Source organism: Paenibacillus taichungensis (assembly GCF_003287275.1).
Taxonomy (GTDB): Bacteria; Bacillota; Bacilli; order Paenibacillales; family Paenibacillaceae; genus Paenibacillus; species Paenibacillus taichungensis_A.
Map to the genome: position 1 here is coordinate 403,701 of NZ_QEVW01000006.1, position 57,671 is coordinate 461,371.

General features: G+C 47.1%; 52 protein-coding genes and 1 pseudogene (2 of these 53 cut by a window edge). 18 read left to right on the forward strand and 35 right to left on the reverse strand.

The window, feature by feature from the left end:
* The 10 genes from DC345_RS10990 to DC345_RS11035 all read right to left on the reverse strand — a co-directional run.
* A protein-coding gene (locus DC345_RS10990) for an RICIN domain-containing protein (protein ID WP_113053119.1) crosses the window boundary here: on the reverse strand, positions 1 to 669 show its 5' portion. 834 nt of this gene lie to the left of the window's left edge; the window shows 669 of its 1,503 coding nt (coding positions 1-669); its start codon is at positions 667 to 669; its stop codon lies off the left edge, out of view.
* A 288-nt stretch (positions 670 to 957) separates the two neighbouring features.
* Positions 958 to 1,584: a PepSY domain-containing protein gene (locus DC345_RS10995; protein ID WP_180287185.1), complete on the reverse strand. Its 627-nt coding sequence runs from the start codon at positions 1,582 to 1,584 to the stop codon at positions 958 to 960.
* Positions 1,585 to 1,722: 138 nt separating this feature from the next.
* Positions 1,723 to 2,523 carry a PepSY domain-containing protein gene (locus DC345_RS32130; protein ID WP_258530616.1) on the reverse strand — a complete coding sequence of 267 codons (801 nt, stop codon included), beginning with the start codon at positions 2,521 to 2,523 and terminating at the stop codon, positions 1,723 to 1,725.
* Between the two features lie 78 nt (positions 2,524 to 2,601).
* The gene (locus DC345_RS11005; RefSeq protein WP_113053120.1) at positions 2,602 to 3,978 is read right to left on the reverse strand and encodes a sensor histidine kinase; all 1,377 of its coding nucleotides are present in this window, start codon (positions 3,976 to 3,978) and stop codon (positions 2,602 to 2,604) included.
* Positions 3,975 to 4,724 (reverse strand): response regulator transcription factor, encoded by a 750-nt coding sequence (locus DC345_RS11010; protein ID WP_113053121.1) that lies wholly within the window; start codon positions 4,722 to 4,724, stop codon positions 3,975 to 3,977. The genes DC345_RS11005 and DC345_RS11010 overlap by 4 nt, the downstream gene beginning before the upstream one ends.
* Positions 4,725 to 4,778: 54 nt before the next feature.
* Positions 4,779 to 5,423, reverse strand: coding sequence for an SDR family oxidoreductase (locus tag DC345_RS11015; protein ID WP_113053122.1), 645 nt, complete (start codon positions 5,421 to 5,423; stop codon positions 4,779 to 4,781).
* A 337-nt stretch (positions 5,424 to 5,760) separates the two neighbouring features.
* Positions 5,761 to 6,942 carry an NAD(P)/FAD-dependent oxidoreductase gene (locus DC345_RS11020; RefSeq protein WP_076287362.1) on the reverse strand — a complete coding sequence of 394 codons (1,182 nt, stop codon included), beginning with the start codon at positions 6,940 to 6,942 and terminating at the stop codon, positions 5,761 to 5,763.
* Between the two features lie 23 nt (positions 6,943 to 6,965).
* A complete protein-coding gene (locus DC345_RS11025; protein WP_113053123.1) occupies positions 6,966 to 7,412 on the reverse strand; it encodes a DUF1641 domain-containing protein in 447 nt (148 codons plus the stop codon).
* Between the two features lie 685 nt (positions 7,413 to 8,097).
* Positions 8,098 to 9,897, reverse strand: coding sequence for an RNA polymerase sigma factor (locus tag DC345_RS11030; protein WP_113053124.1), 1,800 nt, complete (start codon positions 9,895 to 9,897; stop codon positions 8,098 to 8,100).
* A 37-nt stretch (positions 9,898 to 9,934) separates the two neighbouring features.
* Positions 9,935 to 10,864, reverse strand: coding sequence for a hypothetical protein (locus DC345_RS11035; RefSeq protein ID WP_113053125.1), 930 nt, complete (start codon positions 10,862 to 10,864; stop codon positions 9,935 to 9,937).
* A gap of 190 nt (positions 10,865 to 11,054) precedes the next feature.
* Here DC345_RS11035 and DC345_RS11040 point away from each other — a divergent pair, with 190 nt between their 5' ends.
* Entirely contained in the window at positions 11,055 to 11,228 is a 174-nt protein-coding gene (locus DC345_RS11040; protein WP_064506464.1) for a CsbD family protein, read from the forward strand.
* Positions 11,229 to 11,388: 160 nt separating this feature from the next.
* Here the strand turns inward: DC345_RS11040 and DC345_RS11045 are convergent, their stop codons facing one another.
* Positions 11,389 to 12,396: an NAD-dependent epimerase/dehydratase family protein gene (locus DC345_RS11045; protein ID WP_113053126.1), complete on the reverse strand. Its 1,008-nt coding sequence runs from the start codon at positions 12,394 to 12,396 to the stop codon at positions 11,389 to 11,391.
* A gap of 149 nt (positions 12,397 to 12,545) precedes the next feature.
* Between DC345_RS11045 and DC345_RS11050 the strand changes: the two genes are divergently transcribed.
* Positions 12,546 to 13,061: a cupin domain-containing protein gene (locus DC345_RS11050; RefSeq protein WP_258530617.1), complete on the forward strand. Its 516-nt coding sequence runs from the start codon at positions 12,546 to 12,548 to the stop codon at positions 13,059 to 13,061.
* A gap of 223 nt (positions 13,062 to 13,284) precedes the next feature.
* On the opposite strand, the gene DC345_RS11055 is transcribed toward DC345_RS11050, so the two are convergent.
* The 8 genes and pseudogenes from DC345_RS11055 to DC345_RS11090 all read right to left on the reverse strand — a co-directional run bounded on the left by DC345_RS11055 (position 13,285) and on the right by DC345_RS11090 (position 25,192).
* Positions 13,285 to 14,358, reverse strand: coding sequence for a DUF1835 domain-containing protein (locus tag DC345_RS11055; protein ID WP_113053127.1), 1,074 nt, complete (start codon positions 14,356 to 14,358; stop codon positions 13,285 to 13,287).
* Between the two features lie 89 nt (positions 14,359 to 14,447).
* Positions 14,448 to 15,107, reverse strand: a complete 660-nt coding sequence (locus DC345_RS11060; protein WP_113053128.1) for a TVP38/TMEM64 family protein — start codon at positions 15,105 to 15,107, stop codon at positions 14,448 to 14,450.
* Positions 15,108 to 15,382: 275 nt separating this feature from the next.
* Positions 15,383 to 15,820 (reverse strand): annotated as a pseudogene (locus DC345_RS32515) (HNH endonuclease); the annotation flags it as partial.
* A gap of 1,577 nt (positions 15,821 to 17,397) precedes the next feature.
* Positions 17,398 to 18,573 (reverse strand): acyltransferase, encoded by a 1,176-nt coding sequence (locus DC345_RS11070; protein ID WP_064641670.1) that lies wholly within the window; start codon positions 18,571 to 18,573, stop codon positions 17,398 to 17,400.
* Between the two features lie 251 nt (positions 18,574 to 18,824).
* Entirely contained in the window at positions 18,825 to 20,171 is a 1,347-nt protein-coding gene (locus tag DC345_RS11075; RefSeq protein WP_113053129.1) for a cryptochrome/photolyase family protein, read from the reverse strand.
* Between the two features lie 26 nt (positions 20,172 to 20,197).
* A complete protein-coding gene (locus DC345_RS11080) occupies positions 20,198 to 21,358 on the reverse strand; it encodes a response regulator (protein WP_113053130.1) in 1,161 nt (386 codons plus the stop codon).
* Positions 21,359 to 21,457: 99 nt separating this feature from the next.
* On the reverse strand, positions 21,458 to 24,556 hold the full coding sequence (locus DC345_RS11085) for an ATP-binding protein (RefSeq protein ID WP_113053131.1): 3,099 nt from the start codon (positions 24,554 to 24,556) through the stop codon (positions 21,458 to 21,460).
* Between the two features lie 213 nt (positions 24,557 to 24,769).
* Positions 24,770 to 25,192 carry an SRPBCC family protein gene (locus tag DC345_RS11090; protein WP_113053132.1) on the reverse strand — a complete coding sequence of 141 codons (423 nt, stop codon included), beginning with the start codon at positions 25,190 to 25,192 and terminating at the stop codon, positions 24,770 to 24,772.
* Positions 25,193 to 25,460: 268 nt separating this feature from the next.
* On the opposite strand from DC345_RS11090, the gene DC345_RS11095 reads away from it, so the two are divergent.
* Positions 25,461 to 26,282, forward strand: a complete 822-nt coding sequence (locus DC345_RS11095; RefSeq protein WP_113053133.1) for a class I SAM-dependent methyltransferase — start codon at positions 25,461 to 25,463, stop codon at positions 26,280 to 26,282.
* Between the two features lie 113 nt (positions 26,283 to 26,395).
* Here DC345_RS11095 and DC345_RS11100 read toward each other — a convergent pair whose 3' ends face one another.
* A complete protein-coding gene (locus DC345_RS11100) occupies positions 26,396 to 27,430 on the reverse strand; it encodes an NADH:flavin oxidoreductase/NADH oxidase (protein ID WP_113053134.1) in 1,035 nt (344 codons plus the stop codon).
* A gap of 315 nt (positions 27,431 to 27,745) precedes the next feature.
* Here DC345_RS11100 and pepT point away from each other — a divergent pair, with 315 nt between their 5' ends.
* The gene (gene pepT / locus DC345_RS11105) at positions 27,746 to 28,984 is read left to right on the forward strand and encodes a peptidase T (RefSeq protein ID WP_113053135.1); all 1,239 of its coding nucleotides are present in this window, start codon (positions 27,746 to 27,748) and stop codon (positions 28,982 to 28,984) included.
* A 143-nt stretch (positions 28,985 to 29,127) separates the two neighbouring features.
* Here pepT and DC345_RS11110 read toward each other — a convergent pair whose 3' ends face one another.
* Entirely contained in the window at positions 29,128 to 29,820 is a 693-nt protein-coding gene (locus tag DC345_RS11110; protein ID WP_113053136.1) for a Crp/Fnr family transcriptional regulator, read from the reverse strand.
* A gap of 666 nt (positions 29,821 to 30,486) precedes the next feature.
* Here DC345_RS11110 and DC345_RS32420 point away from each other — a divergent pair.
* Positions 30,487 to 30,945: a methyl-accepting chemotaxis protein gene (locus DC345_RS32420; protein WP_371121638.1), complete on the forward strand. Its 459-nt coding sequence runs from the start codon at positions 30,487 to 30,489 to the stop codon at positions 30,943 to 30,945.
* 137 nt (positions 30,946 to 31,082) lie between these two features.
* On the opposite strand, the gene DC345_RS11120 is transcribed toward DC345_RS32420, so the two are convergent.
* Positions 31,083 to 32,513, reverse strand: coding sequence for an alanine/glycine:cation symporter family protein (locus DC345_RS11120; RefSeq protein WP_113053138.1), 1,431 nt, complete (start codon positions 32,511 to 32,513; stop codon positions 31,083 to 31,085).
* Positions 32,514 to 32,961: 448 nt separating this feature from the next.
* Here DC345_RS11120 and DC345_RS11125 point away from each other — a divergent pair, with 448 nt between their 5' ends.
* Complete coding sequence (locus DC345_RS11125) at positions 32,962 to 33,891, forward strand: response regulator (protein ID WP_113053139.1); 930 nt, start codon at positions 32,962 to 32,964, stop codon at positions 33,889 to 33,891.
* 123 nt (positions 33,892 to 34,014) lie between these two features.
* Here DC345_RS11125 and DC345_RS11130 read toward each other — a convergent pair whose 3' ends face one another.
* A complete protein-coding gene (locus DC345_RS11130; protein ID WP_024629767.1) occupies positions 34,015 to 34,191 on the reverse strand; it encodes an aspartyl-phosphate phosphatase Spo0E family protein in 177 nt (58 codons plus the stop codon).
* Positions 34,192 to 34,764: 573 nt separating this feature from the next.
* Between DC345_RS11130 and DC345_RS11135 the strand changes: the two genes are divergently transcribed.
* The 4 genes from DC345_RS11135 to DC345_RS11150 all read left to right on the forward strand — a co-directional run bounded on the left by DC345_RS11135 (position 34,765) and on the right by DC345_RS11150 (position 36,998).
* Entirely contained in the window at positions 34,765 to 35,388 is a 624-nt protein-coding gene (locus tag DC345_RS11135; RefSeq protein WP_063567767.1) for an acetate uptake transporter, read from the forward strand.
* 236 nt (positions 35,389 to 35,624) lie between these two features.
* Positions 35,625 to 36,041: a hypothetical protein gene (locus tag DC345_RS11140; RefSeq protein ID WP_181586558.1), complete on the forward strand. Its 417-nt coding sequence runs from the start codon at positions 35,625 to 35,627 to the stop codon at positions 36,039 to 36,041.
* Positions 36,042 to 36,137: 96 nt separating this feature from the next.
* The gene (locus tag DC345_RS11145) at positions 36,138 to 36,386 is read left to right on the forward strand and encodes a helix-turn-helix domain-containing protein (protein WP_258530618.1); all 249 of its coding nucleotides are present in this window, start codon (positions 36,138 to 36,140) and stop codon (positions 36,384 to 36,386) included.
* Positions 36,387 to 36,485: 99 nt separating this feature from the next.
* On the forward strand, positions 36,486 to 36,998 hold the full coding sequence (locus DC345_RS11150; RefSeq protein WP_024629762.1) for an acyl-CoA thioesterase: 513 nt from the start codon (positions 36,486 to 36,488) through the stop codon (positions 36,996 to 36,998).
* 18 nt (positions 36,999 to 37,016) lie between these two features.
* Here the strand turns inward: DC345_RS11150 and DC345_RS11155 are convergent, their stop codons facing one another.
* Entirely contained in the window at positions 37,017 to 37,652 is a 636-nt protein-coding gene (locus tag DC345_RS11155; RefSeq protein WP_181586559.1) for a TetR/AcrR family transcriptional regulator, read from the reverse strand.
* Between the two features lie 198 nt (positions 37,653 to 37,850).
* Here DC345_RS11155 and DC345_RS11160 point away from each other — a divergent pair, with 198 nt between their 5' ends.
* Entirely contained in the window at positions 37,851 to 38,618 is a 768-nt protein-coding gene (locus DC345_RS11160; RefSeq protein WP_113053143.1) for an SDR family NAD(P)-dependent oxidoreductase, read from the forward strand.
* 126 nt (positions 38,619 to 38,744) lie between these two features.
* Here DC345_RS11160 and DC345_RS11165 read toward each other — a convergent pair whose 3' ends face one another.
* The 3 genes from DC345_RS11165 to DC345_RS11175 form a co-directional block, all read right to left on the reverse strand.
* On the reverse strand, positions 38,745 to 38,996 hold the full coding sequence (locus DC345_RS11165; RefSeq protein WP_029880845.1) for a hypothetical protein: 252 nt from the start codon (positions 38,994 to 38,996) through the stop codon (positions 38,745 to 38,747).
* 116 nt (positions 38,997 to 39,112) lie between these two features.
* Complete coding sequence (locus DC345_RS11170) at positions 39,113 to 40,414, reverse strand: sensor histidine kinase (RefSeq protein ID WP_113053144.1); 1,302 nt, start codon at positions 40,412 to 40,414, stop codon at positions 39,113 to 39,115.
* Positions 40,414 to 41,091: a response regulator transcription factor gene (locus tag DC345_RS11175; protein ID WP_113053145.1), complete on the reverse strand. Its 678-nt coding sequence runs from the start codon at positions 41,089 to 41,091 to the stop codon at positions 40,414 to 40,416. Before DC345_RS11175 ends, DC345_RS11170 begins: the two co-directional genes overlap by 1 nt.
* A gap of 251 nt (positions 41,092 to 41,342) precedes the next feature.
* On the opposite strand from DC345_RS11175, the gene DC345_RS11180 reads away from it, so the two are divergent.
* From DC345_RS11180 to DC345_RS11190, 3 genes are read left to right on the forward strand one after another with little or no spacing between them, the layout of a single operon-like run.
* Positions 41,343 to 42,161 carry a polyphosphate polymerase domain-containing protein gene (locus DC345_RS11180; RefSeq protein ID WP_113053146.1) on the forward strand — a complete coding sequence of 273 codons (819 nt, stop codon included), beginning with the start codon at positions 41,343 to 41,345 and terminating at the stop codon, positions 42,159 to 42,161.
* Entirely contained in the window at positions 42,154 to 42,837 is a 684-nt protein-coding gene (locus DC345_RS11185; protein ID WP_113053147.1) for a DUF4956 domain-containing protein, read from the forward strand. The genes DC345_RS11180 and DC345_RS11185 overlap by 8 nt, the downstream gene beginning before the upstream one ends.
* Positions 42,838 to 42,859: 22 nt before the next feature.
* Positions 42,860 to 45,178, forward strand: coding sequence for a carbohydrate-binding domain-containing protein (locus DC345_RS11190; RefSeq protein WP_113053148.1), 2,319 nt, complete (start codon positions 42,860 to 42,862; stop codon positions 45,176 to 45,178).
* Positions 45,179 to 45,440: 262 nt separating this feature from the next.
* On the opposite strand, the gene DC345_RS11195 is transcribed toward DC345_RS11190, so the two are convergent.
* Both DC345_RS11195 and DC345_RS11200 read right to left on the reverse strand, forming a co-directional pair.
* On the reverse strand, positions 45,441 to 46,019 hold the full coding sequence (locus tag DC345_RS11195) for a class I SAM-dependent methyltransferase (RefSeq protein WP_113053149.1): 579 nt from the start codon (positions 46,017 to 46,019) through the stop codon (positions 45,441 to 45,443).
* 155 nt (positions 46,020 to 46,174) lie between these two features.
* The gene (locus DC345_RS11200) at positions 46,175 to 46,846 is read right to left on the reverse strand and encodes an FHA domain-containing protein (protein WP_113053150.1); all 672 of its coding nucleotides are present in this window, start codon (positions 46,844 to 46,846) and stop codon (positions 46,175 to 46,177) included.
* 221 nt (positions 46,847 to 47,067) lie between these two features.
* Here DC345_RS11200 and DC345_RS31710 point away from each other — a divergent pair, with 221 nt between their 5' ends.
* Positions 47,068 to 47,223: a hypothetical protein gene (locus DC345_RS31710; protein WP_181586560.1), complete on the forward strand. Its 156-nt coding sequence runs from the start codon at positions 47,068 to 47,070 to the stop codon at positions 47,221 to 47,223.
* Between the two features lie 384 nt (positions 47,224 to 47,607).
* Here the strand turns inward: DC345_RS31710 and DC345_RS11205 are convergent, their stop codons facing one another.
* A complete protein-coding gene (locus DC345_RS11205; RefSeq protein WP_113053151.1) occupies positions 47,608 to 50,205 on the reverse strand; it encodes a DUF2339 domain-containing protein in 2,598 nt (865 codons plus the stop codon).
* A gap of 250 nt (positions 50,206 to 50,455) precedes the next feature.
* The gene (locus tag DC345_RS11210; RefSeq protein WP_309304326.1) at positions 50,456 to 51,490 is read right to left on the reverse strand and encodes an LCP family protein; all 1,035 of its coding nucleotides are present in this window, start codon (positions 51,488 to 51,490) and stop codon (positions 50,456 to 50,458) included.
* Positions 51,491 to 51,600: 110 nt separating this feature from the next.
* Between DC345_RS11210 and DC345_RS11215 the strand changes: the two genes are divergently transcribed.
* Positions 51,601 to 52,575 (forward strand): aldo/keto reductase, encoded by a 975-nt coding sequence (locus DC345_RS11215; protein WP_113053153.1) that lies wholly within the window; start codon positions 51,601 to 51,603, stop codon positions 52,573 to 52,575.
* Between the two features lie 95 nt (positions 52,576 to 52,670).
* Here the strand turns inward: DC345_RS11215 and DC345_RS11220 are convergent, their stop codons facing one another.
* From DC345_RS11220 to DC345_RS11230, 3 genes are all read right to left on the reverse strand, one after another.
* The gene (locus tag DC345_RS11220) at positions 52,671 to 53,132 is read right to left on the reverse strand and encodes a MarR family winged helix-turn-helix transcriptional regulator (protein ID WP_113053154.1); all 462 of its coding nucleotides are present in this window, start codon (positions 53,130 to 53,132) and stop codon (positions 52,671 to 52,673) included.
* 99 nt (positions 53,133 to 53,231) lie between these two features.
* Positions 53,232 to 53,909, reverse strand: a complete 678-nt coding sequence (locus tag DC345_RS11225; protein WP_113053155.1) for a TIGR00266 family protein — start codon at positions 53,907 to 53,909, stop codon at positions 53,232 to 53,234.
* A complete protein-coding gene (locus tag DC345_RS11230; RefSeq protein ID WP_053782581.1) occupies positions 53,906 to 54,301 on the reverse strand; it encodes a winged helix-turn-helix transcriptional regulator in 396 nt (131 codons plus the stop codon). Before DC345_RS11230 ends, DC345_RS11225 begins: the two co-directional genes overlap by 4 nt.
* A gap of 163 nt (positions 54,302 to 54,464) precedes the next feature.
* Here DC345_RS11230 and DC345_RS11235 point away from each other — a divergent pair, with 163 nt between their 5' ends.
* Both DC345_RS11235 and DC345_RS11240 read left to right on the forward strand, forming a co-directional pair.
* Positions 54,465 to 55,664 carry an MFS transporter gene (locus DC345_RS11235; protein WP_113053156.1) on the forward strand — a complete coding sequence of 400 codons (1,200 nt, stop codon included), beginning with the start codon at positions 54,465 to 54,467 and terminating at the stop codon, positions 55,662 to 55,664.
* A 200-nt stretch (positions 55,665 to 55,864) separates the two neighbouring features.
* A complete protein-coding gene (locus DC345_RS11240) occupies positions 55,865 to 56,710 on the forward strand; it encodes an aldo/keto reductase (RefSeq protein WP_113053157.1) in 846 nt (281 codons plus the stop codon).
* Between the two features lie 251 nt (positions 56,711 to 56,961).
* Here DC345_RS11240 and DC345_RS11250 read toward each other — a convergent pair whose 3' ends face one another.
* On the reverse strand, positions 56,962 to 57,671 hold the final stretch of the coding sequence (locus DC345_RS11250) for a glycosyl hydrolase family 18 protein (protein WP_113053159.1). It continues 1,390 nt past the right edge of the window; the window shows 710 of its 2,100 coding nt (coding positions 1,391-2,100); its start codon lies beyond the right edge, outside the window; its stop codon occupies positions 56,962 to 56,964.

Genomic DNA, 57,671 nt, shown 5'->3' on the forward strand with positions numbered 1-57,671 from the left:
CAGCGTCGTTACCAGCGATTCCACACCCAGAAAGTCTGGAGTCAGCTTGTAGATATTCAGGTCGGCATTCACTTTGGTCGCCGAGATGAGATAAGCCGTTCCGTTGTCGTTGTAAACCGTCATGTCTCTCGAATCATAGCCAAGCGGCCGATAGCTGCCCACATACGAATAATTGCCATCCACTGTACTTGAGGTCGCTACCGCAACTCTGGCTTCACCGTAGTCGACCCCGTTTTCCTTATGCATCCAAAGAACATACTTGCCTGTTGCACTGTTATAGATCACTTTCGGGCGTTCGATATTGGAAATGTTCAACTCGGCAGCCGAGTTGCTGGTGAGCACATCATTGCGATACTCCCAGTTTTTCAGATCTGCTGAACGATATACGGAAACCGCCTTAAACGTTCCATTGGGATTGCGATTCTCCCCAAACCAGTAATAATACCCGTTAGCCTTGATCATCCCGCCCCCATGGGCATGAATGACATTGCCATTCGTATCCTTGAACTGTACCCCGTTGGTCACACTGAGGGGAGCAGCGGAGGCCTGTTGTCCTGGAGCAACCAGCATGCCTAGCGATTGTAGCGCCAAGATTAGAGCAAGCAGATAACATAGACGACGAGTGAAACGATGAGAATTTGTTTTCTTTTTCAACCAACCCTCATTCATAAAACACTACACCTCCGTAATTTATTTATAAAGCGCTTACATAAAATCGATACGTCTCTTCTTCCTCCGATCGATGATGCATTTCATAGATTACCCGTTTCTCAGACTGGCTCGGCACTCACCTCCTGATTACGATTGTATCCGCCATGACTCTGCTCGAATAGTGAACAATGCGGCGGAACATGTACGATTACACACTGAACTTATGGAACGGACAGCAAAAAGACGCTTCATCCGAAGCGTCCTCTGTTATACACAAGCCAAATCCCTATAAATAAACGTTTATTTCTAATCTTCGTCGTCAAAATCCTGGTCAAACGAAAGTACTTTGCCTGTATTGGCATCGACGTCAACATCGGCTTCACCGTTTGCTGTTCTCAGTTCCACTTCATAAACATAACGGCCGTTATCATGATCCAGTTCGATTTCGGTTACTTTTCCGCCTGTCACCTGTTTCAGGGCAATGTTCGAAGCTTGTGCCTCCGTCAGTTTAACCTGTTTTGAAGCAGCTTGATTGGAAGACGTACCTGCCACAGTGCCATTATAATCATCGTCGTCATCGTAATCTTCATCATCGACTACTGCAAGGATTTTACCTGTGTAGGCATCCAAACGAACGACAACGTCATTGCTTCCTTTTTTGTCGATTTCAACTTCATAGAACGTTTGGCCGTTTCTGCGCTCCAGATCCACATCATCCACTTTACCATCAGTTGCTTTCAAGGCTGCTTCTTTTGCCTGTGCGACCGTCAGCAGTGTACCTGTGTTCTGAGTCTGTGTTACTGATTGTGTAGTGGACGTTTGCGTAGGCTGTACCGATTGCCCGTTGACACTCCCACTAGCCAGAGCGGCTGATCCTCCGAGCAGCACCGCTGCCGACAAGCTACCGATCCATAGTTTATGTTTGTTCATCATCATCATTCATCTCCTCGTTGTTGTTCTCGTTCTCGTCTACAGTTATAGATTAACCTGTACGAATGAGAGTTCAGCGAGAGTCAGATTAGAATTTGATGAGAAAATGAGTGAGATTCTCACAGAATCGCTTCTATACGTTTAATCTTCTTCATCATCCCAAGTGACCGAACGAATCGCGCCCGAAATGGCATTGACCTGCACAATGGCCTCACGACCGTCATCCAGGTCAATTTCAACCAGATAATACGGATTGCCACTATTCGTTCCACGGAGTTCGATATCATCCACTTCACCAGGAACCTTAGCAAGTGCCTTCTGCCCTGCTTCTTTCTCGCTCAGAAATGAAGTCTTGGTGCCTTCCCCTTTTGTTGGGTCAGGGTCGGGTGAAGATGCTTCCAGCGTCTTGGAGGATTGTTTCTCTCCGTTATAAGGATCAATGGTCCATTGCTCCCGGCCTTTGTCCTTCATCTTGAATACCGCCAGATACACCGGGCTCCCCTGCTGCTCGACGAGTTCGAGCGACACCAGTTCGGCATCCGTTTGTTTCAGCAATTCCGTCTTGACCTGTTCCCGGCTCCATAACGTCTTCTCCTCCGCTTGCGGATTGGACTCCAGCCGTTTAATGGAATTCACGGTCGCCGTAACCGCATCAACTTGTACGTCATACAGTCCGGTTTCTGAGCGGAGCTGCATGATATAGGTTCCGTCTTTCAATGTGGAATTCACGATTTCTCCTGGATATTGATCCAAGACCGATTGGGCCGCTGCATCCGCTGTTAACATCACGCGATCTGATTGCCACGGCTTCCACCACATGACTGCTATAACGACAAGGAAAGCCAGGAGCCCCGCACCCCACCAAAATGAACGCCTTGGCTTCTTCCATCCTTTGCGTGGTTGTTCCCGTTTCATTTCCGGACGCCCCTCATGCTCTTCCATCATGGTTCCCCCTTATGCACTCTCTTATGATCCGAAATTGTACCGTGTGTATCAGTATATAAGAGAAGAATGAGATTTTCATGAGAGTGACCCGTTCTGTACAGATGTGGGCAAAATAATCAAAGCCTCGGTTCCCCTGCCCTCGTTGCTGCTCAGTTCAATACGTGCCCCCACGGCCTCGGCAATATCTTTCGCAAGGGACAGTCCCAAGCCCGAACCGCTTGCTCCGCCGCTGCGTGTTCTGGCCTGATCTACGCGATAGAAACGGTCAAACACCTTGGACAATTCCTCTTCCCGCATGCCGATTCCCTTATCCACAATACGTATCCGACATTCCTGCTCCTTTGCCTCCAGCCGGACTTCAATGGCATCCTCACTATACTTGCGAGCATTATCCAGCAAAATAAAAAGTAGCTGCTTCAGCTTGCTCACATCGCTAATCGCCCATATCTTGCCTGGATCGTCGCAGTGGACTTCCCGATGATAGGCTTCGCGAAATGCACGTGTGGAATCCAGCGCAAGCCGGGTAATATCCACCCGCTCCAGCTGTACATTCCACTGCTCTGGCTGCTTCGCCAGCAATAGCAGCTGCTCGGTCATCTCCCTCATGCGCACGGATTCGGACAGAATAGCTTCTACCGCCTCGTCGAATACTTCCGGTCGTTCCTTGCCCCTTCGTTGCAGCAGACTGGCATAACTTTCAATAATGGTAAGTGGCGTTTTCAGTTCATGAGAAGCATCAGAAACAAAGCGCTCCTGCCGCTCGAAGTTGGATTCGAGCAGATCCATCATACGGTTGAACGTCTGCCCCATCGTTTTCAGCTCGTCCTTGGATTTTTCGTCGAGCGGAAGCCGCTTGAATTGGCCACTCGACTGGATATCACTCATCGTACGTGTCATCTGCTGGATCGGCCGTGTCATCCGGTTCGCCAGAATACGGCTGGAGATAATGGCCGGAATCAGCGCGATGATAGTTACGGCAACAAGAACTGTACGAAGCACAGACAAGCGATTCTCGGTATCTTCAATGCTCTCGGTGACTTGTAGATTCACCACTTCTCCGTCCGGCCAGATCACGGGAACAGAGACCCAGACATAACCGATTTGCTCAACTTGGGTATACTCAGATTTTTTTTCGCTTTCGTATTTGTAAGATAGCTTGCTCAGCTGCTCCTCTGCCGATGTCGTCACAGGCGGGGAGCTGGTGCCGTCTTCATTGACGATCCGCAGCATGCCGTCCAGCGGCGCGTAGGCCCGGAGCAAGTCGTCCGGCGGAATGGAGCCGGCAGACTGGCGCACTCCTTTTACAATAGACTCGGCCTCAGCTTCTACCCGCTTGATCTCGTTATCGATTGACATTCGTTCAAACACGATGTAAACCGAAAGGTTGACGGCAATTAGCAGCACGGCGAATAATACGGACGAGTATCCGTAGATTTTGCTACGCAGACTCATAGTTGCTCCTTCAGGACGTAACCAACACCCCGAACAGTATGTATTAAGGGTGGTGTGAATCCGTTATCGACTTTTTTGCGAACATAACGGATATACACATCCACCACATTGGTATCTCCATAATAATCGTATCCCCAGACGGCCTGAACAATCTGATCCCGGCTCAGCACCTGGCGCTGGTTTTGCAGCAGATACACCAATAGATCGAACTCACGCGGGGTAAGCTCAATCGATTGACCATCCCTGAATACCTCACGGGTTCCTTCATTCAGCTTCAATCCGCCTGCGGTGAGCCAGCCTGTCTCATTTTCCGCCGTGTGCTCCGATGATTGCGCCGTGTCCCGTGGGACCGAAGTGGAAGAATGAGCAGAAGCCGATGCAGCACTCAGGCGCAGTGCAGCACGTACTCTTGCAAGCAGTTCTTCGATCCGAAACGGTTTGGTAATGTAATCGTTGGCTCCGAGATCGAGTCCCGAGACTTTATCTTCCACAGAGTCTTTGGCTGTGAGCATCAGAATGGGCACCGTTGCATCTTTGGCACGTATCCGCCGCAGCACTTCAATGCCACTCAGACCCGGCAGCATAATATCCAGTAGAATCAGATCCCATTGACCGTCCCCATACATCTCCAACCCTTCCGTCCCGCTGCCTGCCTTGCCTACCTGATACCCCTCATACTGTAATTCCAGTTCAAGCAGGCGTGCAATTTTGGGCTCATCTTCGATCACCAGCACGGCTTCATTCATGCAGAGCTCCCCCTTATTCCGTCATTCCATTCTCCCGTTATATTACAATATGAATTACAATTTACCTAAGGCATCCTCAACCAATTCATCCCCAGCGATAAGATCAAAAGCCATTCGGTACGTCTTCTCCTCCTGGAGGGAAGCAGCGATTACACGAGCCACATCTTCACGTGGGATACTTCCCGGTTTCAGATCTGTTCCTACAGAGATTTTGCCGGTGCCAGGCTCATTTTTCAAACCACCAGGACGGATAATGGTGTAATTCAGATCACTTGCGAACAACGCCCGATCGGCGTAATGCTTCGCCACGTAATAAGGCTTAATGGCATCCGACCATTTCTCCCGCTGATCTGCCCCAAACGCACTGACCAAAATATATCTGGTAATTCCGTGCTGCTGTGCCGCCTCCATTGTTTTCACTGCACCATCGAGATCAATGAGCAATGTTTTGTCTTCACCCGTAGATCCACCGGAACCCGCTGTAAATACAATTGCATTGTGATCTTTCATTGCCTCGGCCAGATCATCCACACTGCCTTCCAAATTGCCAATTACGACATTGGCACCAAGCTGCTTCAGTGCATCTGCCTGCTCCGGTTTGCGAATCATCGCGGTAACCTGATGTTTCCCTTCCCGTGCCAGTTGCTGCACCAGGAATTTGCCGATTTGTCCGTTCGCTCCAATTACTAATACGTTCATATGTCATTCTCCTCTCAGTTTTCCTTTTTATAAGCTAGCTTTTATAAAACGCACTTGTCTTTAATTTAAACGAAAGCCGACGCTTCTAAGCGCCGGCTGCTATGTATTACTACCGTTCAGCGCATCTGGCAAGATGCGGAAAACACGTCTTTCCTTTAATATACCATACACCCTATACGGTTATACCGAGCACTTTTCTCTTCAAAACATCTCTGATAACAATGGTTATAATTCAGTATTCACTTCATGAAACTTAGCCCTATGCTAAACGGATGCTGGTTAAAAATAAAAAAGGCACCCCAAGTGGGGTGCCTTTCTGCTGCATGGCGTACAGGTATTAGTAAGCCAGTGCAAACAAACCGTGAATGTGAGCAAGGTAACGGATGTTACTTGCTTCTTTCATCATGGTTGCTGGCAGACCTTTCAGACGAGTCTGGTTGCCACCGATCATGCCGACAGCATCCTTACGACCCAGACTTCCCAGTGTACCGGAGAATACTGGTGTGAAGGATTCCATTGCGCCACCTTTGAACATTACGCCCAAGTTGTGACCAATGGTTTCACCCATTTGCCAAGCCAATTGTGCTGTTGGAGGGTATGGACGAGCGCCTTCGCTAGGGAAGACCACTGCGCTGTCACCAGCAACAAACACGTCTTTATGGGATGTGGATTGCAGTACTTCCGTAACTTTCGCACGGCCACGATCCACTTCAATTCCGCTGTTGGCAACAACTGCATTACCTTGAACGCCGCCTGTCCATACGAGTGTATTCGTAGGAATCGAGCTTCCGTCTTTCAGCAGAACTTCATTTTCTTTCATTTCGGTAATCGCTACGCCAACGATGAAGTTAACGCCACGTTTTTCCAGACTCGATTTAGCACGCTCAACCAGTTCTGGCGGGAATCCTGCCAGGATGGAAGGACCTGCTTCAACCGTGTACAGGGAAACTTCTTTGAAGTCGATACCTTTTTCTTGGCACACAGCCGGAAGAAGGTCAGCGAATTCACCAACAAGCTCGATACCTGTCAAACCACCGCCACCGATAACAAACGTAGCGTCTGCTTTGTTGCCGGATTGTTTGTAAGCATCCAAACGAGCTTCCACGTGTGCACGAATGCGGTTAGCATCGCTAACCGATTTCAGCGTGAAGCTGTACTCCTGCAATCCCGGAATTCCGAAGAATGCCGTTTCACTGCCCAAGGCAACAACGAGTGCATCGTAAGAGTAAGTAGAACCGCTGGTCATGAGAACTTTTTTCTCGTCCGGCTTGATTGTATCCACCGTATCGATTTTCAAGTTCACATTTTTACCACTCAGCAATTTTTCGAGTGGAAGAGCAACTGCTTTTTCAGCAATGCTTCCTGCTGCAAGACGGTGCAGTTCCGTAATAATTTGGTGCGTAGGGTAACGGTTCACAACTGTAATAGTCGCTTCTTCCGGTGTCAGGTATTGACGCGCAGTCAGCGCAGTCAACAGACCACCGTAACCTCCGCCCAAGATCAAAATTTGCTTCGACATATACATCCTCCGTTCTTCTAATCTTAACGTTGCTGTTGCCCACGCTCGTTCAGGATGCTCAGGAATGATTGAGCAAAACGCAGCGTTTGTTGTACGTTTGGATCTTTAAGCATTTTGAGCATAGCGAACAAACCAACCGAAGTTTGCTCGGCTTGCGCACGATCACTTGCTTCGATGGCAGCAGAAGCTACACCTTTAGCTTTGTCTACAACAGGTTTAGCAAACTCGCCCATTGCGCTCATTGTGTCGCTGATCAGAACTTTGTCTGTAGCTACGCTTTGTGCAAAGTCATAAGCTTTGGTCATTGCAGTGACCATTTCAGCCAGTTTAGGCAGGTTCTCCACCAGAACGGTCAGAGACTCCTGTACCTCAGGCTTCATCAGTTGATCCAGTACGTCCAAGGACTGGCGTTGGGAAACGTCGGCACCTTCTGTAACCGGCACCTCTTGTTGAGTAGGCGATTGTGACATAAGAGAAAGTCCTCCTTTACTTTGGGATAGAAGTCCGCGACTTTCATGATGCCTGTCAAGCAGAGCCGAACCACAAATACATCCAATACAACTAAATGTACCAAATTTCACACAATAGAATGAGCATAGCCCAAGGACCGCTCCCACATCGTGTATTGTATCTTGGGTCTATTGCGGACAACATGTGTTGACGCAAAACGACAAGCAGGCCGAAACCGAACTCTATACCCCTATATTACACCTCTTACACATGAACATGAAAAAGAAATTTTTTACACTTGTGAAGATATTGTGAACATTGTAACAAAATCGATTTTTTTGTCAAGCTTTGCGGTCGGGTTAAAATCGATTATTCTCCTGTCCCAGATCCGTAATCCTACCACATGTGGTATGAAGACAAGATCACATATGACCATATGTGCGATATGTACACAAGGAAGGATTTTTTCAACTGAATTTTTTAGGAATTGTTTTCCAAAACCATGAATTTCATGCAACGAAATTGGTCACTGTCGTTATTATGCAGCTAGGGGTGCAGCCTTATTCCTGAAATGACATCATTTCTTGTTCAAGTATGAACCTATCCTGGCATGAAAGCAAAAAAGACTGAAAGAAGGCCTGACGGATTGTCCTGCCTCCCTGATATTTGCTTCACTGTAAGCCTGATCTGATTGTTACATTTAGGTCAGACCATACCTATTTCTGGGGAATGCTGATTCATTTCTTCAAGCAACGCTATTATTGCAACGACAGCAGCTCGCTCCAATTCCTCCATCTCCAGAAGTATCAAGATAGCTTGATCGGCCTGAAGCTTCTCGTTTGGCTTTCCGCCTTCAGGAAAAGGAAAACGCTGCTTGAGCATGTTTAACCTTTGGGACATATTTCGATATAACTCTTCCGCCTGAAGACAGAATGGAATCAAGCTGGAATAGCGGGGAATCGAAGCCCACTTTACAGAAAGTTCCCTGAAAAACTCACCGGCATAACGTCTTGCATCCCACAAAACCGCAATGTTATAGGCATGACCGTTCGGTTCTACCCGTCTATACTCTAGAGCTTCTCTCCATACCGAATAGGCAGCCAGACCACTGACCGTGTTCGGCAAGGTATACGGATCCTCCCCACCATAATGAGCCAAAACAGCTGTCAATGCTGCACGCAGGTCCATTTCTCGTATCATGCCATTGGATTCCGCTGCCAGTACAAATACTTCCTGATTCACACCACGGCCTACATGATCATAGGGAATTGTTCCTGATTTAATGAAATCTGTACCGTATAAGGTTCGAACTGCATCATCATAGCCGTAGATCAATCCGAATTCGGGAATATTCAGATCCCATACTACGGCCGGAATTCCCCGATGAATGGAGTAACGAATCAGGGAGAGGGCCCGAACCAGCCTTGGATTTAGCAACCTTCTCCCTTTCGCTTTCTCCGCTAGCATCGAAGGATCGACCAGATTGGCATTGACCCCCGCTTCACTAGCCAAAGCCTCAACCGCATGGGAACGATAACCCATATGCTGCAATCCTCGGGTAAGCACCTCTTTGAAGTTATAGGCGGTGGGTCCAGCGATATGTATGTCCTGAGGCAGGATGGTCAGACGAAAAGAAAGTCCGCTCATCCCCATAACCATGGGGAGAGATGGAGATGAACCGATATAACCTAACATCTCGTGAATGGATGCTGCTGCCGAGTTCCAGGTTTGGGGAGTTCGAAACGAACGGGGTTCCTCCAGAATCACTCGATTTTGCCCAAGTGAATTCCACTCTGCCAGCATTTCTTCTACAGATAAATGAATATGAAGCTGCGACACTTTTTTACGTGAACGTGATAGAATTTGATACACATTAGCACTTGTTAGATTGAATTTGCAGGCAATTTCTTGCGGCGACAGCTGCTCCATCCAATACGATGTAAAGACCTGTTGCTCTCTCTCGTTCAGACAACCTAGCAGCTTGTGGAGATTGTTCCTCATTTCCTGCTGAGCAACAGCTTGATATGGATCATAGCCTGTTTCCTGCGATCTCCGCTCGGTGTCATTCAAAAGATAGTTCAGTGTCATGTCGAGCGAGTCTTGATCGCTCCATGAGGCACCATCAGCTCCAAACCCAAATGCAAAGTACGAAGAAAAGTGTTGTTCGCGCTGCTGCTCTCGGCGTTGCATATGTGAATACGCCTGATTACGCACAATGCGCTGCATCCAGGCCATAAAACGGTCAGCATTCTGAAGCTGTCTCATATGAATGAATGCACGAATAATCCCATCCTGTAAAATGTCTTCTGCGAGATAAGAATCATGTGTAAGTGCTCGCACATAACGGAACAATTGTCCGCGGTAACGGTGAATCAACTCACCAAAGGCCTCTGTATCCCCAGTTTGGGCTCGTTGGATAAGCGCAATATCCGACTCCTTTTGCCGATTCTCGAATGTTTCATCTTTCCCTGAGCTGATATGGCGATTGACAGTTAATTCATCCATGTGTATTTTCCTTTCTCATAGCCTAGCTTCACTTCCATTACTCCATCTTCAAAATAGCAGCTTCGATCATGGCTTCCGTCTCCGCAAGCGCCTCCATGATTGTCGCAGCAGCCTCCCAGTTGCGGGATACAAGACGGGATTGGCATTCTCCGAATTGGCGGGATTGTGTGTATTTCAAAGCAGAAAGGTCAGGATGAATTGTTTTAAAAAACAAGCCATAATCATGGGCACGACGCGCGCCTACTGGCAGAGCAAAATACACATAATGAGCCCACTCATTACCATCGATTGCTCCAGCACGAACCTGTTCCGCCTTATGCAGAATCGCTGAAGCTCCTGTTCGTCCTTCCTGAGCAATTTCATGGAGCTGTTCTGTAAGGCTTGATTTGAACCAAGTAAAAGCGCGGCGGTTAATCTCCTCCAGATCAGGCTGTTCCATGCGTTCAGGACTCCACCATCGTCGATACACACCGCTACTCCACGGGAATTCAGACTTCCATGCTTCCTCAAGTTTATCCAATGTCAGGAAGACATTCGGGAATCCAGCAGGGTCATGCAGACATATTTCATCGCCTTCCATGCTCAGTGCCACTACATAATGATCACAACCACCCAGGTTAGGAGAGTTGGGATTGTAGACGAGTTTGCCCATATCAAGCGGCCCCATCATCACAGGACCCTGCTTCAAAGTCTCTCTTAGCTCATCTACAGGCATCTCTGTATCCCGTGATTGCACACTTTCACGCACACTAAACCCCAGAATGCTCATCGCCTTGCTGATGGCCAGATCAGGACTGGAGGCACAGTTATCAAAAAAGAGAAGGTCTTCCTGCGTGCGGAAAGCTCCCAGGGAAAAGCCACCGACCGTTTCAAGCAGACCGGGGTCAACCTTTTCTCCAATGGACGACAGCAGCATTGAAGCTGAATTAGCGTAGCAATATGCACCATTTCCAATATAATTGCTCATATCATAACATCCTCTCATTTCTTTAATGAAGCACGCTGCTTGCAATGCCTATACTTATTCTGACTCTTCGTAAAGATCATTTCTGACAGAATATCCAGAACAAATTTCTGCCCGCATGAACTAGGGAACGTTTAGAATGCGGACATCCCGGTTAATAAGGACTACACCAGAAACGAAGGAGATGTTCGATATGAGTAATTCAACTAGCGATAAAATCAAAGCAGGCGTAAACAAGGCCAAAGGCGAAGTGAAGGATCAGATCGGTAATGCGACTAACAACAGATCCCTTCAGGCTGAGGGTAAAAAAGACAAAGCCAAAGGTGCTGTGCAGGACAAAATTGCTGATGTAAAAAAACATCACTAGATCGATTCGTTTAAACGTGAACACGCACGACGATTCGTGCAGTAAATATAGGAACTTTGCCCGACGTCCATACCGGTTGAAAACCGGGATTCGACGGGGGCGCAAAAAAGCCAAGGAAGGTGTTATTCACTACACCCTTCCCTGGCTTTTTTTGTCCTGTTTAGATAGCCGGAACTGCATATCTTGCCATATCGATAATAAAACTGCGTGCTTCTCTTGTCGTGTGGTATTCACGGCTGAATTGTCTTACCCATTCGGGATGTTCCTGATACCATCGAAAGGTCTGCTCCAGTCCCTGCTCCAGCGTCGTCTGAGGGAACCATCCGGTCTCTGACCGTAACTTTCCAGAGTGAACGACCAGACTCGAACCTCTGGACTGGGTGGGCTCCTGCTCCCGAATCTCCGCCATTCTATTAGAAGTATGCAATTGTTGCAAATGATCTCCGATCTCTTGCATGGTTGTTCCTTGCCCTGTCGATATGTTATAGATCTGCTGATCTTGTCCATTCAGCATAATCTGTTCAATCGCTCGCAGCGCATCATCCACATACAGAAAATCACGTACAGCTGATCCCTGAATATCCAGAGGAAGGCCGTCCATCATTCGGCCAAAATTACGCGGGATAATCCGGTCCGGCAACTGCCAAGGACCATAGAGATTGGTTAAACGAAATATTTTTACAGGAAGCTGGTAACATTGAGCGTAGGATCTTGCGAGCATCTCACTGGCTACTTTGGAAGCGGAATAAGGGGATACAGGAGCATATTCATCGGATTCGTGATACACTCTGCCCATCTCCCCTCCGTATACCTCAACGGATGAAGCCAGCACCACGGGAATATGGTGATCGGAAGCGTATTGCAGAATGGCCTGTGTACTGAGGGTGTTGTTACGAAACACTTCTCCGGGGTGATGATACGAATAGTCTACGTGCGGCATCGCTGCCAGATGAATAATATAGTCTGTTTCGTGCGGCAAGCTGAATCTGTCCTTCGCGAGATCACAACAGATAAAGGCCATCTCATGAAGTGGAGAGCTGTGAACAAGCCTCTGACAATAATCATCCTGATCCACCAGGGTGATTCGATGTCCCTTTTGGGCCAAATACTGAGAAAGGTTAAATCCTACAAATCCAGAAGCCCCTGTAATGACAATATTCAAGCACATTCCCCCTTGGGATTAATACAACAAGTTCACTGAAGAGAGTTTATGTTCTGATTATAACCTTATAGTGATACATTTTGTATCATTTTACAATTGTTTTTTGTTCTTCTCCAGAAATAAACGGGTAATGCCATAGAGAGGTGATATTTACGATGAAAGAGGACATGAACAATGTACAGACGATGTTATTCCATGACGATGGTTTGGTCCCCAATCATCCGAGTCTGCCTGTACTTCTGTATAAGGGAATTTGGGCAACAGATTCCTCTCGTGCGGAGTCGTTGCTGAACCTAAATGGATGGGGAAACAGCTGGATTAACGGAGTGTTTGATTATCATCATTATCACAGCAATGCTCATGAAGTACTTGCGGTGGTAAGCGGTTGGGTTGAGCTCATTCTTGGTGGGGAACATGGGAAGGTTGTGCGCCTTCAGGCAGGAGATGTCGTCGTATTACCTGCGGGAACCGGACATAAGCGGCGGAGTGCGAGCCTTGATTTTCGCATAGCCGGCGCCTATCCGGGTGGCATGAGTTACAATACCCGAACTGGCGAGCCGGGAGAACGTCCCAAAGTGCTGCGTGAAATTCAGGAGGTTCCCGTCCCGGATACCGATCCGGTCTATGGGCAAGAGGGGCCACTATTGGAGTTATGGAATCAGAATAAATGAATATCATCAATGTATCATCAGAATCAGAATGAAAAATAATTACATCAATAAGGTTATCTCGCAGGGATCTCCTATCCCTTTTATGGCTAACTCCGTGATTCGTTACATCTCAGAACGATGCAAATGGGAGCGAATAGCGTGTACTAGGTTCATTAGACCAATATATCTCGAAAAAGGGGCGTCCCCCGTCATCCAATGACTTATGGGAAAGCACCTTTTTCGGTTATTGGGGGAGCCTCACACTGTAGAATCGCATGGCATGTGGCTTCCCTTCCATCTCAAGCCGTCCTTGTATGATCAACTGTCGAACACGATATTCAATGAATGCGTCTCCGACAGCTTGTTCGAGATGGCCCAGCACCTCACCTACGACGCGGGCTGATTTTATAAACTCGCCAGGCTGTCGGGTTAACGTAACCTCTCTAACCTTCTGCATAATATATTCATCTATCGCGTCTTCAGGCACGCTCTGAATCTCGCCATCCTTCATTAATCGCAGAAGTCCAGGCTGTACAGCCAAATTCACCCACTCTTGATCCATGTGTTTGCGTTTCTCCAGAGACAACGGTTCAGCATTCACACAGTGTTGCCACATCGCTAACAACTTCTCAGAAAAAATTTCACCTGTTCTAAGAACATCATGCTGAACTCCAGAAGGGTTGAATAATTCCTGATATAATGCACTTGTCTCGATCAAATAGATCGGTCCCAGCCTGTTACGCAGCAAATGCATGGCATATAAAAGCCCCGTTCTCTCATGCGCATTATTCGCATACCAGATAGTGATTCGCGTATCTTCATCAATCGAACTCAACATGTTATTTAATTGAAGCAGCTTATCCATGCCTTGGACGGCATAACTTCCATGTTCACTCAAATAAAGTTTCTCAAGTAGCCAGAGATGCCTGCGGTGTAAATCCACCTTGTTCGTCAAATCACCCAATGGACCGATGGCATAGTAGTCATTCATAGAGAGAAACCGCCGCTCCGAGCGGCCAGGAACCCTGCCCATCGCAACCTTAATGCTGCCTAGCGGCGATTCACCAATCGCTATATGAATTTCACGTGGTTTCTGTGCGTTTAATGCCTGTTGCTCGGTTTTCTCCCGGTTCCGATTCTCATCCAATGTATTAAATATCGACTGAATTTCCGTTGCAAAATGATCAGAATGTTCTTCCGCCGACTGAACACTGACTGCCATATCTACGCTGAGATAGAGCGTACGCAATAACGAACGCAGCTCATCCTCATTCATAAGATGCAGCTCCTTTTCAAAATCAAAGACATTGTCAATCATGCTTATCCCCCTCTAAACAGTCTAAACAGTTGGTCATCTCCGATTAAAATCATTCAAAATCGAACGTACGTATGTGTATCTTCGTAAGTTTATGACGAAATAGACTTTCCAGAGGAGTGACTCAGATCATTCATTTCCTCACGATTGGATGACGAACGGGTGAAGTGACGCTCCAACTTCCGACTTGCCCACAGGGATGCAGCAATAAACAACAAAACGCCGCCCCACCGCACAGGGTGTTCCATAAACTGAGCTACATTGGAACCAATATACGTCACACAGAAGATCATAATGGCTTTACCAAAACTCACAGCAAGCAGGAAAGACGTTAATCTCATCCGCGCGATACCTGCCGCAACATTGATAATTACGAACGGTCCCACTGGAAATATACTCAGCAAAAACACATAACTAAATGCATTCCGCCGAATCCATACCATACTGCGCTGCACACGTGGTTTATTGGCCCAACGTTCCACAAAAGCCGATTTCCCAATCTCCCGTACAATCAGGAACGTAACGGTACAGCCAAGTACCATCCCGATCCATGAATATAAAAAACCTGCCCATAGCCCGTACACCGCTCCGTTAACCCCAACTATGAGCAGTGTAGGCAGCGGAGGCACGAATGATTTCATAAAGGTAAGCAAAATTCCCGGTAAAGGGCCCAGGGAGCGAAACTTCTCCAGCCAAAAACGAATATTCTCTTCCGTAATATAGGACATGACGTCCAAAGATGCCGGGTTCATCTGCTTCCCTCCAATCTATACAGTTCAAATTTTCTAAAGATGTGGTGCCCATTATAAATACATCTGGTAAACCGATGTGAAGTTTCACTACTCACTTCTCCCCAGTATAACGTACATATGAGCGCTGTACCGTTGTCAATTTGAAGAAATTTCACCAGCGACGCTGAAAAACAAAAAAGCACACCCGGACCTGTTCAGTCTTGGTGTGCTCCATGTATCCAATCCCGCTTGAAACCATTGGTGAACATGCTTAGGGCAGTATTTCGCTTGACCGTTTATTCTAGCTGGGCTTCCTGTATTGCCAATTCATTCAGCTCTTCCTGATGTGCAGCATTCCACTCGGGAATACCGGAACGCATGAATTCTTCGGCATCCATCGCTGCTTTGGACTGGTTGCACAGATTGCAGGCGCAGACACAGTTAAGTGGGGTGGTATGCCCCCCTTTGGCTCGCGGCAGAAGATGGTCAATCGTGTCTCCATACGATCCACAGAAGTAGCAAGTATAGTTATCCCGGGTTAAAATAAACCGCTTGAAATCCTTGTTACTAAACAATCGGCGGATCGTGTACCGATTAACCACAACAGCGGCTTTCTCCTTGACGAGCGTGACCGCCAGCTCCATATCCACTTCCTGATGCCAGCGCCGCCCTTTGTCCGTCTTACCGCGCATGCGCACCATGCCCTGACGGTTCGTCCGGAGCGATGCCGGATCTTCCGGGTCAATCGCTACGGGCACCGCCGGAGTATGACGGCGGGGACGGCTTTCCGTTCCAGCCCCGTGGCTGCGGCTGGAATGTGCTGGCGCCCGCTGCCCGGATGATCCGGCGCGGGCTGTGTCTTCGCCGCCCGCCTTAGGCGCACGCTCCTTGCGTGCCGGGCGCGTCTTCGACCCGGGCGAGCCTGGCTGGCGCACGGGTGCAGGAGGCGCAGCCTCCATGGCTGTGCCCGGCGCTTGGCCGGGCGCGGGCTTTGCAGCAGCGGCTGGCTGTGCGGCCGCTGCTGGGGGTCCGGCGACCGAGGCATCGCCACGGTCGCTTGGGCTCGGCGCACTGGCCTCAGCTATGCTGCGGGCCTGTCCTGCGCCGGACGGTAGCGCGGCAGCACGTTTGCGGCGCCGCTTGCGTTTGCGTTTGGCTGCGGTCGGCTGATCCGCAGCCCCTGGCTCTGCTGCCGGGCCTTGCGGCTTGCCTGGCAGCAGAGCCTTGGCCGCCGCAATCTCCTGCTCGGCGGCATGATCCGTGCCAGCGGCTGTACGCGCGCGGACACGCTTCGCAGATGGAGCAGCATTCGCTGTATTCACCTGCGAATCCCTGTCTTGCTGATCAGCCCGCGTCTGAGGCTGATCTACAGTCTCGCTCTCCTCATCAGTTCGGGAGAGCGATTCCGGTTGCTCTATACCCGACTGAAGCTCGGGACGCTTTGCTTTTCTCCTCCTCCTTCTCCTCTTCTTGCGGTTGCCCGAAGACGAAGAGACAGTTGAAGAAGCAACGAGTTCAGCCGCTTCACCTTCCATCATCGAAGAAGATGAACCTACGGACGGCTTTGACTCCCCATATCTTTCTGAAGTAGAAGCAACAGAAGGCGTATCATTTGTATCGACGATCCGTTCTCCTGTATGACTTGCAGATGCAGATGGCGCGGGAGCCCCAGTACCTTTATGACTCTTTACCGCCTCATCCGTAGGCCGGAGTGAGTTGTTATCGTTATCCGCTTGTCCACCGAGCTGACGACAGTAGCGACAAGCGCCACGTCTGGCCCCAGGGCCAGCCCGCTTTCCGGTTCTTCGTCGGAATTCGGACAAAGGTCGCTTTTGCCCGCAGTACATACATGTCTTGGTCAGTTGCGCTTCATGTTCCGTCATTTCCTGCCGGAAAGGGGCCGAGCCCATCTCCATGTTGTCACCTCGGTTCCGTATGAATCCGGTTTCTTTCTATTGTATCACATCTGCTCGCCAACACACTCATAGCCAGATGTCCCATAATCTTTTGTCTTATACTCCTGCGTCTGCCCCGCACATTCGTGAAGGATGTGTTCCACATATTCCAATATATCTTGCATCGGTTTCCCGCATTGTTCACATGTTGTCATTGTTCTCACCTTAATCCTGTTCTTAAAGTTCTCTGCTTATAAAAAAATTGTGTTCCGCCTTCTCATTACCCTTCGCGTATGAAAAAGAAACATCCGTTCCCCATATATGAATCAAATCGGCAATCAAAAAAAACCGTTTCCCGCTCAACCCTAATGGTCGACCAAGAAACGGTTTATTATTCCTGTAGTGGCGTAAATCTTTTAACGAACGTCGAGTTGTCCCGAGTTTTGTTGTGGGACCAGACGTGGCTTTGGTTTTGGCAAATTGCCGAAAATCACCCATGCAAATGGAACGAATCTTGCAGTGAGTCCAACCACAATCCACGATGCGATCAACGCCACACCAAAACCTCCGGCGTACCACAGGTGAATCAGCCAGGAAACCCCGGTTTGTGGTGGATAATTCCGATAGACCAAGAGGAAGAAGGGATGAATCAGATAAATACCGAAGGACAGTGCCCCAAGCCGATTGAGCGGCTTAACGATCAGGGATGGTCCTTTACGATAGAGCAGGTATGCAATCTGAATCAGCACCAGCGCACAGGCGAACGTGTGCAGATTCCAGAAAAACTCGTACCATAGCGTGTTATACGTCGCGATTTTCAAGCGCAACAGATAATAAATGTATACATGGCCGAGTCCGGCAAAAATCCAAACCGCCCACAGCACAATCCATGAAACTACACGAGCTTTGGTTGCATTTTCCCGACTAATGACAAACCATTGTTTAATCTTCGGAAAATATACCCCGATAAAAGCACCCAGCATGAAATAGGAAAAGTAAGAGAACGCCCAACTTCCCTTGTTCGGCACCTGGAAGCCATATTTGTTACTTACGATAAATGCCCACTGAATGAGCAGCCCAATCGGTACCGACCATTTGACGACTGAGGGATATTTCTTGAGCAGCCACAATACCAACGGGAATAACAGATAAAATTGCATGTTGATAAATACAAAGTACAGATGCGTATACGCCTTGCCCGTGAACAGTTTCGTAATGAAACTTACCGCTGATTCACCAAACGGACGACCCTGATAATGCGTGAAGTGCAGGATGACAAAATACATTAATGAAAACAGGAAATACGGCAGCAAAATGTAAACAAATCTTTTTTTGTAAAAGTTGCTGACCAGCTTCTTATCGAGCGGGCGAGAATAATAGTTATAGAACAGTACAAAACTGCTCATGAAAATAAATGTGGGTGTACCATATTTCATAAAAATATTAATAAAATTGTACAGCCAGTAATACCCTGAACCTGTCATGTCCACCGTCGCGTATGAAGTGGAATGCACACACAGCACACCGATGATAGCCATTGCCCGTACGAGATTCAGCTCTGGGATTCGCTCTCTTTTGATTGTTTCACTCATAATTAGCGTTTCTCCTTAATATGTTTCGTTGATATGTCTAAGATGACTTAATATGATAAGCTCACTATCTATTAAAAAGCATAAAGCTTAAGATGGGTAGTCCAAATTCTTAAAAGTTCCTAAATTTTCAACATGTTTCACCATATTTTCATGTCTATATATGTAAAAAAAGACCGCTATGACGCGGCCTGTGAGCATGTTTCGTATCTGTCCAAAATATTGCTGGTTCACTGGGATGAAAATGGTAAACTTCACTGCTGACGACTGGCCAGAATTTGTTTATAGATCTCAATAGCCGATTGTCTTGAGGCTTTCAGATCAACAATTGCATCCTGACGTGGCTGATGAATCTCTTTGCTATGCAAATCCTTCAGGTCAGGCAGCCATTTGCGGATATAATCCCCTTGGGGATCATACTTCTCTGACTGTGTCACCGGATTGTTCACCCGAAAGTATGGAGCTGCATTCTCGCCAAGTGATGCACACCATAGCCAGTTGCCCCGGTTTTGAATATTATCATAGTCACGAAGCTTGCGTCTGAAATACGCTTCACCCAGTGTAAACGAGCATTGCAGATTTTTGGTAAGGAACATCGCGGTCAGAATACGAAGCCGATTCGGCATATGTCCAGTCTCATTCAGTTCCGTCATGGCTGCGTCGATAATCGGAATGCCCGTTTCGGCCTTGCACCACCGTTCGAAGTGGACCTCGCTGAGCGCCGACAGATCATAAACTTTTTCATATGTAAAATAATGACTCTCATATACGGCCCGATACAGATAGAAGTCGCGGAAGCACAATTGTCTGATCCATTCATCCGAATGCTCTGTGCGTTTTGCAGCATCATACATCTTGCGGATGGATACAGCCCCCACAGCAACATAAGAACTGAGCCGACTCGATTCATAAGCTTCATATTCATCCCGATGGTCTCCGTAATCAGCAATTCTGTCAGATAAAAAGCCATCCAACAATTGATGAGGTTCCTTCAAATCCGATACATCACATGCCAGCAATTGAGGTGGTACCTGCAAGGTCTCTGGCCATTCTATCTGCTGATCACTGACCTGCACATCCGCAACCGAAGTAGTTGAAGCTGGATTAGGATATTCGTTCATGAATTCCACCCAGCGTCGGTGGAAGGCCGCAAATACTTTGTAAGGCTCGGACTTGCCCGTAAAATCTGCAAACCCCTTCAGATCCATCAGCAGATGATCCGTCAGCTGTGTAAATGTGACTTCTCGTTCCTCGGTTACCTTACGTATTCCACGATCACGTTCGATTGCATATGGGGTCATATCCCGATGAACGATGACTTCATCTATACCACTTTGCATCCAATCGAGGATATATTCAATCACCTCAGCTGGTTTGCCATAAGCGACGTGCAGCTTGCGGCCTGACTCGCGGTACCGCTTACTAAGCTCAGCAGCATGCTGTAGAAAATTCACTCCGCTATGTTCCTCTTCGCGACCTTGCCGCAGCAGAAACGGATCATAGATGAGCACATGCAGACTCTCTGCATCCTGGTTCCGCAAATAATCGAATGCGACTAGATCATCTGTGCGCAAATCTTTGCGATGTATGAATAATTTCATGCTTCATCCTCCTGCTGAACTTCTACTTACTTTGCCGTTAAATCTTCATACAGCCTGATTGTCTCCTGCTCCGGTTGATGTCCCAGTTCTTCAAGCAGGGTCAGCGTGAATGAATGATATATTCTGAGTATGGCTTGTTGATCACCCATGGATGCACATACTCTCATCATTAAGCGGCAGATCTCTTCGGCATATGGCTCCCGTTCCTGTAGTTCGTTCAACTGCTCCATGGCTTCCTTACCCCGTCCATGCTCCATATCCCATTCGGCGATATCCATAACCAGTCCTACATATTTACTTCTCAGTTCTCTGGCTTTGGCTTGAGCCCAGCGATAATCATGCTCCTCCAGATAATCACCACGGTAGAGCGGGACGATATCCCGCAGTTGATCGACATTGTCTGAGTTAACGGTATCATATGCCATACCTTGCTCGAATTGCTCTACATCACTCACCAGATTACCCGATAACAAACGATAGCGGTTCATGTTGTATTCCAGCTTGCCCGTCATATTCCATTCCTTCAACAGTTTGCGTATCTGATAAACGGAAGTATGCAGATGCGTTAGCCCCTTCTCTTGTGAGACATCCGCCCACAGCTTATCGAGCAGAATCTCTTTGCTTACCCAATCCCCTCTATGGTGAAACAAAAAAGCAAACAGTTCTTGCGATTTGGCTGTACGCCATTTGTGCTTCTGTGCTTCCTGATCCAGGCTTCGGTAGATATCCAGATGTTTAAAAGTAAGCAATCCAGGCACACGGGTATCCAACTCCGCAGCCTCAGATTCCAGAACCTCAGCAGTTGCAGCAACCTGAGGGGATGAGGCTATCATCCCTGCGGCAATACGATCGATCGTTTTGCCAAGCCTCGCTGAACTTACCGGCTTCAGCACATAATCCAGCGCCTGAAGCTCAAAGGCTTCAACCGCATGATCCGCGTAAGCCGTTATAAATATAATGTGAATACTGCTGTCCAATTGCTGTATATATTCAGCCGCTTCCAGTCCATTCATTTCGGGCATGCCAATGTCCAGAAACACTACGTCCACACGCTCTTTTGCCAGAAAATCCAGACCGGCACGGGCTGTTGAAAAACACTGCACGGGTCTAATCCGCCCATCCGATCGTAACAGGCGCTCCAGATGAAGCTGTGCCGGTTTCTCATCATCGATTACAATGGCTTTCATCGTTCTTCCAGCCTCCTGCCGTGAATTATTCAATGGAAATACCGGTTATCTTGGCATCTGCTTAATAGTCTGTTAACCAAATCCGCCCAAAACATCCCATTATTTAGAACTATCTCTATTCTCCATAGGTATGTGAAACCGTATTAGCGTTCCTTTCCCCGTATGACTCTGAATCTCCAGCCCTTGCCCATATAAGGACAACAGGCGTCGATTAATATTCTGTAGACCTACACCTCCAGGACCTTCAGTTCGCCCTGAATTTACCTGAGCCAAACGCTCAGGAGGTATGCCTACACCATCATCCTGTACCACAATGACAATATGCTCATTTTCCCTGGTAATACCAAGGTTAACCGTGCCGCCTGCAGCACGCTCCATTACTCCGTGACGAATGGCATTCTCCACAAGCGGTTGAATGCTGAGTGGTGGCAAGTAAAGACGCACATCGGGGTCAATATCATAATGGACCACCAAACGTTCCTCAAACCGCGCTTGTTCCAGATGTACATAGGACTCCACTAACTCCAATTCCTTCGCGAGCGGAACCAGTTGGTCGCGGTTCTGGAAGTCAAAACTTCCCCGCAGATAGTGACTCAGTTCAATAAGCAGATCGGTCGCTTTGTCCGGATTGACGGAACACGTAGCAATAATGACGTTGAGCGCGTTATATAGAAAGTGCGGTTTGATCTGGGCCTGCAAGAAAGCCATTTCCGTACGAATAACTTCCTGTACCGAGGTACGCATCTCAATTAACGTCCTTACCCGGGCACGCAGTTCACCTGCATCCACAGGTTTGCTCAGAAAATCATTTGCTCCCGCCTGAAAGCCCATTTTGATGTCCTCAGGCAGCCCCCGAGCTGTCAACATCAGAATTGGCAGTTCAGACAAGGAACTGTTCTCACGCAGTTTGCGACACAACTCAAGCCCGGACATTCGCGGCATCATCCAGTCTGTAATGACAAGATCAATAGATGGGTGCTCTTCACGAAGCTTCAGTGCTGCTGCCCCACTATCCGCTACAATGACACGGTAACGTTCCGTTGATAACAGATTGAACAACACTTGTCGATTCACGGGATCATCGTCCACAATCAGAATTGTATGCTCTGCTTCCAGAATATCATCTGTCTCATCCCAATCCATTGCTGCTGTCGTATCCTGTGCTCTTGTTTCTTGGGTACATACATATCGGGCTGCAACAGGCCTCGAACTCGCTTGCAGCAAAGGAAACTGCACAATAGGCAGGGTAAAATGAAATGTCGAACCTTCACCTGGCTCTGATTCTACCCAGATGGTCCCTCCCCCAAGCTCGACCAGTTTGCGAGTGATACTCAGCCCAAGACCAGTTCCTCCGTTAACCCTCTCACTTGTTCCATTGCCCTGTTCGTAAGACTGAAATATGTCTTCCAGTTTATCTGGAGTGATACCAACACCTGTATCGGCGACAGATACCGTCACCAGAGCTCCATCCACACGGGCATAGAGTCGAATCTCTCCCTGCTTCGTATACTTATATGCATTGCCCAGCAGATTGTACAGAATCTGTCTCAGGCGATCCTCGTCCGCTTCAACCAACGGCAACGATGGTGGCCATTGCTGAATCAGCACAATCGGTTTATCTTCAAAGGTAAAACCAGAGACTTCAACAACCGTTCGGGCAACGGACTCGAGGTCCACAGCACTCCGTTTTAATTCAATTTCACCATTTTTGAGCTTGGAAAAATCCAAAATATCGTTTACCAGCAGTGAAAGCCGCTTTCCAGTTGAGGTGATCATGGACAGATTTTTGGCCTGCTTGGGTGTGACCGCCCCAGCCGCCCCTTCCAGCATCGATTGAGCAATATTAATAATGCCATGTAGGGGAGTTCTCAGTTCATGTGACGTATTGGCCATAAACTCATCCTTGAGAATGTCAATGGCAAGCAAACGTTCAGACAACGCTTCAACTTCACGGAATGATTGCGCGAACCGGGTCGCTGTTAGGATCATCTGTGCAAAGACGAATAACAGAAGCTCATACAGCGCAAGAAATGTCGTATCCACGGTGGTGAAAGCACCAACGGTGTGCAGCACAACCACCATAAATATACTCATCATGCTCATTAGGACAAAATGACCGTCATTCGGTTGCTTTTTCAGCCAATGAAGCATGGCTCGCAGTGTGTAACCAATCACCACAAGTGAAATCAGCAGCATGGGCAGCTCCAACAATGAGAATAGAACAGGAGACAATGTAAGGCCTACCATGCATTGGACAATTACCAGAACCACACCCAAGCGAACAAACCATTGATGTACCGCTCCAGGTACAAGTGCATCCATATAACGTAACAAGTAATAATACGCAAGAGCCGCGCTGAGTAATTGAAGCCGCAGTATTTCATTATTCGATAAAAACGGTAACAAGGTTCCCAGTAACTTCTCTCCATGTGTCAATGCGTACATCGCACCGGACAGGCTGAATAATCCCAGATACCGAAGCTCTTTTTCACTGCGCCGCAACCGGAAGAGCATCAGGAAGAAGGCCGCTGGCAGAATAAACCCGAACAGTGTCATCAGATCCTTGAGCCAGTCCTGCTGTTGGCCTTTCAGAATGCTGTGCTCGTCTCCGAACAAAATGGATGCAACAATGCCTCCAGACGAGTAGCTGTAATTGGATACCTGAATGATAATATCTGCAACGTCGCCTTCTATGGAAGTAAATCCCGTAAAAGGCAAATTGAGCTGAATGTCGGTATTTCGTGTTGTACCTGGCAGCCCTTTGCCGCCAATCTCTTTGCCATCTATAAATAAACGATGAGCCATACGGATATTTTGAGTGCGGATTCCATAATCGTTCTTCTCTGCTCTAGGGGGAATTCGAACACGTAAATGATAGGTCCCATACCCGTGCGCCTCTCCAAGAGTCCCATTCCACCGGGATGGGACATGGATAGGGACAGGCTTGGAAAGTGGCTTTCGTCCGGATACATCCGCCTCAAAATCAACGGGCGTCAACAATTGGCCCGGATAGAAATCCCAAGTACCATTCAGGGATGCAGCCCCATGCCTGTCGAAGTTCCAGCTGGTCAGGTCCATGACCCCATCCCTTGCATGAGGGTTGCCGCGCTCGATAATTAACGTTTGTATAATGGATCCCAGAGGAAAGACAACAATACATATAAAGCTAATGGTGAGCATAATCCAGTGTTTTCTCATCTATGTAATCCTTCCGCCCCCATGGCGAGAGACGTCTAATTTTGTCGTTTTATACCTATAACTCCATGTTACACGTTTCTGTTGCTGACGGAAATAGTTCTTACATGATATTTTAACGCCAAAAAAGCCACAGGCTCAGCTACCGGAATGCAGACCGGAGTATGACCTGTGACTTTTTGAATTTGTTGACTATGTGTTTTCTTTCTCGTTTCCTTAAGCTTTTCCAACGACCTGAGCCAGTTTCTGCACGATGCCAGCCCAACCCTGCTCCATCCGTTCACGAACCATGGCATGAGCTTGTCCAAATTCAGTCAGTTTGTCCGCGTCCCAACCACTGTGAATCAATGTAAAGTCAGTGTCTTGTCCTTGCTCCGTCAGTTCAAACGTCAGCGTCCAATCCTTACCCCATTGGAATGACAGCTTGTGTGGCGGCTGAACTTCCGTGACTTTGCACGGTGATTTTCCAAAGGGTCCTGCTTCCAATATAAATTCATGCCCTTCCACCGGCTCCAGATTACTTGGCATAAACCAAGATTCCAACCCCTTCGACGTGGATACAATCGCCCATACTTTCTCTACAGGTGCGTGAAGTATTAGTTGTTCCCGAATATCTGGTAATGCACTTGAAGATTCCATGATATCTCTCCTTCTAAATGGATATAACTCATTGTTCAAGATTAGATGTTCTGTGTCAAATATATTCTGCTAACAACAGGTACTCTGTTGACCATCATTGAAGACAAACCTATAATTGGAACATATTACATAAAAGGTGTGTGATTCCTTATGATAGTCTGCTCTGAAAATTTCAATTCCAACCGTTGCCGGAAGGGATAAACATTTCGTAGCTATTCCCTTCCACATTCACATTCTTATTCTAATTATGTTGTGGAGGAAACGTTACATGTCTTTTAGTTATTATGGTCCGTTATGTACCGAGGTTTATAATGCCACCAAACCCGTTGGCCAATCCCTTGAAGGCGATATTGAATTTTACCGTGATTATCTGATGAACTGCAATGGACGCATCCTGGAAGCGATGTCCGGTTCAGGTCGAATGCTGATTCCATTACTTGAGGCTGGTTTGAATGTAGATGGTCTTGATTATTCAACGGATATGCTCGATTCATGCCGGGCTCTTTGCGCCAAGCGGGGATTGCCCATGCCTGAATTGTTCACTGCTGATCTGGAGACGCTTCATCTTCCTTATCGGTATGAAGTCATTATCATCGCCGCAGGCTCACTACTGCTTATTCAAGACAGACAGGCTTCCATAAAGGCCTTGCGTAATCTGTATCAACATCTGGAACCGGGAGGCCGACTTGTGCTGGACCTCTTTTTACCAGACGTAACGAATACGACTTCACACTACTCAGTTACCTCGACTGTTCAATTACCGGATGGCGATACGATTACAATGGAGAGCAAAGACATCGAAGTCAATATGCTTCAGCAGTACAAAGTAAGTCTGATTCGCTACGAAAAGTGGCGCCATGGCACCCTCATAGCCACAGAATTGCAACAGCTTGCATTACGTTGGTACGGTGTGGAGGAGCTGCGCATGATTCTGGAACAGATCGGTTTCATCGACGTTGTTGTATATGCCGACTTCGATCCCGACCAGGCACCCTCGCGTTCTGATCAGAAATATGTGTTTGAAGCGACACGAGGACTACCCTCGGAAGTGATTTCACTTTCCAATCAAGGCACTAATTGCAGCGAATAGCAGCTGCTCGGTTCGTTAGATTGTAATGACACCAAAAGGGATGTCCTCCGTCATGTTCATGACTTATGGGACATCCCTTTATAATGACATTTATATAAATGTTCTAATTAAGATCAGTATCCACGGGAATATGGCTGTGCAATAGCCGCTTTATCTTTGCTAACACCCAGTTCCAGAGCTGCATGAGTCGCCCAGTAAGGATCGCGCAGCATGCCTCTGCCAACCGCGACCAGATCTGCATCACCGTTGCCTATAACTGCTTGAGCCAGAGCTGAATCCTCAAGCATGCCTACCGCAATGACAGGAACATTCAGTTCTTCACGGAAACGACGAGCAAAAGGCACTTGGTAACCAGGGTAGTTACCCGGTTTACGTTGTCCGGATGGTCCTTCGCCACCTGAGCTAATGTGGAACATATCCACGCCTGCTGCCTGATAGGCACGGGAAATTTCAATGGTATGATCAATGTCATACCCGCCATCAGCGTATTCCACTGCTGAAATCCGCATAATCAGCGGCATATCTTCCGGCATTTCTTTTTTCACTGCACGAATAATTTCGACACCAAAACGGGAAAGATCCTGTCCATACTCATCCTCACGATGGTTCATCAGTGGAGAATGGAATTGGTGAATGAGGTAACCATGTGCACCATGCAGCTCAATGGCATCGACTCCGGCAGCTACTGCACGGCGTACACCGTCCGCAAACTTCTGTACCATGGCTTGTGTTTCCTCAGTAGTTAAAGCGTGTGGTGTATTGTAGCTCTCTCCAGGGAAAGTAACTACCGATGGAGCTACAGGCTGCACCGCATCCTCCGCTTTACGTCCGGCATGCGCAATCTGGATGGCCACCTTGGAGCCATAAGCGTGAATGCCATCCACCAGCTTGGTAAAGGCAGGAATGTGTTCGTCTGACCAGATGCCCAGATCATTGTCGGTAATGCGTCCGTCCGGATCAACATCCGTCATCTCGATCACGATCAACCCTGTACCCCCAACCGCACGACTTACATAGTGTACCTGATGCCAATCGTTCGGAATACCGTCTTTGGCAGTAACGGAATATTGGCACATCGGTGCCATGACGACACGGTTATTTAGTTGAAGTCCCTTGAATTGATACGGGGAAAATAATTTCTCTGTCATTTCAATTACATCTCCTATTCAATATGATGATATATGTTGAGGCAATTCCTTGTTTTCCAGATCGGAAAACAGCTGCCCATGCTTGCCGCAGTTGTCCTGCTCCAAATCCTCAATAACCATTATGAACCTAACCTATAGAAATACAAGTACGTACTTTTTTGTGAGATAGTACCCTTTTTTATACCTAGTTGACCCTTTCCTCTGATGCATTCACCACAACTCGAAATGACCCCAAAACATGATATGATAGCCATACAGACATACAGGTTATACTATACCCAACTATATTAAACCGAGCCGAAGGAGCGATTACTGGTGAAAGATATTTTAATTCAAAGACTGACAACCTATGCTCAAATGGATACACAATCCGATGAAAATAGTGAGACTTGCCCTTCCACACCAGGCCAGCTGGTCTTGGGTAAATACCTGGTTGAAGAATGCAAATCCATTGGATTGCAGGAAGTGACCATGGATGATAACGGCTACGTAATGGCGACATTGCCATCCAACACAGACAAGGAGGTCCCAGTGATCGGTTTCCTCGCTCATCTGGATACCGCAACCGACTTTACAGGCAAAGATGTCAAACCACAGGTCATTGACAACTATGATGGACAGGACATTGTTCTGAATCAGGAATTGGATGTGGTGTTATCCACCACTGATTTCCCGGAACTGCGTGAATATAAAGGCCACACTCTGATTACAACAGACGGCACAACACTGCTCGGTGCGGACAATAAAGCCGGCATTACCGAGATCATGACGGCGATGGCCTACCTGATTGAACACCCCGAAATAAAACACGGAAAGATTCGTGTTGCTTTTACCCCGGATGAAGAGATTGGCCGTGGGCCGCATAAGTTCGATGTCCCTGTTTTTGGAGCCAAATATGCCTACACGGTGGACGGCGGCCCCCTTGGCGAACTGGAATACGAAAGTTTCAACGCGGCTGCTGCCAAAATCACAGTACGGGGCACCAACGTGCACCCCGGCACAGCCAAAAACAAGATGGTCAATTCCGCTAAAATTGCAATGGAGTTGAATCGCCGATTGCCTGCGGAGGAAGCTCCCGAATTCACAGAAGGTTATGAAGGATTCTATCATTTGTTATCTATCGAGGGAGACGTCGAACTGACCAAGATGAGCTACATCATCAGGGACTTTGACCGGGAGAAGTTTGAGAAACGTAAAGCGTATTTGTTGGATGTCGTAAGCGAATTGAAAGGCAAATATGGTGAGAAAAGCATCTCCATTGAATTAAATGATCAATACTATAACATGCGTGAAAAAATCGAACCTGTGCGCCAGATCGTCGATATTGCACACGAAGCGATGACTCGCCTTGATATCGAACCTGTCATTCGCCCAATTCGGGGAGGCACAGACGGTTCCCAGCTCTCGTACATGGGTATGCCTACACCCAATATCTTCACAGGCGGAGAGAACTATCACGGCAAATTCGAATATGTATCGGTGGATAATATGGTTAAGGCCACACAGGTCATCGTGGAAATCGCTCAATTATTCGAACAGCGTGGAGATGTTTAATCCGTATCTAGATCAATAGAACGACAAAGAAAAAAACCTCCACCTGACAGGTGGAGGCAACGGACACCCCCTTGCCTGAAGAGAGGGTGTCTTTACATTTTTGCCGTACAACAGTTGTGAAAGCAATGCCATCTTAACCTTATTTATTCGTACATATTACCTCCCGCAATTTCACGTAACTGCTCCAGATTGCAGATGACAATGTTGCGCTGTTCTTTGCGGATGATATCACGATCGCGGAGGTCATGAATGACCCGGTTCAAGTGTCTATAGCTCGTTCCCAGCATATCCGCCAGCTCTGTCAGTTTAGAGGTCTGGATTTCTTCCGTGATCTGCTCTCCTTGCTCCATCGTGGACAACAAATAGCTTGCAAAACGGCTCTCGACGGGATAGAGCAGGTTGAGACTCGACAGATTCGAGAAGGTATATAATTTGTGGGTCACATGGCTAAGCATAAAATGAAGAAACTTCGGGTTTTCAGCATATGTATTCTTGAGGTAGCGATAGCTTACACCGAGCAGTAAGCTTTTGTTGACGGATTCCACCGTGTTTTTGGCTTCCTTGCCATTGACCAGCTCCAGATCACCTACCAGCGCAGGCGGCATACTGAAACGAAGTAACAAGGACTTGCCATTGGGCAGTGTTGTATAAATCTTAAGTTTACCTTGGACGAGAAAATATAATCGTTCGGGACATTCACCTTTGGCACATATAATCTCGCCTTTGGAAGCTTCGAGCAACCTTAATTCAGCAAGCGCAGGTTCGTCGAGCACCTGATCCAGGCCATGCTCACGCGCAAGCTGGCGCAGCAATTCAAAGTCCATAATTTCTCTCATCTCGGATACCCCCTCTGTGTGAATCTACATATACAATGGACACATGTCCCATAAACGATATAGGTTCGTACAAATATCTTGATATAAAAATAGTTACAACTAGATTTTATATCCAATACATTCATTTAAATGGGAAATATTTTAAGATTCAGCCTTCAAAATGACAATATTTTATGAAAAAAGAAGTACATGATAGCGCACTCTTATCCGATGAAAGATAAAGCAATAAGCATAGTTACAACTGCTAATTAGAATTCAAATAATGAAAGGATGGTTCTACCTGTTATGAACGTTGTAGATGCTCTTTTGAAAGTAATGCCTTATATCCGAATGATTCTTAGAGAACCAGCCAGTCTAACGGTGTATGATCACGAGAAAGTACTGTATTCTGTCTCCACTGATAAGTTCAATCTCGGATTCAACGAAGGCGATCCTCTCTTGGATGGATATAAGAACTTCACCGCTCTCACGAACGGAAACGAAGCCTCCCTCACCCACCTGCCGGCAGAATACTACGGTATCGAACTGGATGTCCTTAATATTCCGATCTTTGATGATAATCATCAGGTCGTTGCTATTTTCTGCGTATCGTATGATCAATCGAACCAGAATCAGCTTGAAGCTATTATACAAGAAAACCAAACGATTAACGGAAACCTGGTTGAAATGGTCCAGCACGTTGCCGCTCATGCGGAAGAATTGCAGGCCACCAGCGAACAGATCCTGGAGAATACACGCCTGGCGGTAAAAAATTCGTCTCAGATCAACAAGGTTGCCGGGTTCATTCGTGAAATCTCGGAACAGACCAACTTGCTTGGGCTCAATGCCGCTATCGAAGCTGCGCGTGTAGGTGAAGCGGGGGCAGGCTTTGGTGTGGTCGCAACGGAAGTGCGCAAACTTTCTGTCGATGCCAAACAGGCTACCAGCGATATCGATATTAGCTTGAAAGATGTACAACAGGTGATCAAACAGATGGAAGTCGAAGTTTCTCAAATTGCCGCTTCTTCTCAGGAGCAAGCGACGCTTGTATCTTCCTTTACGGATGTCATCGAGAAGCTGAATGAAGCAGGGGAACGCATGAAAGCTCTGTCTGAGCAGCTCATCAGTTACTCTGTGAACGATTAAGAAAACGTGCATCTCCCTATGGGAGGTTACCCTTTCCCTCAAAGATAGCTGAACACTAACTACTTTATATGTAATAAACAGGACTTAGAATCGCCGTCCCTGTGACGGACATTCCAAGTCCTGTTTCATTTGTCTTTTTATCGTGGTGTACGTGGAGTTCCCACTACCTCGGCCTCCGACTCCCAGCATTCGACTTCGCCCGGAATGTGAATACGATCCCGAGTAAAGATCGGATCACGTCCTTCGGCCTTTTGTTTCTTGTAATCCTTCAGCGCATCGAATGTCACCTTGGACAGCATCAGGATGGCAATTAGATTCACCACAACCATCAGACCCATGAACAGGTCGGCCAGATCCCATACCAGCTGTACCTTGGCAATAGCACCGAACAGTACCATCGCGATGACACACACACGGTATACCCACAGCCATACTTTATTGGATTTGATAAACTCAATATTGGTTTCCCCGTAGTAATAATTCCCGATGAGCGTACTAAAGGCAAACAGGAACACCATCACTGCCAAAAATCCGGACGCCCATGAACCTATATGCACACTTAATGCCGCTTGAGTTAATTCAATCCCGCCCAGATTGGAACCTTTGTACACGCCTGATAACAAAATAATCATGGCCGTGCTTGTACAAATAACCAGGGTATCCGTCAACACGCCAAATGCCTGAATAAGACCTTGTTTAACCGGATGCGTTGTATCCGCCGTAGCGGCAGCATTCGGTGCACTACCCATACCCGCCTCATTGGAGAACAAACCACGTTTGACACCATTCATCAGCGCGGCTCCAAGTGTACCACCCGCGACCTGTTCAATGCCGAAGGCATTTTTCACAATCAGCGCAATCATGGCCGGAAGTTGTGTAATGTTCGACAGAACAACAAATGCAGCAACGCCAATGTACAGTACAGCAAGAACAACGACGATGTATTCGGACGCCTTTGCAATCCGTTTAACACCACCCATAATGATTCCTGCGAATACAACGGCCATAATTATGCCTACAGTCAACCGATCGATGCCGAAAGAATTTTTGAATGCGACTGTAATCGTGTTGGACTGCACAGCATTAAAGACCAAACCGAACGACAACGTAATGAGAATTGCGAACAATATCCCCATCCATCGTTTCCCGAGGCCACGCTCCATATAATAAGCCGGCCCTCCGCGGAATCCGCCCTTATCTTTGATTTTATAAATTTGGGCAAGCGTACTCTCCACAAAACTCGAAGCCGCACCAAAAATTGCGATAACCCACATCCAGAATACAGCCCCTGGTCCCCCCAGTGCGATTGCCAGTGCTATACCGGTAATATTCCCGGTCCCCACGCGGGCTGCCATACTGATACAGAATGCCTGAAACGGCGAAATTTTGCCGGGCTCCTTACTTTTTGGCTCCTTGAGCACTTTCACCATATCCCCAATCATGCGGAATTGCATGAACCGGGTCTTGGTCGTAAAATACAAACCACATACGACCAACAAGATGATTAACAGCTTGGACCACAGAAAATCATTGAAAACTGCAATAATATCTTGTATTGTTTGCTCCATTGGCTATGCCCCTTTTCGTTGATGGTTCGTTAAAAAAGCGTTCCCCAGCTGTATGACTGAGCGAAAAATTCTCATACTACTTCATAGAGGCATGCAGTTCTATCGCATCAGACGGACAGATCCCTGTTGCAGTACGATAGTTAAGAGATCGTTTGCACCATTCTGCACATCTCGGAATCCATACTTTCGGATGTTACCTATACTACAGGGACATCTACGGAAATCGACAAATACCTACACGGAAACATTTAAATTTTTTATAAATAAGCAACGTTTATCCATTCACTGTCACTTTATCTGACATATTCGTCAGCATACACGGGTCTTCACATCGGGATATACAACCAAGTATGATAATAGAGGTCATGAATAGCAGGGAAAGATCATTATAGATACAGAGAACGAACTATATAGGAGTAAAACTTAATCAGAAAGGAGGACCACGTAAATGCGTTATTTTATAGTGGATGATGATCCAGGGGTTCGATCCATGCTAATGGATATTATTGAAGATGAGGGGCTCGGTGAGATTGTGGGAGAAGCCGAAGATGGGGCTCATATTCATGCTGAACTGTTGGAGCTGCATAAGGTGGATGTACTGCTGATTGATCTGCTCATGCCGCAGCGAGACGGGATCCAGACGATACGTGCACTTGAAGGAAGGTTCGATGGCAAGATCGTGATGATCTCCCAGATTGAGTCGAAAAATATGATTGGGGAAGCCTATTCGCTTGGCATCGAATACTATATTACGAAGCCGATTAATCGGCTGGAGATCCTGTCTGTTCTGCGTCTGGTGGACGAGCGTCTGCGTATGCAGCAATCCATCGCAGATATTCAGCGTACGCTGCAAGGGCTGTCCAGACTGCAATCTTCCGAACGTTCTACAACACCGGCTCCCGACAAAACGATTACAACAGCAGGGCATTTCCTGCTATCCGAAATGGGCATGATCGGAGAAGCAGGCAGCAGAGATCTGCTGGACATGCTGGAATACCTGGAGCAGATTGAAACGGAGGAACATAAACTCTCTCCATACACATTCCCGTCCCTGAAGGATATCTTCCAGAATGTAGCCATACGCAAACTGGGTTCCGATGCCTCACCAGCGGAAGTAACCAAGGAGATTAAAGCATCTGAGCAGCGCGTTCGTCGTGCAATTTTCCAAACATTAAGCCATGTCGTATCGCTCGGACTCACGGATTATACACATCCGAAGTTCGAGAATTACGCGTCGAAGTTTTTTGACTTTACGGAGATTCGCAAGAAAATGCTGGAACTGCAAAACAATGTGGAACCCTCCTTATCCCAGACCCGCATTAACACGAAAAAGTTCGTTCAGGTACTGTATCTGGAAGCCAAGCGGCTGTTGCATTAAGGAGTAAACAAAAAAACATGCGCTCATGATTGAACTGGAATGATACAGCATTCGTTCTTCCTGCTGCCTATTCCAGCTATTATCATGTGCGCATGATTGCAAAAAATAGCTCATCTATTTCCATCAAGCCCTCGGCTTGCTTAGATTCATTCGATTATACTCATTGATCAGTTCATCCAGAACCATGGACTGCTGAAGCACATCGGGATGTCCAAATCTACCCTCGTTATGCTCTACCAACATATGAAGGTTATGTCTGGCTTTCTCTATTTGATTTTTCAATTCCAAACTCATAACCATCGCGTCTGATCCCTCCTTTATTTCTGTGTTACATTTTAGGTTTTCCTGTCAATCTATAGTTGGATTAACATATGGCATAGTTCGCATGGATGTTTTGTATCCTTCTCCAATTTTTGAAAGTCTCTATAGCCATCCCTAGAAGACGTTGAGAAAATGGCTATGCAACGCCTAATTCAAGGCTCGCTTACAATTTCACGAGCAAATTTCCCCCACTAACTTCATATTCAAACAGTTGTGTCATTATTGTGTATGTTAAAAAATCAAAAAAACACCTCTCGATCTGCAGGCTTACCCAAGGAGTTACCCTGTATCGATAAAGAGGTGCTTCTTCGTTAGTTCACGTTATTCTCCACCAAAAAACCAATCTCTTCGTTCTTGATCTCTAACACAAGCCTCACAAGTGATCGGATAATGGTCCAAAAGGTAATAAAATCCCTTTTCATACGTAATTCATTCAGGTACAATAGGGCGATGTGTGTGTCCGGACCAGGCGGATACGAAATACGAAGTATAGAGGACGGTTCAGTTCGAACGAATCATCCTGATTTGATTATTTGGAGGCTCATCAACACCATGCAAACCGATTCACAGACTAAAGTCAAAATCATAAACGCCGATCCCAGCGCGATGGGATTATTTGGGTTGGCCATCGTCACTCTGGTCGCTTCCTCCCAAAAGCTTGGCATCACAGACGGCCTTAGCTACGCCATTCCTTGGGCGATTTTCCTAGGAGCTTTTGCCCAGTTGTTCGCTTGTATTCAAGATTCCAAACGTAACAATACCTTTGGCACAACTGCCTTCGGCGCATATGCATTCTTCTGGTTCGCCATGGGTGCCAACTGGCTGATCAAAATGGGCGTGTTTGGCTCCACTCTTGCGGAACAGGCAGATGGCAAGCAGCTCGGATTTGCTTTTGCCGGATATCTCGTGTTCACCCTATTCATGACGCTGGGTGCCGTTGAGGCCAACAAAGTATTGCTCATCATTTTCATTCTCATTGACTTCCTGTTCCTTGGCCTGACCTTTGACGCTTTCGGCGTAGCTCCTCATATCTTCCATACCATCGCAGCTTATGCTGAAATGGGAATCGGAATCGTGTCGTTGTACGGCACAGGTGCTTCCGTACTGAACGCTCACTTCGGCTATACATTCTTGCCCATCGGCAAGCCGGCTGGCATTTTCAGACCCAAGGCTTAATATACAGCATCAAACCGCCAGCGCGCCGGTCCGCGCCTGGCGGTTTTTTTGAATCATGCTTCACTTGAATAGGGATACAGCTTCTTTTTTACTTTTTACCATTTTTTTATTTCTTTTTTCTAAAAAAAAGTATAATATTAACATTTGATATACAACGTTCTACTAGGTGAGGGAGTTTATAACAAATGAGAAACAAAGCAAGATCCGCAGTTTTATCCTTAGCACTAGCCGCAACTTTGGCGATTCCAGCAGTAGTTAGCGCTTATAACGTCCAGCTAAATCCGGCAGATGAGACAACGCCACCAATTGTTACTCCGTTCTCTGTTGGTAACCAACAGCCGCTCACAACTGTGAGCGCTGCTACTTCTATCGTCCCCGCTTATTTCTCGGTTCCAGCTGGTTACGGACATGGTAAATTCTACTTCCTAAACAATGGAACAAGCAATCTAACTGTTACGATGACACACTCATCAGGATTAGAGTATATTGCAGCTACTGTTAAGCCGGGAGCAGCATATACTTGGAGAAGCACGGCGGATTATCCGCAAGGTATGCGCGGTGGTGATTATACCATCTCATTCCATTGTTCCAGTGGTGTAAATGCAAAGTGGTCTGCATTCGCTTCCAATAGCGTCACTGAAGCTAACGCATAAAACATTAAAATCCGTTACGACTGATTATTCACAAAAAAGGATTCGAGGCCATTATCGGCAGCTCGAATCCTTTTTTGTGTCATTCGATATGTAACAGTGTATGACAGTCTATTATATCGGTACATCAGACGGCATGTCGTCGACGCTAGAAGCGCCCTAGCTTCCGATAATATCGGTGAACGAACAGGACTCAAGCAGTCGGCTATTGCCCGTCTGGAGAGCTCCGCGCAGATTCCGCGCTTCGATACGCTCCAGAAGGTGGCTTTTGCGCTTGGCTTGCGCTTTGAACTGGTTCCTGATGGCGAGGAAGAAGTGACCGACACCTATACTAGAACTAACATATAGAGAGGATGGACGCGGCATATCTTGCAGCGTCCATCAGCCATACTGTCAGGAGGACTACAAAGAATGAGAGAGATACCTAAACCTACGGAATTAGATCAAGTGGAGAGAAAGTATGTTCGCGAAACACGTTGTTTCAAGACGGCAAGAGTATTTCCAACCGATGTAAATAACCATAATACCTTGTTTGGCGGCAAACTCATGTCCTATATCGATGACATTGCATCCATCGCCGCATCCAAGTTGTGCCGGGTAAATACCGTTACGGCTTCGACCGATTCGGTCGATTTCTTGTATCCGATTAATCCAACAGATTCGGTAACGTTGGAATCCTTCGCATCGTGGACTGGACGAAGTTCGATGGAGATTTTTGTGAAGGTGATCCGTGAGGATTTGAAGACGGGGGAGAAAAAGATTGCAGCGACCGCATTCCTCACCTTTGTCGCTTTGGATGAAAATAACCGTAAACTCATTGTTCCTCGCATCATTCCGGAGACGGAGGAAGAGAAGAAATTATACGAGACTGCTCCAGCTCGGGCGGCCATGCGGAAACAACGGCGAGAAGAAAGCAAGAACTTCGCCGACTTCCTCACCGTTAGTTATCCCTGGGAATAAAAGAACCGAGCACGCTATTCAGTCCTGAAGCATACGTTCATGAATGGTCCGGCCCTTCTGCCCTGGTTCAATCAGGAGACGGGTCGGTTTGATGTTAATTAACGCGGTCAGCTGTTCTCCCATGTAGTGGGAAGAATACTTGAAACCAATCTCCGCCCAATGCATAATCACACCAACGGTTGCAGATACCAGGTAACTTAGCATGATGTCGTAATTAATAGTGTAGTTACTATCTTCGGTCACCAATATAAAATCTTCGGTTAAATATGTTCTGAACATGTTGCAGAGTCTGGTTCCCATATCCCCATGCATCGTCATCAAGGCCCGAAAGATATCTTGATGTGCTTCAATATATTCAAATACAGGCATCGTTGATGGCAGCAACGCCGTCATATCCACTTCTTTTAACTCCGCATATGGTGACGCATAAGCTTGCCCCACACCCTGCATGAAATCATCCAGAATAAATTGCAGTAGCTCGGGCTTGCCTGGAAAATGTAAATAGAACGTTCCCCGGTTGTAATCCGCCCGCTCCGTAATGTCACGAATCGTGACGGCTTCAGCTCCCTTTTCCAATATCAAAGACACTGTCGCAGCAATGATGGCATCCTGCGTTCTTCGTGCCCTCCGATCCTGAGGGTGTTCGATAATCAACATTTCCACCTCCTCTGTCCATTATTGTAACCTAAATGAACACCGCTTACATCCCTGTCCGATAGCTGACATATGCGATGTCAATGATGATTGTCACATTTCTATGTATATCTTAACATTAAGACAGGAACGATAGACAACAGGTTGAACGTTTACTCACAGTTCACCTGATTTCATTTTATAAGGAGCGAATACATGATGAGTACATCATATACCCAAACAGCCATTATTACAGGAGCAGCCGGAGGCATCGGTAAAGAATTGGCACGTCGCCTTGCTGAACGCAAAATCAATCTGGTGCTGGTCGATCTGAACGAAGAAGCCATCCAACAAACCATCACGGAACTGGAACTCGACAAAGAGCACGTCATTGCGGTGAAAGCAAACGTATCTCAAGAATCCGACGTGAAAAATTATGTGCAAAAAGCACTGGATGCTTTTGGCCGAATCGATTATTTTGCCAACAATGCCGGGATTGAAGGTCCAACCGGACTGATCGAAGATCTAAGCGTTGAAGCCCTCGATCTCGTATATAACGTTAATGTGCGCGGTGTATTCCTTGGTTTGCAGAACGTCATCCCTGTCATGAAAAAACAAAAATCTGGTGCGATTCTGAATACCTCTTCCCTTGCAGGTCTGATGGGTGCTCCAGCCGTATCTCCATATATTATGTCCAAACATGCCGTGGTTGGCCTCACGCGTACCGCTGCGAATGAACTGGCACCTTATGGTATTCGGGTTAACGCGGTATTGCCAGGCACTATTAATACCCGCATGATGCGCCAAATCGAAGCAAACTCCGGTAATGTGGAAGATTATCAATCCGCTACCGTATCCGCAATTCCAATGGGCCGCTACGGTGAACCGGAAGAAGTCGCAGCCATCATGAACTTCCTGTTGTCCGAAGAAGCTTCGTATGTCACCGCTTCCCTCTATACTGTCGATGGCGGTATGATGGGGCAATAAGAAGAATAGGGCTAGTCCAACGGGGCTGGCTGGTTAAAAGGTTTTTCCGAATGTACAATCAAAATGACCTCAAATTCCACAATAACGTGGAGGCTGAGGTCATTTTTTTAATAGATTGATTTAGATTTAGTCCACGTAGCCTGCGAGACCTTTTTCCATCAAGTAGTCCATTTCAGCATCCAGAATGCCTTCAACGGTCAACTCATCCAGTTTCACATCTTTGCGGCTCAGAATGTAGTCGGCCAGATCGTCACCATCGATATCCACATCGCCTTTGGCATTTTCATGCGCCTTGTTAATGTACGCCTGCTCGTGCTTCAGTACAAGAGCGATATTCGCTTCGCTTGCCTTTGTCTTCTCTGCAATATATGCCTTCATTTCCTGTTCATTAATTGAATTTGCTTCAGTCACGTTAAGTCAGCTCCTTGATTCATACGTTCTGTTGCCATTGTAGCATAGGTTAACCCACAACAGTCATGCCTTATTCCTTACCCCTAAGATAAACGAACGTAAAATGTTGCGCCTTCCCCTACCACACTGCGGGCATAAATTTCACCTTTATGCTGCTCCACGATCGATCTTGCAATCGCAAGACCCAATCCATGTCCACCATGTTTCCGTGCTCTGGAGGCATCAGTACGATAGAAACGATCGAATATCCGGTCCAGATGTTCAGCAGCAATGCCCTCTCCCGTGTTGGAAACGGCCAGTACAACATCATTGTTATGTTTCTTAAGCGATACGTTGACCGAGCCTTTGGCTCTGGAGTATTTCACAGCATTATCGAGCAAAATCAGAATGACTTGCTTAATCTGTTCGCTGTTGCCATGGACCATGAGCTGCGGCTCAATGCTGTAGTCCAGAGATATATTTTTCTCAAAAATCACGGCCTCCATCGTTAAAATAATGTTCTCCACCGCATCGCTCATATTGAATTTGGCATGAATCATCGAGGATCGCGAATCATCAATTTGAGTCAGATATAACAGATCATTCGTCAGTCCCGACATGCGTTCCGTCTCCGACTTGATGTAATGCAGCCACTTGGCCTGATTCTCAATCGTATCCTCCCGGTTCGCGAGAAGCACATCCGTGTTGGTATTGATGATTGCCAGCGGTGTTTTCAACTCATGTGAAGCATCGGCTATGAACTGCTTTTGCTTCTCGAAGGCTTCCTTGACCGGGGTAATGGAGCGATTGGCGAAATAGCGGCTCAGGAAGAAGATAACGATCAGCATAATCAAACCTACAACAGCAAAAGTATAAATCAGATTCGTAAGGATGCCCTGTTGGGCCGTCACATCGATGAACACAATCATGTGCCCTGTACTGCTCGGGTCGATCACATAAGCCCAATCCGTTCCATTCAGCGTGAATTGTCCGGTCTTACGATCCAGATCGTTAACCTTGTTCACCTTTTGCAAAGCTTCAGTATAGAACGTGTCATCCATATCAAACCTGGAGTGCGTATCCGTGATTTTCCATTCACTGTCCGTCTTGATCATGAATGATACGGAGCGTCCCGGCGGCGAGTTCGGGTCACTCCCCGGCGCTCCATTGGCAATGGAATCCGATGGCTGTGATCCTGTCACTGAATCCCTGTCATCACCACGCGGCATCTTGCTGGAGTTGTAAGGACCATGATAGAAATCCGACACTTTGAACAGCTCCATGTTGGTTTCCCGCTGTACATTCTGGTACGTAATGATGTAGATCGTAGCAAAGGCAACCAGCATCATAATCGAGATGGATACCAGATTCACAATCAGAAATCGGTTTCTGAGTTTCTTGAACATCAGGCCGTCACCTCAAGTACATACCCCACACCCCGAATCGTATTGATGCGGACCGCGGAGTTCAGGAAGGTTAATTTCTTGCGTAAAAACGAGATGTACACCTCCACATTGTTATACTCCACTTCCGAATCGAACCCCCACAACTTCTCAATAATCTGCTCTTTGGAAGTAATGGCCTGTTTGCGAGTGATTAACAGTTCCAGCAGTTCATTTTCCTTCAGATTCAGCTTGATCTCCTTTCCTTGAACACTCAGCTTCAGCTGCGTGGTGTTCAGTTCGATGTCACCAAACTTCAGTCCATCCTCTGGAACGACTTCTCCCTTCCTTCTCAGGGCTGCCCGAATCCGGGCGAGCAATTCCTCCGTGGCAAAGGGCTTTGCTATATAATCATCCGCTCCATAATCCAGCCCAGTCACTTTGTCTGAAATTTCTCCTTTGGCTGTGAGCAGAATGACAGGCGTATGATTGCCTTCGCTGCGCAGTTTCTTCAGCACGGTAATTCCGTCCATTTCCGGCATCATGATGTCCAGCAACAACAGATCATAGATTCCACTCAGCGCATAATCCAGACCCGATCTCCCGTCATGCACCATGTCTACAGAGTAATTGTGTTTTTTCAATATTTGCGATACGGCTTCTGCCAAATGAACCTCATCTTCCGCAATAAGTATTCTCATCGGTTCTTCATTCCTCTGCATGAATTGGTTTCGATATAAGTCAATCTATTATACCAACGATTGTAGCAACCGAACCTTGAATCAATCTTAATTTCAGTTTTTTCGCGAACTATTAAAGGAAGGTAAAAAAAGATCAACGGAATGTAAAATCATTTAAGATTCATTCAAGGTTGGCGCTCTAAGATACAGACATGGAAGCAATACACGATGCAACAAAACATACAAAACATGGATGAAAGGACTGAACCCCAATGGCAATTGAAGTATTCAACCGATATGAGAGCAAATATCTCCTGACAGATGAGCAATACGAGAACTTCTACACCGATCTGCTGAAGTATATGGAGCTGGACGCCTATAACAAGAAACACGAATTCTACTCCATCAGCAACCTGTACTTCGATACTCCGCAGGATTCCCTAATCCGCGCCAGTCTCTCCAAGCCCAAATACAAGGAGAAGCTGAGACTGCGGGCATACGGAGTTCCTGAAGAGAATGCGAAGGTATATCTGGAGATCAAAAAGAAAGTATTTGGCCTGGTAAACAAACGCCGAACTGCCCTGAAGCTGGATGAAGCCTATGCATTCGTTCAGACAGGCAAGGCTCCTGATCTAGCCGATTATATGAACAAGCAGGTTATCGAAGAGATCAAGTATTTCCTTCGGCTGTACGATCTGGAGCCAAAAGTATATCTGGCGTATGAACGCAAGGCGTTGTTCGATAAGAACAGCCGCGATCTCCGAATCACCTTTGACACCAACATCCGCAGTCGCAGATACGATCTGAAGCTGGAGCAAGGAGATTACGGTGAACCTCTGGTGAAAGACGGTCGCTGGCTGATGGAAGTCAAAGCCGAAAAAACCGTTCCGATGTGGCTCTCCCAACTGTTATCCGAACACGGCCTATATCGCACCGGATTCTCGAAATACGGCAATGAGTACAGACATCTGGCCAGAACAACCAACCTGAACTACCAGACGGAGCGTATACTTGTGCCGGGTACAGACTTTAACCCATCCATAGAACAAGAAAAAACAATCACAGAAAGAGAGCGTGTCCTGTATGCTTGATTCCATCTTTAGTTCTGCACTAACCGATACAACTCTGACCTTCAGCAATGCCATTATTACCATCGGCCTTGCCATCATTATGGGGGCCATTATCAGCCTGACATACATGAAGACGAATCAGAGCACATACTCCCAAAGCTTTACACTAACCATGGTTGTCTTGCCAGTCATCGTAGCCATCATCATTCTTCTGATCGGCAGCAACATTGCCCGTGCATTCAGCCTCGCCGGTGCCTTCTCCATCATCCGATTCAGAAGTGCGCCTGGTGACCCGAAAGATATTGCTTATGTTCTGTTCACCATGGCTTCGGGTCTTGCCTGCGGTGTAGGCGCATTCGGTTATGCTGTGTTATTTACCATCATCCTGTGTGTACTGATGTTTGTTCTGAGCCGCTTCAATTTCGGAGCGAAGAAAAGCCAGCAAAAAACATTGAAGGTGACCATTCCCGAAAATCTGAGTTACGAAGAAGCACTGGACGAGGTATTCCACAAATTCAATGTCGTGCATGAACTTAAAAAAATCAGAACAACCGAGCTAGGCAGTCTGTACGAGCTGGTCTACAACGTGACCATTCATGAAAGTGTCAATCAAAAAGAATTTCTCGATATGATCCGTACCCGAAACGGTAATCTGGATATTTCATTAACCATGAGTCCAACAACCACTGAATATTAAAATTCGAAGGGAACGATAGAATATGAAAAAGAAAATCATAACTGGCAGCAAACTGTGGTCCGTCGCCATGATTACAGCAATGGTTACCGCTTGCAGCGCTCCGGCTGCAACCAGCAGTACGGCAAACGCCGCCGTGTCAACGACAGGGACAACCAAAACCGTATCCGTCAGTGAACAAACTTCTGTGAAATATGCAGATCTGGTCACTCTGGATGCAGACGATACTAACGTTAACTGGAGTGCAACAGATTCAACAACGATTAAGCTGAACGGCACGACCGCTTCCATCACAGGATCGGGTGCAAAAGTCGCAAACGGATCGGTAACCATCTCCGCAGCGGGCACCTATGTACTTAGCGGCAAGCTTACCGATGGACAGATTGTGGTCAATGTTGCTGATAAGGGCACTGTACATCTGGTGTTAAACGGAGCCACAATCAATGATAACGACAGCGCAGCTATCTATATCCAGAAAGCGGGCAAAGCCATCATTACGCTGGAGGAAGGCACCGAGAATGCCGTCTCCGATGGCAAAACATACGTATACGCCGACGATACAACGGATGAGCCAGATGCAGCAATCTTCAGCAAGGCAGACCTGACGTTTAATGGTACAGGCAAGCTGACGGTGACAGGTAACTATAATGAAGGTATTACGAGCAAGGATGATCTAAAAATCGTCAGTGGCACAATTAACGTCAAATCGGCCGATGACGGCATCAAAGGTAAAGATATGGTTGCCATTCAAGCCGGTACCATTACCATTGATTCAGAAGGTGACGGCATTAAATCCACCAACGACACAGATACAACCAAAGGTTTCGTAGCCATTGCTGGAGGTACATTTAACATCCAGAGCGGCAGCGACGGCATTCAAGCGGAAACTGCATTGGTTACGGATGGCGGCACATTTAACATCGTAACCGGAGGCGGCAGTGCCAATGCACCAGAAAAAGTAGAAGAAGGACCATTTGGCGGCGGTGGCGGTGGCGGCTGGGGTGGCGGAACACCTCCAACGGATATGGGTACACCACCGGATGGAGAACCACCGGCTGATATGCCGAGCAATAATGGAACGAACGCTACAGGTACAGCACCATCCGGCTCGACCAATGCACAAGCACCTGCTGATTCCAATGCAGATGCAGACACAAGCACAACAACAGAAGAAGAAACGACGAGCGCTAAAGCACTTAAAGCCGGCGTGGATCTCACCATCAATGGCGGTACGTATACGATCGATTCCATGGATGACTCTCTGCACAGCAACAACAATGTGACTGTCAATGACGGCAAGTTCAGCATTGAATCGGGCGATGACGGCATTCATGCAGATCAGGCGCTTACGATCAACGGTGGAACAATCGTGATTGCCAAGAGCTATGAAGGTCTTGAAGGAGCAATCATTACTCTGAACGATGGAAATGTGGATGTCACTGCATCAGATGATGGCGTGAATGCGTCGGGTGAAATCACAGCAACGGATGAAGATGCCGATGCTACGACGTCTACAGATGACAGCACGCAGGCAGAAGACACTACTGCTGCTTCCAACAACTCTGTTACTGAGACGAAAGGCACAACATCAACTACCGATCAATCCAATCAAAGTACGAACGCGGATAGCAATGGCCGTCCACAAGGTGGTGCGCCAGGTGGAATGATGGGTGAATCTGCCAGCAACAGTGAACTTCATATCAACGGTGGTTCCCTTACCGTCAATGCTGGCGGCGATGGACTGGATTCGAATGGCTCCATCTATATGACAGACGGAACCGTCATTGTGAACGGTCCAACAGACAATGGCAACGGCGCGCTGGATTATGACGGTGACTTCGAGCTCAGCGGCGGATATCTGGTCGCAGCGGGAAGTTCGGGCATGGCTCAGGCCACATCTGAAGCATCGACTCAAAATACCATTGCCATGACGTTCCCTGAAACGCAAAAAGCAGGAACACTGGTACATGTGGAAGACAGCGAAGGCAACAATATCCTGACCTTTGCTCCAGCGAAAGACTATCAAACGGTAGTTGTCAGCTCCGCGGATCTGAAAAAAGACGGTTCTTATGTGATCTACTCCGGCGGATCATCAACTGGCAAAGCAGTGGATGGACTTTACACAGACGGAACGTATAGTGGTGGAACCAAAGTGGTTGCCTTCCAATCCACAAGCAATGTAACTTGGGTGAATGAATCTGGTGTAACAACTGCCAATTCAGGTATGGGTGGTCCAGGCGGAGGTCGTGGCCAAGGTGGATTCGGAGGCGGCAGAAACAGAACAGAGTCCGGTACATCAGGTGCAACAACCAACACCACAGGTACAACGGATAGCGCAAAATAAGCTAAGATTCCGACCATAAATGACCCACATAAAAAGATGATTTAAAAAACAAGGGATGTCCCATAAGTCATGAATATGACGTGGGCCATCCCTTGTTTTTGATATTTTGTTCTCTAACGAACCTGGTACACGCTATTCACTCCCATTTCCCTTGGTTTGAAATCTAACGAATCGAAGTGGCGTTATTTCGTCAATTGGGCCGATTTTGTAGGTTCTGACAACGTATTGTGAAGGAATAACGTTGCTGAGGTTCGTTAGGCACTCAAAACGTATAGACATACACCTTCGTACGCAGCGTATCCCGGCATGTAATCGTCCGTAGCGGTATCTTGCCTGGCAATGCAAAACAGACGCTAATTACCTTTGCTCCCGGCGGCAGCTCCCGATTGAATTTTTCCACGAGTCGGTTCATCGCTCCAGGGAACAAATAACAGATGACGCAATCTGCGTGTTCATATGAACTCGTATAGATGTCGCCACGGATGAATCGCAGCCGCCCCTCCAGAGAATGGCGCTTTCCCTTCGCTCGCCGTAAGCGAACACTTAGAAAAGCAATCCATTGGGAGGCCCATAAAGGAATGATAGAATTTTCAATGCCCGTTAGCCGTTTGCCTGGGCAATGCCTTACGACGTCCAGTGCGAGCGTTCCCCACCCGGAGCCTGCTTCAATGACGTCGCCGTAACCGGGAATGCGGTTGACCTCCTGAATGACTGTCTGCCTGACGATGCTGGATGTGGGCATCGGTGAGATTCCATTTTTCCAACTGACCAGCACGATGGAAATTACAGATATAAGTGTCACCACAGCAATCAGCCATGGTATAAATTGAAATATGAACATAACCTCAACCCTTTGGAGTTTAATTAAGAGGCGGCATTTGCACCTTCATCATAACAAAAGAAGCTTCCCCAGGTCTAAAAAACCTGACAGAAGCTTCCTTCATGTTATTCTATTTTGGTTTAATCTCATTCCATCCCGCTGCTCATTTCACTCATTCAGTCCGGCACATGGGACTTCATGTATACACCCTTTTTGTACACCGATTTAATTGTAAAATGAACTCCCAGCTTGCGATTCGTCCGGTAGATCAACGAGTTGATCTCGTCAATCCCTACAGACTCACTCTCCAGCATGCTTCGCTCCGGCCACACTTGGCCGACAATCTGCTCCCGTGTCACAAAGTGATCCAACTGGCTGTACAATAGCTTGAACAGTTGGTACTCCTTCTTGGACAGTGGAATCTCCACTTCTCCAATCTGCACGGTTTGCAGGTGATCCTGTAAACGCACGCCCTCGCCCAGCAGGTCAGATAGCCGATATTCTCTCGTTTCTTCGAGATCCCCTTCTACGCGAAGCTGAATCAAGCCGTTGACCAACGTCAGGCTGTCTCCTTCGGCAAAAGGGTATTTCTCATAAGGAACGAGACGCTGCCCGTTCAATTCCGTTCCATTTTTGCTATCCAGATCCTCAATCCACAGTTGCTGCTGCACATCATAATGAATGCGGCAATGCCGCTTCGATATCAACTGATTGTAGACAGACAAGTCCAATTCATCTCCACCCGTGTAACGCCCCACTGTAATGGAACGCCCCTGGCTGACATAAGCGAACGAACCGTCACTTTCCTGCCCTGGCGTACGAATGACGATTTTTGCCGTCTCCCGCATGTTATTCTCCCACCTTCAAATATCACTCTATCTCTATGAGCGTTCCGTTCATAAATAATGATAAATTCATCAGATTTGTTCCATTGTTTGCATCCATAATAATTTATATAGTGTATACAGGCATCGTTATATGCTTTTCTCTACTATACCAGACGTTGTGCCTTTTTTCTCATAACAGTCGTATGCATGCCTTAGCCCAATCAACAAGAGAGGTCCCTCATATGAACAAAAAAAACATTTTCATATATGTGCTGCTCGCCTTCACCCTGTCCATTACATTAACTGTGCTCTCCCGCATCAATGATGATCGCGGAGAATCATTGAAAGGCATACCCGTAACCGAAACATCATGGTTGCAACTGAATACCCAGCCGTAAGTATACTCTATTATAACGTGATCAACAGAAAAAACGTTTCATGAATGTCATCTTATGCTGGGTCATGCCACCCTGAATGAGGATCATATCTTAATCCATTCAGCAGAATAAGGCCCCTGGACGCTAACAACCAGCGCTCAAGAACCTCATTTTAATGCATTTTTAGGATATGGATACCGATAAGTTCATCCGATTATGACTTTTGTCAGAAGCGATGTTGCAACGGCATTCCCTGCACTTAACGCCGCTTTTTGCTGATACCAAATTTCCTCCACCCATAGACAATGAGCGCTACAGGGCCAGCAATCCATAACAATTGCCATAACATGATACTCAGGTCAAATCCCATGTTGCATCCCTCCCCCAAAGATTGTGAATACTGCATCAACTATCCTTAAATTGGTTCTTTTCATCCTCCGGCAGATCGGATTCATCAGACTGTTCGGTCTCTCTAACCTGAATTTCCTCCATCCGGCTTGACACCTTCTGATACAGATAAGAAATTCCAAGCAACAGTACGCCAAAGCTGAAATAGGCAATGATCTTGCTGCCCGATGTAAGCAATCCCACATCATAGAACACCATTTTCCCGGTGGAAAACAACGTCAGTCCCAGACCTAGGCGCCGAATCATTACATATTTTCTGCGGAACCCATAGGCAATGTACAGGATCGCAAGCAGTAGATAGATTAGGCTGAATAACAGCCCTACATCTCCCCACTGGAATTGGATCGTCAGAAACACAGTGATGACACCCAGCAGATAGACCCCTGCGATAACCGGATACCATTCAATGCTTTTGAACTGCCCGCGGATTGCCGTGATTAGCAGATCTCTTCCAGCAAAAAACACGCCCACATTAAATATGATTAATACAAGTAAACCTACGACTTCAGCCGCGGTGTGCTGCTGAACATCCGGCTGCAGTGCCGGCATGGATAACGTTACTGCCAGAGCAATACAACAGCCCACCGCATGCAGGAAAATGATATAACCCTGCACGATCCGATCACGCAAGAGCCTCACTTTACCCAATCCATAGGCCATGGCAATGGTCAGCGCAGCGAACATCAGCCATTTGTAGAACAGGTATAACAGAAATGAGTCATCGACTGCTTTCATATACAATTCATTTGATTCATACAGCACATATAACCACAGATTGGCGAGTGTGACGTACTTGAATGCATTCAAGAAGCCAAGCTCTGTCTGGCTATAATGATACTTCTCCCCGGATAGGGAGCCGTTGCGATCCAAGGCGTAATAGAGCGTAATAAGCAGCGCACCCAGCGTAATGCAGGAGTATTTTAGCATGAAATAGGATTGCTCCCCCATGATGAACAGCACCAGCACGTCATAGTACACAAAGGTGAACATGCACAGAAGCACGATTCCCCATCCAGCACGTTCCACCAATTTGAACCGCTTCAGATGTCCGAGCGTAACCAGCAGAACTCCTTCGATCAGCCAACCCATAGACAGCCACTTCGCACCAAACTGGAACGGTATAATCAGAATGGCAAAAGTCAGGGAAGTCACGTAGAACAATAGAAGGGTCTGCTTTTCCTGAGGCATCCTCTGCTGGATAAAACGGGCGAGTCCGAAATAGACCAGAGCGAAAATCAGAGCTAGCAAGCCTTGTGCGTCATTCCAGCCCGCTGCATCGAACAATACATACAGCATCAGGCAGCTGATGCTCGTATTCATGGCGAGCAAAGCAAAGTCCCACCAGGTTAACTTCACCCGATGTTTGAAGGGATACGCAAGTGTAATGCCGAGATATAATGCAAATGTCACAATGGAATACACCATGCCGATCTTCTCACTTGGTGAAAGCCATAACAGGATGAGCATGGACGGTGTGTTGAACAGAAAACTGATATAATGCACAATCGGCCACCGTTTGCCAAATGAAATCAAAACAATAATTCCGTTTAAGAGCAAAAGATAGATCATGGCAACATAAACAGCCGAACCTTGAAGACCGAAATAGGCCATGTAGGAGATTAACGGCAGATACCCTCCAACCAAGCCAAGTGAACAGATGGTCCTGGACTGATACCTCAACGATAGCAGCACGGATATGGCCGAAACCAACACTGACAAGGCAAGTCCCGTATATAACCCGATGATATGCAATAAAAAATAGCTGTAGAAAATGGAACCAAACAGAACAGAAATCCCGCCTCCGAGCAGACCCATCGCGAACGTCTGTCTTTTACGCCGGAATAGCCATTCTCCCCCGGCAAGCATTAGCGCACCAAGCAGGAAGAACGCTCCGCCTTTCACCTCATCGCTGAACCAGGTCTTGTAGGAGTACTGAAAGGCTGCACCAACACCCAGAATTATAAGCAGGATGGCGACCTTATTAATCCAGCTCAGGCCAATCTTCATCTCCATCCGGTTCTGGCGAATGCGCCGCTGAATGGTCTCTTCGCTTAAACCTTCTTCCGCCATATGCTCATATCCTTGTTGCATCTGACCGCGTAGTGCCTCTTCTCTCTCCCACAGGGTCTGTCTATGCGCCTCAATTCGTTCCTGCACCTCAGCAGCCAGATGAGCAATTCTCTCCTTCATCTCACGGGCATCACCCTGAAATTCCTCTGAAGCCCTGTTGAATATGGCATTTAAATTCACTTTGGCGCGATGTTCATGCGCCGCGAGTCGATCATTATGTACACTCGTCTTCCCTCGAAAATACGTCTCCATCTTCTCCTGGGATACACGAATAAGATTCAATTTCTCATCCAGCATCTGTTCAGACAGAGCCATCCGAAGACGGGCATTCTCTTCCTCCATCTTGCGAGTGCGTACTTCAAGCTGTTGCAGCTTGAGTTGATGCGCTTCATATTGCGCTCGGAGCTGTTCATTCTGTACGATCAGATCATCCGATTGATACTCCTGAAGCAGGGCATTATATTCCTTTACCAGCTGCTTCTGCTGCTCCTGAACCTGGTGAAGCCGATCCTTGAACTCTTTCATGAGCTTCCTCCGTTGGTTGATGTTGAATTCATTACCTATATTTTACTATATGTATGCCATAAAATGGGGTTTCAGGAATAGAATCATTTAACCGTTCTCTGCGGATCGGAAGTCGTTATGGGATTTATACCAAATGCATACATAACAAAAAGCCCGGGAAGCATCAGCTTCCTGGACTCTAATTCATTGATATAGTCATACTGTACACGTATACAACTTCTGGTCATCTTACTGAGAATCGGATACTTGCTTACGCCGGATCTTTCGTATCCGCCGTCTCCGGCTCCATAATTTCAGTGGTATCTGGGTCTAGCCAGTTCGCGAGCAGGGTTCGCACATATTGCAGATCGCTCTCTGACAAATCATAGTACCACGTCCCGCTGCGCGTTGCGCCTTCACCCTTAAGCATGTAATTGCTGATTGTTGGCGTGCTGTCTTTCATATATAGAGACTCGGCAAATTTCACGATGAAATCCGAGTTCATGTTGGTTGTAAAATTCGATCCGGCAATCTGGATAACGTCCGGGATCTTGGTCAGATTTTTGACCTCAAGCGCACGATTCATGAAGGCACTTAAAAAAAGACGGTGCCGCATCGTCCGATTGAAATCGGAATCTTCCCGGTAACGCACATAGCCCAGCGCTTCTTCGCCGCTGTATATCGGTTTGTTCGCTTCAACAAACAGCTTCTCATGTGCTTTCGATTTGTTCTCAATATTTTTCTTGATCGGCAATTCAACACCGCCAACCGCATCAACAATATCCTTGAGTCCGTTAAAATTAATCGCGGCATAGAAATCGACTTTGTTTTCCAACAGATGCTCCACAGTATCCATCGCCATCTTTGCTTCACCATGCGCATAGGCTGAGTTAATCTTCGACTTCACATCCCGGCCGATAATATCGGTATAGGAGTCACGCGGAATGGACAGCAGCAACACTTTATTTTCTTCCGGACGCACAACAGAATAGATCATGGTATCCGATCGGCTTGGTTCGTTATCCCGTTGGTCAATTCCTAGCAACAACAGCGAGAATGGATCGGTATGTTCTACAACGGGTGCATCCTTATCGCCAACAGGCTTGAAGGATTCATCGAGCGTTTCCTTTACGGTTTCCGAAGCAAACAGATTAAATGCAAACACAACGAGTTGCTTTTGATAGATAAATCCGAGTCCCCCCAGCACAATCAAAGTACTCAGGATGATAATCAAAGGTTTCTTCCATCTCTTCTTCGGTTTCTTCGGCTTCCGTCTGGTTAAATGTGCAGCACTGTTCTCCATCATATCTCCTTTAATAACGGTCTTAGAATCATTTAACTATATTAATAACACGTTTTCAATAGATTACGTTATAATCTGCTATACAAGAAATGACACAGAAGGAGCGATGAACGATGGAATATCGACGTTTGGGGAATAGCGGTCTGCGCGTTTCCTCACTTGGACTGGGCACCAATGCCTTTGGTAAACGGGCGGATGACCCAACTTCTATCCGCATTATTCATGCGGCACTGGATCAAGGAATCAATTTTATCGATACCGCCAACATCTACGCCGGAACGGAATCGGAGCGGATTATCGGACAAGCCCTGGCAGGCAGACGTGAAAACGCTGTGCTTGCTACCAAAGCCGGTCTCCCCCGGCACGAGGGTCCCAATGGGCGCGGTTCATCCCGCTATCATTTGCAGCAAGAGCTTGAACATAGCCTGCGGCGTCTGCAAACGGACTATGTGGATCTGTATCAGATCCATACCTTTGATCCGCACACACCACTGGATGAGACACTGCGCACATTGGACGATATGGTCACTTCCGGCAAAGTCCGCTATATCGGAGCTTCCAACTATGTAGCCTGGGAGCTGATGAAAGCTCTGGGTACCAGCGAGCTAAAAGGATATGTACGTTATATCTCGACCCAAACCAGCTACTCGCTGGCTGATCGCACACCTGAGCTTGAACTTGTACCGCTGTGCCTTGACCAAGGCGTCGGCATCATTCCATATTTCCCGCTGGCTGGCGGCATTCTAACAGGTAAATACAATGGCGAAGCTGGCGTGCCTTCCGGTTCCAGAGCGGATACTGATCCGGCCTTCAATCGTTTCTTGTTGGAACATAATATTAAATTAGGTGAGCAAGTCAGTGAAAAGGCATCGGCGTATGGCTGCTCCCCAAGTGTCCTGTCGCTCGCCTGGCTGTTGGCACGCCCTGCTGTTTCGACGGTTATCGTTGGTGCAACGAGCACCGAACAGCTGGAGCATAATCTGGCTAGCGTGGACATGAAACTAACCAATGATATGATTTCCGAGCTCGACCAACTCAGCGACTCTTTCCGCTATGGTAAGCCATTTGCGACTTATCGGATTGATTGAATCAACACAAAAAACCTCCCGGCTAAAAAGCCCGGGAGGTACAACTTCACTACACATTGTAGTCTAATAAACCATAGAAAAATTCTTTCTATGCATTAAACATCTGTTTTATATCGAATAAATTCCTGCATGATTTCCATGTATTCGTCCTTACGATCACTTAACACATCAAAGAACACCTTGTCCGCAGCTTCAACAAGATGAATACCTTCAAGCGCCAAGCGGGTTCCTTCCGGCGTTGTTGTAATAATATTCGCACGGGTATCGGTAAGATGACGCTTGCGAGTTATCAACTCTCTCTTTTCAAGAGCACGGAGAACTTGAGAAGTAACGTTAACATCCACATTGGCAAATTGCGCAAGCTGGACCTGAGTTACTCCTTTACCCTCGTTGTCGCGTTCATTGAGCCACACACAGGCATGTAATAATACAAATTGGGGTTGTGTTAATTCCAAAGGCTCGAGCACCCTGCGTATTTCCTTTTGCCACATCGTAGTAACCTGCCATAGCAGATAACCCGGACTTTCCTGAGCATTTTTATATCGTGAGCTTTCCATCTCAATATACCTCCATCATTACACCTTGAGCTTCATCTTTTCTTATAACGTTTGTCGGAACGCATGTGTTTCAACGTAGTACATTTTCAGCGGAAAACATTAACGCGAAGGAATAAATTGCTTGACCCATTGGCCAAATCCATGCGGATTACGACTCTGAATCAGGACTGTCCCTTCACCCCGAAATCGGCATACTAGCCCTTCTCCACTGGTCACGCTGGATAACCAGCCTTGTGATGCTTTCTCAATACGATAATCCATATAATTGGGCCATGCCACCAAATGGGCATTATCTACGATTACTTCTTCACCCGCAGCCAGATTGATCGCATGGATAGCACCATAGGATGATAGGAACACGGTTCCTCGCCCACTGATCTCTATAATAAAGAAACCCTCTCCCGAGAAGAGACCTTTCTTCAAGTTTTGCATTTTGGTATTCACCTGGATGCCTTCGGTTCCGGCCAGAAATCCATCTTTCTGTACGTAGAGTGAATAGGAACCATCCAGCTCAATCGCCTCCACATCCCCCATGCTGGAGGGTGACAACAGAATTTCCGCAGATCCGCCTGTAGCCGTCAATTCCTGAAAAAAGAATTTCTCGCCACTGATCATACGTCCGAATCCGGCAAACATACCGCCTTCAGCCGATCCCTTCAAGTCAACAGTTGGTGTCATGGATACCATGGCCCCGCTTTCTGCCTTGAACCGTTCTCCCCGTTGCAATTGCACTTTAAGCATAGCAAATGCACCATCATATAGAATTTCATAGTTCATGGCTTCATCAGCTCCTTGTTGTCGGTGTTAAAATCATTTAACCCATTATCCTCCAACACGGAAGATTTGTCTCCGTATTCCTTAATAATATGTTGATCTCCCCAGTTACATAGCGCATTCAGAATCGGTTCCAAACTTCGCCCATAGTCACTCAGTTCATACTCCACCTTGGGAGGTACCTGATTGTACACAATGCGGTTCACGATCCCGTCATCTTCAAGCTCTCTCAGCTGCTGCGTTAACATTTTCTGCGTAATTGCGGGCATAATACGCTTAAGATCACTGGTCCGTTTCTTCCCGTGTGTCAGATGGCAGAGAATGACGCACTTCCACTTGCCGCCAATGACCTCAAGCGTCGCTTCAACTGAAATATTATACTTCTTTCTGATCATGCTGCATGTCCTCCCTGGAATTCTTTTTTCGAAAAGCAATTGCTATATAGGCACTAAAAAGTACGTAGGGTACTAAAAAGTACGTACTATTCATTTTATGTCGAATAACTCATAATAGCATTTGCCGGTACGCAAATCTACATTCTGGGGAGTTGAATAAGACATGCTACAAGATTCAAAACGCAGTACCTGGGCACTGCTGGCGCTGGCAATCAGTGCTTTTGCCATCGGCACCACTGAATTTATCAGCGTTGGACTGCTGCCCCTTATTGCAGATGACCTGGGCATTTCCGTAACGACAGCGGGACTGACCGTTACTTTATATGCATTAGGCGTAACCTTCGGGGCACCAATTCTGACCTCATTAACGTCAACGGTGTCACGCAAGACGCTGCTGCTTGCCATTATGGTTGTTTTTATCGCTGGTAACACCATGGCGGCGCTCTCGAGTGGAATTACCATGCTGCTCATTGCTCGAATTGTCTCCGCTCTGGCACACGGCGTATTCATGTCCATTGGTTCCACCATTGCGGCAGACCTGGTTCCTGCAAATCGCCGGGCGAGCGCCATTGCCATCATGTTCTCTGGCTTGACCATTGCTACCGTAACCGGTGTACCGCTGGGTACACTCATCGGTCAAAACTGGGGCTGGCGCGCAGCTTTCATTCTTATCGTTGTCGTAGGTGTTGTGGCCTTCATTGGCAACATGCTTCTCGTCCCATCCACGTTGCAACGTGGAACGCGAACTGCATTCCGAGAACAACTGAAGCTGGTGACAGGCGGACGGTTGCTGCTGGCTTTTGCCATTACCGCTGTGGGATATGGGGGAACGTTTGTGGTATTCACTTACCTGTCCCCACTATTGCATGATATCAGCGGGTATTCCGAGAAAACGGTCGCGGGAATTCTGCTGCTGTACGGGATCGCCATTGCTATCGGTAATATTATTGGAGGGAAAGCCGCCAACCGCAATCCACTCCGAGCACTCTTCTATATGTTTATCATTCAGACCGTCATTCTGGGCATACTGTATTTCACCGTTCCATTTAAGCTGGCAGCATTACTCACCATACTCGGCATGGGTCTGCTTGCCTTCATGAATGTGCCAGGGCTTCAGATGTACGTCGTGACACTCGCAGAACGATATGCTCCACAAGCCAAAGACGTCGCCTCCGCCTTCAACATCGCAGCCTTTAACGCAGGTATCGCAATCGGGGCATATTTGGGCGGTGTAATCACGGACTCCATCGGTCTAATTCATACCACATGGGTTGGTGCAATTATGGTTCTTGCCGCTGTTCTTCTGACTGGCTGGGCAAGAGTGCTTGATCGTAAAGATCCCTATTCTCCTTCTGAGATGTAAGACAGGACCGTCAGAAATCAGCCAAAACATGCGTCTTTCCAGCGTTAAAGTTACAACTCGGAACCGGTTTCGCCCTTTATTTTAATCTAGTATAATACGTTAATTCGAATTTAATCTACTATGACTTAATGAAGGATATCAGGAGTTATCGTTTCACATCGTTACTACCATTTTGATTCATAATATGAGGAGGACTTCACATGACAGCACAACATTTACAATCTACAGTAGCTTTAAATAACGGCGTTCATATGCCTTGGTTCGGACTTGGTGTATTTCAGGTAGAAGAAGGATCTGAATTAATCGAGGCCGTCAAACAAGCGATTGCTCACGGTTACCGCAGCATTGATACAGCCGCTATCTATGGCAACGAATCCGGTGTAGGACTAGCCATTGCCGAGGCATTGAAAGAGAATAATCTGAAACGTGAAGAACTGTTCATTACGTCCAAAGTGTGGAATGCAGACCTCGGATACGAGGAAACTCTTGCTGCTTTTGATGTCACGCTGAACAAACTGGGACTGGAATATCTGGACCTGTATCTGATTCACTGGCCAAAAGCAGGCAAATATAAAGGCGCATGGAAAGCGATGGAGGAGCTGTACAAAGCAGGTCGAATTAAAGCCATTGGCGTCAGCAACTTCCAGATTCATCACCTTGAAGATCTGTTGCAGGATGCTGAAGTGAAGCCAGCAATTAATCAGGTGGAGTACCACCCTCGTCTGACTCAAGCTCCGCTCAAAGCATTCTGTGAGAAAAACGGAATTCAATTGGAGGCTTGGTCCCCGTTGATGCAGGGTCAACTTCTGGATAATCCGGTTCTGACCGAGATTGCCACTGCGAAAGGTAAATCGGTAGCACAAGTCATCCTGCGCTGGGACTTGCAGAACGGTGTCATCACCATTCCGAAGTCTACGAAGGAAAAACGTATCGTCGAGAACTCTTCCATCTTCGACTTTGAATTGTCCAATGATGAGATGGAGCGTATTAGCGCTCTGAACGAAGATGTTCGCGTTGGACCTGATCCTGACAACTTTGATTTCTAATTGAAGATTGAAATTATGTAGGTGTAAATTTCTAGATGAAATTTAGAAGGGCAAATCCTTTTTGGAGCCTGCTTTAACATGCAATTGCCAAAAACCGCCGGATCAAGATCCGGTGGTTTTTGGTCTTCCCTTTTCTTATTTTCTTCTGTTTTAGCGCCGAGAAAAAATCCATGTGTCATATTCTCTTTCCACTAAACTAATCTCGCCAACACTGCACGCTTCAATTAAAAATGTTGTAATTAAATTTTTAACTATTGAAGCTGCCACAAGGCAGGAACGTTGGATGGTTCCCACCCTGCCAAGGAGGTATGGGGCTGCAAACATTTATACGTCTTGCCGCTATATGTGACCAGTTGTCCCGCAGTATAAGCTGTGTTGACCTGCCATGCGGATACACCAGGATTCGTCGTTTCGGCGGCTGTCTTCACACTTACCGCGTTGCTCGCTGCAGACACGTTGCCTGCCGCATCCTTTGCTTTTATCGTAAATGTATACGAGGTATCCGCCGTAAGCCCGCTGATTGTTGCCGTCGTACCGGTTACCGTTGTTGCCAGTGATGTTCCGTTGTACACATCATAAGCCGTTACACCCACATTGTCAGTGGATGCCGTCCAGCTCAGCGTTATGCTGGATGTGGTTTGAGCAGTCGATGCAAGGTTCGTTGGTGCAGTTGGCGCTTGCGTATCGCCTCCCGGCTGAGCCGTTGTGCTTACGGTTACAGCATTACTGGCTGCAGACAGATTACCTGCCGCATCTTTTGCTTTTACCGTGAAGGTATATGAAGTCCCCGCTGTAAGTCCACTAATTGTTGCAGTCGTTCCGGTGACGGATGTCGCAAGATTAGCGCCATTATAGACGTTATAACCGGTAACGCCTACATTATCCGTTGATGCATTCCAGGCCAGTGTCACCGAGTTTGCTGTCACGCCTGTCGAGCGGGCATTCCCGGGTACGCTTGGTG

Bases quoted from the DNA above. Each gene is read 5' to 3' on its own strand.
- DC345_RS11100 (WP_113053134.1), bottom strand. From the start codon at position 27,430: ATGACAGAGAAATTATTTTCCCCGTATCAATTCAAGGGACTTCAACTA.
- DC345_RS11075 (WP_113053129.1), bottom strand. From the start codon at position 20,171: ATGAAATTATTCATACATCGCAAAGATTTGCGCACAGATGATCTAGTC.
- DC345_RS11185 (WP_113053147.1), top strand. From the start codon at position 42,154: ATGCTTGATTCCATCTTTAGTTCTGCACTAACCGATACAACTCTGACC.
- DC345_RS31710 (WP_181586560.1), top strand. From the start codon at position 47,068: ATGAACAAAAAAAACATTTTCATATATGTGCTGCTCGCCTTCACCCTG.
- DC345_RS11180 (WP_113053146.1), top strand. From the start codon at position 41,343: ATGGCAATTGAAGTATTCAACCGATATGAGAGCAAATATCTCCTGACA.
- DC345_RS11165 (WP_029880845.1), bottom strand. From the start codon at position 38,996: ATGAAGGCATATATTGCAGAGAAGACAAAGGCAAGCGAAGCGAATATC.
- DC345_RS11015 (WP_113053122.1), bottom strand. From the start codon at position 5,423: ATGAACGTATTAGTAATTGGAGCGAACGGACAAATCGGCAAATTCCTG.
- DC345_RS11035 (WP_113053125.1), bottom strand. From the start codon at position 10,864: ATGAGCAATTATATTGGAAATGGTGCATATTGCTACGCTAATTCAGCT.
- DC345_RS11160 (WP_113053143.1), top strand. From the start codon at position 37,851: ATGAGTACATCATATACCCAAACAGCCATTATTACAGGAGCAGCCGGA.
- DC345_RS11005 (WP_113053120.1), bottom strand. From the start codon at position 3,978: ATGAGTCTGCGTAGCAAAATCTACGGATACTCGTCCGTATTATTCGCC.
- DC345_RS11190 (WP_113053148.1), top strand. From the start codon at position 42,860: ATGAAAAAGAAAATCATAACTGGCAGCAAACTGTGGTCCGTCGCCATG.
- DC345_RS11235 (WP_113053156.1), top strand. From the start codon at position 54,465: ATGCTACAAGATTCAAAACGCAGTACCTGGGCACTGCTGGCGCTGGCA.
- DC345_RS11030 (WP_113053124.1), bottom strand. From the start codon at position 9,897: ATGGATGAATTAACTGTCAATCGCCATATCAGCTCAGGGAAAGATGAA.
- DC345_RS11135 (WP_063567767.1), top strand. From the start codon at position 34,765: ATGCAAACCGATTCACAGACTAAAGTCAAAATCATAAACGCCGATCCC.
- DC345_RS11210 (WP_309304326.1), bottom strand. From the start codon at position 51,490: ATGATGGAGAACAGTGCTGCACATTTAACCAGACGGAAGCCGAAGAAA.
- DC345_RS11175 (WP_113053145.1), bottom strand. From the start codon at position 41,091: ATGAGAATACTTATTGCGGAAGATGAGGTTCATTTGGCAGAAGCCGTA.
- DC345_RS11050 (WP_258530617.1), top strand. From the start codon at position 12,546: ATGAAAGAGGACATGAACAATGTACAGACGATGTTATTCCATGACGAT.
- DC345_RS11205 (WP_113053151.1), bottom strand. From the start codon at position 50,205: ATGAAAGAGTTCAAGGATCGGCTTCACCAGGTTCAGGAGCAGCAGAAG.
- DC345_RS11195 (WP_113053149.1), bottom strand. From the start codon at position 46,019: ATGTTCATATTTCAATTTATACCATGGCTGATTGCTGTGGTGACACTT.
- DC345_RS11095 (WP_113053133.1), top strand. From the start codon at position 25,461: ATGTCTTTTAGTTATTATGGTCCGTTATGTACCGAGGTTTATAATGCC.
- DC345_RS11090 (WP_113053132.1), bottom strand. From the start codon at position 25,192: ATGGAATCTTCAAGTGCATTACCAGATATTCGGGAACAACTAATACTT.
- DC345_RS11060 (WP_113053128.1), bottom strand. From the start codon at position 15,107: ATGAACCCGGCATCTTTGGACGTCATGTCCTATATTACGGAAGAGAAT.
- DC345_RS32130 (WP_258530616.1), bottom strand. From the start codon at position 2,523: ATGGAAGAGCATGAGGGGCGTCCGGAAATGAAACGGGAACAACCACGC.
- DC345_RS11125 (WP_113053139.1), top strand. From the start codon at position 32,962: ATGCGTTATTTTATAGTGGATGATGATCCAGGGGTTCGATCCATGCTA.
- DC345_RS11040 (WP_064506464.1), top strand. From the start codon at position 11,055: ATGAGTAATTCAACTAGCGATAAAATCAAAGCAGGCGTAAACAAGGCC.
- DC345_RS11085 (WP_113053131.1), bottom strand. From the start codon at position 24,556: ATGAGAAAACACTGGATTATGCTCACCATTAGCTTTATATGTATTGTT.
- DC345_RS11220 (WP_113053154.1), bottom strand. From the start codon at position 53,132: ATGGAAAGCTCACGATATAAAAATGCTCAGGAAAGTCCGGGTTATCTG.
- DC345_RS11020 (WP_076287362.1), bottom strand. From the start codon at position 6,942: ATGTCGAAGCAAATTTTGATCTTGGGCGGAGGTTACGGTGGTCTGTTG.
- DC345_RS11055 (WP_113053127.1), bottom strand. From the start codon at position 14,358: ATGATTGACAATGTCTTTGATTTTGAAAAGGAGCTGCATCTTATGAAT.
- DC345_RS11010 (WP_113053121.1), bottom strand. From the start codon at position 4,724: ATGAATGAAGCCGTGCTGGTGATCGAAGATGAGCCCAAAATTGCACGC.
- DC345_RS11200 (WP_113053150.1), bottom strand. From the start codon at position 46,846: ATGCGGGAGACGGCAAAAATCGTCATTCGTACGCCAGGGCAGGAAAGT.
- DC345_RS11025 (WP_113053123.1), bottom strand. From the start codon at position 7,412: ATGTCACAATCGCCTACTCAACAAGAGGTGCCGGTTACAGAAGGTGCC.
- DC345_RS32420 (WP_371121638.1), top strand. From the start codon at position 30,487: ATGGTCCAGCACGTTGCCGCTCATGCGGAAGAATTGCAGGCCACCAGC.
- DC345_RS11130 (WP_024629767.1), bottom strand. From the start codon at position 34,191: ATGGTTATGAGTTTGGAATTGAAAAATCAAATAGAGAAAGCCAGACAT.
- DC345_RS11070 (WP_064641670.1), bottom strand. From the start codon at position 18,573: ATGAGTGAAACAATCAAAAGAGAGCGAATCCCAGAGCTGAATCTCGTA.
- DC345_RS10995 (WP_180287185.1), bottom strand. From the start codon at position 1,584: ATGATGAACAAACATAAACTATGGATCGGTAGCTTGTCGGCAGCGGTG.
- DC345_RS11120 (WP_113053138.1), bottom strand. From the start codon at position 32,513: ATGGAGCAAACAATACAAGATATTATTGCAGTTTTCAATGATTTTCTG.
- DC345_RS11110 (WP_113053136.1), bottom strand. From the start codon at position 29,820: ATGAGAGAAATTATGGACTTTGAATTGCTGCGCCAGCTTGCGCGTGAG.
- DC345_RS11240 (WP_113053157.1), top strand. From the start codon at position 55,865: ATGACAGCACAACATTTACAATCTACAGTAGCTTTAAATAACGGCGTT.
- DC345_RS11045 (WP_113053126.1), bottom strand. From the start codon at position 12,396: ATGTGCTTGAATATTGTCATTACAGGGGCTTCTGGATTTGTAGGATTT.
- DC345_RS11230 (WP_053782581.1), bottom strand. From the start codon at position 54,301: ATGATCAGAAAGAAGTATAATATTTCAGTTGAAGCGACGCTTGAGGTC.
- DC345_RS11080 (WP_113053130.1), bottom strand. From the start codon at position 21,358: ATGAAAGCCATTGTAATCGATGATGAGAAACCGGCACAGCTTCATCTG.
- DC345_RS11225 (WP_113053155.1), bottom strand. From the start codon at position 53,909: ATGAACTATGAAATTCTATATGATGGTGCATTTGCTATGCTTAAAGTG.
- DC345_RS11170 (WP_113053144.1), bottom strand. From the start codon at position 40,414: ATGTTCAAGAAACTCAGAAACCGATTTCTGATTGTGAATCTGGTATCC.
- DC345_RS11215 (WP_113053153.1), top strand. From the start codon at position 51,601: ATGGAATATCGACGTTTGGGGAATAGCGGTCTGCGCGTTTCCTCACTT.